This is a genomic window from Pseudomonas sp. Y24-6, from assembly GCF_020295325.1.
In the GTDB taxonomy this organism is placed as follows: domain Bacteria; phylum Pseudomonadota; class Gammaproteobacteria; order Pseudomonadales; family Pseudomonadaceae; genus Aquipseudomonas; species Aquipseudomonas gregormendelii.
This window is the reverse complement of record NZ_JACBXG010000003.1, coordinates 57672-114113: the sequence shown is the minus strand read 5'-3', so window position 1 is coordinate 114113 and position 56442 is coordinate 57672. Positions and strand designations below refer to the sequence as shown.

Annotated in this window: 51 protein-coding genes and 2 pseudogenes (2 of these 53 running past the window's edge); 28 read left to right on the top strand and 25 right to left on the bottom strand. The window is 60.2% G+C overall.

Going from position 1 to position 56442, the window contains the following annotated elements:
• Both HYI44_RS06915 and HYI44_RS06910 read left to right on the top strand, forming a co-directional pair.
• A protein-coding gene (locus tag HYI44_RS06915) for a purine-cytosine permease family protein (protein ID WP_225569045.1) crosses the window boundary here: on the top strand, positions 1-664 show its 3' portion. It extends 857 nt beyond the left edge of the window; 664 of the gene's 1521 nt are visible here — the last part of the coding sequence; its start codon lies off the left edge, out of view; the stop codon is at positions 662-664.
• 146 nt (positions 665-810) lie between these two features.
• Positions 811-2191: pseudogene (locus HYI44_RS06910) on the top strand (sodium:solute symporter).
• A 420-nt stretch (positions 2192-2611) separates the two neighbouring features.
• On the opposite strand, the gene HYI44_RS29280 reads toward HYI44_RS06910, so the two are convergent.
• Together HYI44_RS29280 and ptrR are read right to left on the bottom strand one after the other, a co-directional pair.
• Entirely contained in the window at positions 2612-2740 is a 129-nt protein-coding gene (locus HYI44_RS29280) for a PA1414 family protein (protein ID WP_263868316.1), read from the bottom strand.
• A 139-nt stretch (positions 2741-2879) separates the two neighbouring features.
• Positions 2880-3773 carry a putrescine utilization regulator PtrR gene (ptrR, locus tag HYI44_RS06905; protein WP_122837891.1) on the bottom strand — a complete coding sequence of 298 codons (894 nt, stop codon included), beginning with the start codon at positions 3771-3773 and terminating at the stop codon, positions 2880-2882.
• Between the two features lie 101 nt (positions 3774-3874).
• On the opposite strand from ptrR, the gene HYI44_RS06900 reads away from it, so the two are divergent.
• The gene (locus tag HYI44_RS06900; RefSeq protein WP_225569044.1) at positions 3875-5056 is read left to right on the top strand and encodes an MFS transporter; all 1182 of its coding nucleotides are present in this window, start codon (positions 3875-3877) and stop codon (positions 5054-5056) included.
• A gap of 4 nt (positions 5057-5060) precedes the next feature.
• Here HYI44_RS06900 and HYI44_RS06895 read toward each other — a convergent pair whose 3' ends face one another.
• Positions 5061-5453, bottom strand: a complete 393-nt coding sequence (locus HYI44_RS06895) for a DUF2177 family protein (RefSeq protein ID WP_122837889.1) — start codon at positions 5451-5453, stop codon at positions 5061-5063.
• 43 nt (positions 5454-5496) lie between these two features.
• On the bottom strand, positions 5497-6333 hold the full coding sequence (locus HYI44_RS06890) for a S1 RNA-binding domain-containing protein (protein WP_045058693.1): 837 nt from the start codon (positions 6331-6333) through the stop codon (positions 5497-5499).
• 352 nt (positions 6334-6685) lie between these two features.
• On the opposite strand from HYI44_RS06890, the gene HYI44_RS06885 reads away from it, so the two are divergent.
• The 3 genes from HYI44_RS06885 to HYI44_RS06875 all read left to right on the top strand — a co-directional run bounded on the left by HYI44_RS06885 (position 6686) and on the right by HYI44_RS06875 (position 8764).
• Positions 6686-6874, top strand: coding sequence for a hypothetical protein (locus HYI44_RS06885; protein ID WP_177328536.1), 189 nt, complete (start codon positions 6686-6688; stop codon positions 6872-6874).
• 204 nt (positions 6875-7078) lie between these two features.
• Complete coding sequence (locus tag HYI44_RS06880) at positions 7079-7795, top strand: TorF family putative porin (protein ID WP_122837888.1); 717 nt, start codon at positions 7079-7081, stop codon at positions 7793-7795.
• 99 nt (positions 7796-7894) lie between these two features.
• Entirely contained in the window at positions 7895-8764 is an 870-nt protein-coding gene (locus tag HYI44_RS06875) for a DUF6279 family lipoprotein (RefSeq protein ID WP_225569043.1), read from the top strand.
• A gap of 148 nt (positions 8765-8912) precedes the next feature.
• Here the strand turns inward: HYI44_RS06875 and HYI44_RS06870 are convergent, their stop codons facing one another.
• Positions 8913-9302: a transcriptional regulator gene (locus HYI44_RS06870; RefSeq protein WP_122837886.1), complete on the bottom strand. Its 390-nt coding sequence runs from the start codon at positions 9300-9302 to the stop codon at positions 8913-8915.
• Positions 9303-9479: 177 nt separating this feature from the next.
• Here HYI44_RS06870 and HYI44_RS06865 point away from each other — a divergent pair, with 177 nt between their 5' ends.
• Both HYI44_RS06865 and HYI44_RS06860 read left to right on the top strand, forming a co-directional pair.
• Positions 9480-10211 carry a DUF899 domain-containing protein gene (locus tag HYI44_RS06865; protein ID WP_122837885.1) on the top strand — a complete coding sequence of 244 codons (732 nt, stop codon included), beginning with the start codon at positions 9480-9482 and terminating at the stop codon, positions 10209-10211.
• 86 nt (positions 10212-10297) lie between these two features.
• Positions 10298-10573: a hypothetical protein gene (locus HYI44_RS06860; protein ID WP_122837884.1), complete on the top strand. Its 276-nt coding sequence runs from the start codon at positions 10298-10300 to the stop codon at positions 10571-10573.
• Positions 10574-10629: 56 nt separating this feature from the next.
• Here HYI44_RS06860 and HYI44_RS06855 read toward each other — a convergent pair whose 3' ends face one another.
• Positions 10630-11976, bottom strand: a complete 1347-nt coding sequence (locus tag HYI44_RS06855; protein ID WP_225569042.1) for a DEAD/DEAH box helicase — start codon at positions 11974-11976, stop codon at positions 10630-10632.
• Between the two features lie 192 nt (positions 11977-12168).
• Between HYI44_RS06855 and HYI44_RS06850 the strand changes: the two genes are divergently transcribed.
• On the top strand, positions 12169-13467 hold the full coding sequence (locus tag HYI44_RS06850) for a mechanosensitive ion channel family protein (protein WP_122837883.1): 1299 nt from the start codon (positions 12169-12171) through the stop codon (positions 13465-13467).
• A 63-nt stretch (positions 13468-13530) separates the two neighbouring features.
• Here HYI44_RS06850 and HYI44_RS06845 read toward each other — a convergent pair whose 3' ends face one another.
• The 3 genes from HYI44_RS06845 to HYI44_RS06835 all read right to left on the bottom strand — a co-directional run bounded on the left by HYI44_RS06845 (position 13531) and on the right by HYI44_RS06835 (position 15900).
• Positions 13531-14397: a carboxylate/amino acid/amine transporter gene (locus tag HYI44_RS06845; protein ID WP_122837882.1), complete on the bottom strand. Its 867-nt coding sequence runs from the start codon at positions 14395-14397 to the stop codon at positions 13531-13533.
• 350 nt (positions 14398-14747) lie between these two features.
• Positions 14748-15347 carry an FMN-dependent NADH-azoreductase gene (locus tag HYI44_RS06840; RefSeq protein ID WP_225569041.1) on the bottom strand — a complete coding sequence of 200 codons (600 nt, stop codon included), beginning with the start codon at positions 15345-15347 and terminating at the stop codon, positions 14748-14750.
• Positions 15348-15585: 238 nt separating this feature from the next.
• Positions 15586-15900, bottom strand: coding sequence for a 3-phosphoglycerate kinase (locus HYI44_RS06835; protein WP_122837881.1), 315 nt, complete (start codon positions 15898-15900; stop codon positions 15586-15588).
• A gap of 49 nt (positions 15901-15949) precedes the next feature.
• Here HYI44_RS06835 and HYI44_RS06830 point away from each other — a divergent pair, with 49 nt between their 5' ends.
• The 5 genes and pseudogenes from HYI44_RS06830 to aqpZ all read left to right on the top strand — a co-directional run bounded on the left by HYI44_RS06830 (position 15950) and on the right by aqpZ (position 21067).
• Positions 15950-16873 carry a LysR family transcriptional regulator gene (locus HYI44_RS06830; RefSeq protein ID WP_122837880.1) on the top strand — a complete coding sequence of 308 codons (924 nt, stop codon included), beginning with the start codon at positions 15950-15952 and terminating at the stop codon, positions 16871-16873.
• 14 nt (positions 16874-16887) lie between these two features.
• Positions 16888-17693: pseudogene (locus HYI44_RS06825) on the top strand (alpha/beta fold hydrolase).
• A gap of 3 nt (positions 17694-17696) precedes the next feature.
• Entirely contained in the window at positions 17697-18254 is a 558-nt protein-coding gene (locus HYI44_RS06820; protein WP_122837879.1) for a peptidylprolyl isomerase, read from the top strand.
• A gap of 81 nt (positions 18255-18335) precedes the next feature.
• Positions 18336-20168 (top strand): ABC transporter ATP-binding protein, encoded by a 1833-nt coding sequence (locus HYI44_RS06815; RefSeq protein WP_225569040.1) that lies wholly within the window; start codon positions 18336-18338, stop codon positions 20166-20168.
• A 203-nt stretch (positions 20169-20371) separates the two neighbouring features.
• Complete coding sequence (gene aqpZ, locus HYI44_RS06810; protein ID WP_225569039.1) at positions 20372-21067, top strand: aquaporin Z; 696 nt, start codon at positions 20372-20374, stop codon at positions 21065-21067.
• Between the two features lie 15 nt (positions 21068-21082).
• On the opposite strand, the gene HYI44_RS06805 is transcribed toward aqpZ, so the two are convergent.
• A complete protein-coding gene (locus tag HYI44_RS06805; RefSeq protein ID WP_122837876.1) occupies positions 21083-22207 on the bottom strand; it encodes a GNAT family N-acetyltransferase in 1125 nt (374 codons plus the stop codon).
• Positions 22208-22488: 281 nt separating this feature from the next.
• On the opposite strand from HYI44_RS06805, the gene HYI44_RS06800 reads away from it, so the two are divergent.
• Positions 22489-23805 (top strand): putative porin, encoded by a 1317-nt coding sequence (locus tag HYI44_RS06800; RefSeq protein WP_122837875.1) that lies wholly within the window; start codon positions 22489-22491, stop codon positions 23803-23805.
• Between the two features lie 241 nt (positions 23806-24046).
• Here the strand turns inward: HYI44_RS06800 and HYI44_RS06795 are convergent, their stop codons facing one another.
• From HYI44_RS06795 to aceK, 3 genes are all read right to left on the bottom strand, one after another.
• Positions 24047-25168, bottom strand: a complete 1122-nt coding sequence (locus HYI44_RS06795; RefSeq protein ID WP_225569038.1) for a beta-ketoacyl-ACP synthase III — start codon at positions 25166-25168, stop codon at positions 24047-24049.
• A 324-nt stretch (positions 25169-25492) separates the two neighbouring features.
• The gene (hrpA, locus tag HYI44_RS06790) at positions 25493-29404 is read right to left on the bottom strand and encodes an ATP-dependent RNA helicase HrpA (protein WP_225569037.1); all 3912 of its coding nucleotides are present in this window, start codon (positions 29402-29404) and stop codon (positions 25493-25495) included.
• A gap of 192 nt (positions 29405-29596) precedes the next feature.
• Positions 29597-31318, bottom strand: a complete 1722-nt coding sequence (gene aceK / locus HYI44_RS06785) for a bifunctional isocitrate dehydrogenase kinase/phosphatase (protein WP_225569036.1) — start codon at positions 31316-31318, stop codon at positions 29597-29599.
• Positions 31319-31447: 129 nt separating this feature from the next.
• On the opposite strand from aceK, the gene HYI44_RS06780 reads away from it, so the two are divergent.
• The gene (locus HYI44_RS06780; RefSeq protein WP_122837870.1) at positions 31448-32341 is read left to right on the top strand and encodes a DMT family transporter; all 894 of its coding nucleotides are present in this window, start codon (positions 31448-31450) and stop codon (positions 32339-32341) included.
• Between the two features lie 132 nt (positions 32342-32473).
• Here the strand turns inward: HYI44_RS06780 and HYI44_RS06775 are convergent, their stop codons facing one another.
• The 5 genes from HYI44_RS06775 to HYI44_RS06755 form a co-directional block, all read right to left on the bottom strand.
• Positions 32474-34054 (bottom strand): aldehyde dehydrogenase (NADP(+)), encoded by a 1581-nt coding sequence (locus HYI44_RS06775; RefSeq protein ID WP_225569035.1) that lies wholly within the window; start codon positions 34052-34054, stop codon positions 32474-32476.
• Positions 34055-34096: 42 nt separating this feature from the next.
• Positions 34097-35092 (bottom strand): AraD1 family protein, encoded by a 996-nt coding sequence (gene araD1, locus HYI44_RS06770; RefSeq protein WP_225569034.1) that lies wholly within the window; start codon positions 35090-35092, stop codon positions 34097-34099.
• A 53-nt stretch (positions 35093-35145) separates the two neighbouring features.
• Positions 35146-36321 (bottom strand): L-rhamnonate dehydratase, encoded by a 1176-nt coding sequence (locus HYI44_RS06765; protein WP_122476260.1) that lies wholly within the window; start codon positions 36319-36321, stop codon positions 35146-35148.
• A gap of 256 nt (positions 36322-36577) precedes the next feature.
• On the bottom strand, positions 36578-37582 hold the full coding sequence (locus tag HYI44_RS06760) for a 4-hydroxythreonine-4-phosphate dehydrogenase PdxA (RefSeq protein ID WP_122837867.1): 1005 nt from the start codon (positions 37580-37582) through the stop codon (positions 36578-36580).
• Positions 37579-38535: an amidohydrolase family protein gene (locus HYI44_RS06755; protein WP_225569033.1), complete on the bottom strand. Its 957-nt coding sequence runs from the start codon at positions 38533-38535 to the stop codon at positions 37579-37581. The genes HYI44_RS06760 and HYI44_RS06755 overlap by 4 nt, the downstream gene beginning before the upstream one ends.
• Before the next feature lie 414 nt (positions 38536-38949).
• Here HYI44_RS06755 and HYI44_RS06750 point away from each other — a divergent pair, with 414 nt between their 5' ends.
• From HYI44_RS06750 to HYI44_RS06735, 4 genes are all read left to right on the top strand, one after another.
• The gene (locus HYI44_RS06750) at positions 38950-39966 is read left to right on the top strand and encodes a Bug family tripartite tricarboxylate transporter substrate binding protein (protein ID WP_122837865.1); all 1017 of its coding nucleotides are present in this window, start codon (positions 38950-38952) and stop codon (positions 39964-39966) included.
• A 53-nt stretch (positions 39967-40019) separates the two neighbouring features.
• A complete protein-coding gene (locus HYI44_RS06745; protein ID WP_122837864.1) occupies positions 40020-40553 on the top strand; it encodes a tripartite tricarboxylate transporter TctB family protein in 534 nt (177 codons plus the stop codon).
• Positions 40550-42079, top strand: coding sequence for a tripartite tricarboxylate transporter permease (locus HYI44_RS06740; RefSeq protein ID WP_122837863.1), 1530 nt, complete (start codon positions 40550-40552; stop codon positions 42077-42079). Before HYI44_RS06745 ends, HYI44_RS06740 begins: the two co-directional genes overlap by 4 nt.
• A 69-nt stretch (positions 42080-42148) precedes the next feature.
• Positions 42149-43090 (top strand): LysR family transcriptional regulator, encoded by a 942-nt coding sequence (locus HYI44_RS06735; RefSeq protein ID WP_122837862.1) that lies wholly within the window; start codon positions 42149-42151, stop codon positions 43088-43090.
• 111 nt (positions 43091-43201) lie between these two features.
• Here HYI44_RS06735 and HYI44_RS06730 read toward each other — a convergent pair whose 3' ends face one another.
• Both HYI44_RS06730 and cysK read right to left on the bottom strand, forming a co-directional pair.
• Complete coding sequence (locus HYI44_RS06730) at positions 43202-44140, bottom strand: aspartyl/asparaginyl beta-hydroxylase domain-containing protein (protein WP_045058721.1); 939 nt, start codon at positions 44138-44140, stop codon at positions 43202-43204.
• A gap of 336 nt (positions 44141-44476) precedes the next feature.
• Entirely contained in the window at positions 44477-45451 is a 975-nt protein-coding gene (gene cysK / locus HYI44_RS06725) for a cysteine synthase A (RefSeq protein ID WP_122837860.1), read from the bottom strand.
• 127 nt (positions 45452-45578) lie between these two features.
• On the opposite strand from cysK, the gene HYI44_RS06720 reads away from it, so the two are divergent.
• The 3 genes from HYI44_RS06720 to HYI44_RS06710 all read left to right on the top strand — a co-directional run bounded on the left by HYI44_RS06720 (position 45579) and on the right by HYI44_RS06710 (position 48859).
• Positions 45579-46655 carry a DUF748 domain-containing protein gene (locus HYI44_RS06720; protein ID WP_122837859.1) on the top strand — a complete coding sequence of 359 codons (1077 nt, stop codon included), beginning with the start codon at positions 45579-45581 and terminating at the stop codon, positions 46653-46655.
• Between the two features lie 147 nt (positions 46656-46802).
• Positions 46803-47648, top strand: a complete 846-nt coding sequence (locus HYI44_RS06715) for an AAA family ATPase (protein WP_045058724.1) — start codon at positions 46803-46805, stop codon at positions 47646-47648.
• Between the two features lie 32 nt (positions 47649-47680).
• Positions 47681-48859: a vWA domain-containing protein gene (locus tag HYI44_RS06710; protein ID WP_122837858.1), complete on the top strand. Its 1179-nt coding sequence runs from the start codon at positions 47681-47683 to the stop codon at positions 48857-48859.
• A 126-nt stretch (positions 48860-48985) separates the two neighbouring features.
• Here the strand turns inward: HYI44_RS06710 and HYI44_RS06705 are convergent, their stop codons facing one another.
• Genes HYI44_RS06705 through HYI44_RS06695 form a run of 3 tightly spaced genes read right to left on the bottom strand, consistent with a single transcriptional unit; the run spans position 48986 to position 50846 of the window.
• The gene (locus HYI44_RS06705) at positions 48986-49528 is read right to left on the bottom strand and encodes a DUF2937 family protein (RefSeq protein ID WP_045058726.1); all 543 of its coding nucleotides are present in this window, start codon (positions 49526-49528) and stop codon (positions 48986-48988) included.
• Between the two features lie 11 nt (positions 49529-49539).
• A complete protein-coding gene (locus HYI44_RS06700; RefSeq protein WP_122837857.1) occupies positions 49540-50316 on the bottom strand; it encodes a class II glutamine amidotransferase in 777 nt (258 codons plus the stop codon).
• 32 nt (positions 50317-50348) lie between these two features.
• Positions 50349-50846 carry an MFS transporter gene (locus HYI44_RS06695; RefSeq protein ID WP_225569032.1) on the bottom strand — a complete coding sequence of 166 codons (498 nt, stop codon included), beginning with the start codon at positions 50844-50846 and terminating at the stop codon, positions 50349-50351.
• A 214-nt stretch (positions 50847-51060) separates the two neighbouring features.
• On the opposite strand from HYI44_RS06695, the gene HYI44_RS06690 reads away from it, so the two are divergent.
• Positions 51061-53115 (top strand): S9 family peptidase, encoded by a 2055-nt coding sequence (locus HYI44_RS06690; protein ID WP_225569031.1) that lies wholly within the window; start codon positions 51061-51063, stop codon positions 53113-53115.
• A gap of 149 nt (positions 53116-53264) precedes the next feature.
• Here HYI44_RS06690 and HYI44_RS06685 read toward each other — a convergent pair whose 3' ends face one another.
• The gene (locus tag HYI44_RS06685) at positions 53265-53555 is read right to left on the bottom strand and encodes a hypothetical protein (protein WP_122837854.1); all 291 of its coding nucleotides are present in this window, start codon (positions 53553-53555) and stop codon (positions 53265-53267) included.
• Positions 53556-53661: 106 nt separating this feature from the next.
• Between HYI44_RS06685 and HYI44_RS06680 the strand changes: the two genes are divergently transcribed.
• The 4 genes from HYI44_RS06680 (at position 53662) to HYI44_RS06665 (ending at position 55834) form a co-directional block, all read left to right on the top strand.
• On the top strand, positions 53662-54348 hold the full coding sequence (locus HYI44_RS06680) for a spermidine synthase (protein ID WP_045058731.1): 687 nt from the start codon (positions 53662-53664) through the stop codon (positions 54346-54348).
• A 50-nt stretch (positions 54349-54398) separates the two neighbouring features.
• On the top strand, positions 54399-54773 hold the full coding sequence (locus HYI44_RS06675; RefSeq protein ID WP_045058732.1) for a YajD family HNH nuclease: 375 nt from the start codon (positions 54399-54401) through the stop codon (positions 54771-54773).
• A gap of 120 nt (positions 54774-54893) precedes the next feature.
• Positions 54894-55364, top strand: coding sequence for an RNA methyltransferase (locus HYI44_RS06670; protein ID WP_045058733.1), 471 nt, complete (start codon positions 54894-54896; stop codon positions 55362-55364).
• A 92-nt stretch (positions 55365-55456) separates the two neighbouring features.
• Complete coding sequence (locus HYI44_RS06665; protein ID WP_225569030.1) at positions 55457-55834, top strand: DUF2892 domain-containing protein; 378 nt, start codon at positions 55457-55459, stop codon at positions 55832-55834.
• Between the two features lie 135 nt (positions 55835-55969).
• Here HYI44_RS06665 and HYI44_RS06660 read toward each other — a convergent pair whose 3' ends face one another.
• Positions 55970-56442 carry the 3' end of a hypothetical protein gene (locus tag HYI44_RS06660; protein ID WP_225569029.1) on the bottom strand. It continues 757 nt past the right edge of the window, so only the last 473 of its 1230 coding nucleotides appear in the window; the start codon falls outside the window, past its right edge; it ends in the stop codon at positions 55970-55972.

The following is a 56442-nucleotide window of genomic DNA, read 5'->3' as shown; positions in this document are numbered from 1 at the left end:
CTATGTGGGCGGTCTGCTGGCGGTCTCGCCTAGCTGGTTTTTCCTGCCGGTGTGCCTGATCGCGGTGATCGGCGGCATGTCCACGGGCACCACTTCCCTTTATGGCACCGGGCTGGACATGTCCAGTGTGTTTCCGCGAGTGCTGTCACGGGTCAAGGCCACGTTGCTGATCGGGGTGATGTCGATTGCCTTCATCTTCATCGGTCGCTTCGCCGCCAACCTGGTGCAAAGCGTATCGACCTTCGCCGTACTGATCATCACCTGCACCACGCCATGGATGGTGATCATGATTATCGGCCTGGTGGTGCGCCGTGGTTTCTACTGCCCGGATGACCTGCAGGTCTTCACCCGAGGTGAAAAAGGTGGTCGCTACTGGTTCACCCATGGCTGGAACTGGCGCGGCCTGGGGGCGTGGATCCCGAGTGCGCTGGTGGGTCTGTGCTTCGTCAACCTGCCCGGCCAATTCGTTGGACCGCTGGGCAACCTGGCCGACGGCATCGACATCAGCCTGCCGGTCACCCTGGGGCTGGCGTCGGTGGTGTACCTGGTCCTGCTGAGCCTGTTCCCGGAGCCCAAGTCGGTGTTTGGCCCGGATGATTTACGCAGCGAAGGCACAGCGCCGCTTGATGCAAGCCCTGTGGGAGCAAGGCTTGCCCGCGATTGAGGCGCCGCGATTTATAGCTGGACCGCGTCATCGTTCATCGCGGGCAAGCCTTGCTCCCACAGGGAATGAGTTGCCCGCGGGGACCGAGCAGCACCACAGAACCATTTTTGTTTCACCATAAAAAAGACAATCGGAGACACGCCATCATGGCTTTGGATTTATTCGTCGTTCTCATATACGCCGCCGCAATGCTGGTCCTTGGCTACTTCGGCATGCGCAAGGCCAAGACCAACGAAGACTACCTGGTAGCCGGTCGCAATCTCGGCCCGACCCTGTACATGGGCACCATGGCCGCGACCGTCCTGGGTGGTGCGTCCACCGTCGGCACCGTGCGCCTGGGCTATGTCCACGGTATTTCCGGGTTCTGGCTTTGCGCGGCACTGGGCTGCGGGATCGTGGCGCTGAACCTGTTCCTCGCCAAGCCGCTGCTCAAGCTGAAGATCTACACCGTTACCCAGGTGCTGGAAAAACGCTACAACCCGATGGCCCGCTCCGCGAGTGCGGCGATCATGCTGGCGTACGCGCTGATGATCGGCGTGACCTCGATCCTGGCAATCGGCACGGTCCTGCAAGTGCTGTTCGACCTGCCCTTCTGGATCTCGGTGCTGCTGGGCGGCGGTGTGGTGGTGGTCTATTCGGCGATCGGCGGCATGTGGTCCCTGACCCTGACTGACATCGTCCAGTTCGTGATCAAGACCGTCGGCCTGATGTTCATCCTGCTACCCATCTGCCTGTACCGCGTTGGCGGCTGGGATGAACTGGTGCTGAAACTGCCGGCGACCGCCTTCAGCTTCACCACCATCGGCTGGGACACCATCATCACCTACTTCATGATCTACTTCTTCGGGATCCTGATCGGCCAGGACATCTGGCAGCGTGTGTTCACCGTCAAGACCGCGAAGATTGCCCAGTACGCCGGTACTTTCGCGGGCTTTTACTGCATCCTCTACGGACTGGCCTGCGCCCTGATCGGCATGGCCGCCCACGTCTTGATCCCCGGACCTGGACAACGTCAACAACGCCTTCGCCGCCATCGTCAAACTGTCGTTGCCGGACGGCATCCGTGGCCTGGTCATCGCTGCCGCACTGGCCGCCATGATGTCCACCGCCAGCGCCGGCCTCCTCGCGGCGTCCACCACACTGACCGAAGACCTGCTGCCGAAGCTGCGTGGCGGCAAACAGTCGAGCCTGGGCATCAACCGGCTGTTTACCCTGCTGACCGGCATCGCCGTGCTGGGTATCGCCCTGGTGGTGAACGACGTGATCAGCGCACTGACCCTGGCCTACAACCTGCTGGTGGGTGGCATGCTGATCCCGCTGATGGGGGCCATTTTCTGGAAACGCGCAACCACCGCCGGCGCCATTGCCAGCATGGGCCTGGGCTTTGCCACTGCCCTGCTGTTCATGTTCAAGGATGGCCTGGATGCCAACACGCCGATCTACTACAGCCTGGCTGTCGGCCTGGTGAGCTTTGTGGTGGTGAGCCTGGTGTCTCGTCGCCCTTCGACGGTGGCGAGCGCGATCTGATAGCGCACAAATGACTTAATGTTTTCTTCGACGGGTGTGGCGTCGGTTGCCACACCCGTTTTTTTTCGCCCGCCGAAAAGATCATGGTAAGAACAGCCACAGCGCGGCTTCGGTAGCGGCCTGCTGTACTGGGAGAGTAGAACTGGGATGAACCGCGTTTACTGGCGGGAAACTGGATGCTCAGAAACGCAAAAACGGCCAATGATCTGAGCCGTTTTGATTGGGATGGGGAGACATCACGTTACTTGGCAGAGGGTTGCCGGAGCCAGGATTGCGAGTGCTCTGCTGCCAGTGGGAAACCTGAGGGAGTCCGCGGGAGCAAAGCTTGCTCGCGATGGATCGAGCGGCGCATGCAGCCTGCCAGCCTGCCCGTGTGATCATTCGCGACCATCGCGAGCAAGCGAGCGCCTGCAACCACGATTAACGGTGGCGCGGCTGGCGTCGGCGCTGTTCGTCGTCTGTACGGATAGGCACAGGTTGCAGAGGCGGTTCGATCAAACCGAGTGCGACACCCAGGTCGTGCAGCCAGTTTTGGATTTTCTCTTTCATGGTGCCCCCTTCAGGGTAGTGCCGAGCGACCGGAATTCTGAAGTCGCTTCGCACTGATAATAGTCCGAAGTACTACGCAATGCTCGGCAAAAGAAACAATGATCTGTTACTGAATTGATCTAAATCCCGCACGCATAGTTCAAGCAATCGCTTGCACCGCCGTCGAAAGCCCCGGGTAGACCGCCTGCTGCTGTTCTATCCATGCATTCAGATTGGCCCCGACCATGCCCTTGCGCCACATCAGCCAGGTGGTTGCACTGGCAAACGGTTCGGCCAGCGGGTGCACGGCCACACTTTCGCGCCCTGGCAAGCTGGCGAGCATGGATTCCGACATCAGCGCCACACCCGAGCCTGCGATCACACAGGCGAGCATGCCCGGGTAACTCTCAATCTCCATGGCCCGCCCCATGGCTGCATGATCATGGGCGAACCAGGCCTCCAGACGCATGCGGTAGGAACACCCCTGGCGGAACGTGAACACCGAACGCCCCTGCACATCCAGCGCGCTGCGCACCGGCGGATGGTCAGCTTCGCTGATCAGCACCAGTCGTTCGTCGCACAGCGGCAAGCCGTCGAGGCCGGCCAGTTCGAGCGGTCCGTCGACCAAAGCCGCATCCAGCCGACCGGTCAACAGTCCTTCCAGCAGCTCGCCGCTGGGGCCGGACTGCACCTGCAGGTTCACCGCCGGGTAACTGCGGTGATAACGCGCCAGCAGCGCCGGAAGGTGAATGGCCGCCGTGCTGTACATGGTACCGAGCACAAAGTCGCCCGCCGGCTGCCCACCTTGCACGGCCGCCTGCGCCTCGTCGTGCAGGCTGAACAGCTTGCCGGTGTAGTCCAGCAGCACTTTTCCTGCAGGCGACAGCTGCAAACGCTGACGTTCGCGCAGGAAAAGCTCTACACCGAGTTGCTCTTCCAGTTGCTTGAGCCGGGTCGACAGGTTTGACGGCACCCGATGCAAACGCTCCGCAGCGCGGGTAATGGAACCCTCCTCGGCGACTGCCTGGAAGATGCGCAGTTGACTGAATTCCACGCCATTCTCCAAAAATGAACAAGTTACTCACTATTATTCATTTTTAAAGAAAGTCAATCAGTCCTAGCCTGACGGTCATTGATCTTCAGCAGGAGTCCACCATGACCCCCTTGATTCGTTTGTCTGCCAGCTTTATCGCCTTGATGATGGCCATGGGCATCGGCCGCTTCGCCCTGACACCTCAACTCCCGCACCTGCTCAGCGAAGGCCAGATCGACCTGACGGCGGCGGGTTTGATCGCTGCAGCAAATTATCTGGGTTATTTCGTCGGCGCCGTGGACGCGATGTTTTCCCGCAGGCCTGCGCAGGTCCGCAGCCGGCTGCAAGGTGGGCTGTGGCTCTGTGTCCTGCTGACCCTGGCGTCGTTCTGGGCCCACGGTTTCTGGTCGCATCTGCTGCTGCGCTTTGGTACCGGTGTGGCCAGCGCCTGGGTGCTGGTGATGATCACCGCCTTGAGTCAGCCCCTGGCCGTCGCGGCCGGTCGTCCACGTCTGGGTGCCCTGGTATTTGCCGGACCGGGCCTGGGCATTTTCCTGACCGGGATGCTGGCGCTGGGCTCGAACCTGCTGGGGCAGACCTCGGCCACATTGTGGCTGGTATATGCCGCAGTCGGGCTGGTGATGTTGCTGGGGATCCTGCCATTCCTACCTAGGCCAGCCGCACCAGCGGCTAGCGCACCCGTCGACGCAGGCACCGCACAACGCGGCATCGGCCGTCTGGGCCTGGTCTATGGTTTGTACGGTTTGGGCTACATCATTCCCGCCACCTTCCTCTCACAGATGGCCAGCGCGCAATTTCAGGGCCAATGGCAGGCCGATTTGTTCTGGCCATGCTTCGGCCTGGCCGCTGCATCCGGTGTGGTGCTGGTGAGTTTGCGCCGACACAATCCGAACGCCACCCGGCACTGGCTGATGGCGACCTTGTGGCTGCAGGCCGCGGGCGTCTTTGCCTGCCTGCTGGGCAGCGGCACGGGCCTGGCGTTGGGTGTGCTGTTGTGCGGCGGACCGTTCCTGGCCTGCATGCAACTGGTGATGCAACGCTCGCGGGAACTGGCACCCCACGCCACTCAGCGCAACGCGGGGTTGCTGACCGCGTGCTTCGCTATAGGTCAGCTCGCAGGTCCGCTGCTGGCTGCGGCAAGCAGCCATTACAGCGGCAGTTTGCAGCCTGGGTTGATCGTTGCCGGCAGCGGCTTGCTGATCGCGGGTGCGCTGTCGGGCAGCGCCGACAATGCTGCACGGAGGATGAGCGCGGGCGACCGCACAACCATCGTCCAACGTTGAAGGGTCACAGCGCCTTGCGGGCAGCCCAGTAACCAACGGTGCAGGCGACGCAAGTGGCAAAGGCGCCCCAGGCCATGTCCATGAATACCAACTGGGCCGACCAGCCTTTCAGCGTCGCCCAGTTGCTCAGGTCATATGTGCCATACGCCACCAGGCCCAACAAGGCGCCCATGCACGCTGCGCGCTGCCAACTGGTGGCTGGCAACACCACGAACATCACGCAACCGAAGACATACAAAAGATAGAAAACCGCTGCCGGACCCAGCAGCGGTTTGTCGAGCATCAGCGAGCCAAGCAGTGCCTTGTACTTCGACGCCATCAACACGCCGAGCCAAAGGCCATCCAGGACCAGAAACGCCAGCAAGGTGCCCGCGTACGCAAATAACTCTTTTTTCATGGTCGTCCATCCCCCTGTTGATAAGCATGGGGCTGGTCGGCCATCAGCTTAGTTCAATACGATCTGCGTGAATGACGATCTGGCCGTTCTTGTACAACGCGCCGATCGCCTTCTTGAAGTTGCCTTTGCTGACGCCGAACATGCTGCTGATCAGGGTCGGATCGCTTTTGTCGCTGATCGGCAAGGTACCGTTGTTGTCGCGCAACTTGGCAAGGATCTTCGAGTTCAGGCTGGTGGCCGCTTCTTCGCCAACCGGCTGCAGGCTCAGGCTGATCTTGCCGTCGGGACGAACCTCCTTGATGAAGCCCTTCTCTTCCTTGCCGGCGCGCATGAACTTAAAGATTTCGTTCTTGTGAATCAAGCCCCAGTGCTTGTTGTTGATGATTGCCTTGAAACCCATATCGGTCGCTTCGGCTACCAGCAAGTCCACTTCCTGGCCGGCGGTGTAGCTGGCCGGGGTCTTGTCCAGGTAGCGATCCAGCCGTGCAGTAGCGGTGATACGACGCGTGTGCTTGTCGAGGTACACGTGCACCACGACATATTCGCCGGCGGTCATCTGGCGTTTTTCTTCGGAGTACGGCAGCAGCAGGTCTTTAGGCAGGCCCCAATCGAGAAATACGCCGATGCTGTTGACTTCAACAACTTTCAAACTGGCGAATTCACCGACTTGAACTTTCGGCGTTTCGGTAGTTGCGATGAGTTTGTCATCGCTGTCCAGATAAATGAAAACGTTAAGCCAATCTTCGTCTTCGCTGGGAATATCTTTGGGGATATAACGATTCGGCAGCAGGATTTCGCCATCCGCGCCACCGTCCAGATATAAACCGAAGTTAGTGTGTTTAACCACTTGCAAACTGTTGTAACGCCCGATTAAAGCCATGTCCAATACCCTCATTGCGTGGGCGGCATTCTACCCGGTTTTGCGGTCAGCGTTCTGCGCCCGGCCCGGTGGCGCCGCAAAATTAGCTCAAAAGCTTGATTTTCATGGGTTTGGCTCACCGGCAACCAGCCGCTCGTCCGACGAACCGACCCAGCTTCAGCGCCCATCGCCTGCACAAAAAACGTTTTCTCATCCACACGTCTTTAGATAAAACAGCAGCTTAGGGCGACCGAAAGATTATTAATCCGGTTTAAATCCCACCGCCGCCAGGATTAAATCGGGGAGATATTTCCCGAGCAATTGTCAAGTATTTCCTGTATTATTCATGGCCAAGTTAATTTTCTATAGGTTAATGGCCGCCATGCGTCAAAAAGCATCCAACAGCAAAGCAAAGCCAGCTCCAGCCGTTGAAACCAGCGAATCGATCAACAACCAGATCGCTGCATTCCTCAAGTCCGGCGGCGAGATCCAGCAAATTGCCAAAGGCGTCAGCGGTCAGACGTTCGGCCCGTCCAAGCAGATCACGCTGGGCAAAAAGTAATAGCGGCATCAACTGGTCCTTAGGCGCTTTGAGCTTCGAAGCGCTTGGACTGAACCCTCTCGAAATACCCGCACAAACTCCCAATTCTCAAAAATCGACGAACGGCCTTCAGCGCCGGGCATTCGCCGGTATCCTTGCACACGTCTAGATCAAGCGTTTCAGCAGCTTTCAGGTTTCTGCTTCGCGCTGTTCATGGAGTGACGCATGTTCAAGCCCCCACTCATATTGCTCGGCACCCTGCTGTCGTGTTCGCTAGCCCATGCGCAGATCTTCCAGCGCGAGTTGGGCGACTTCGACCTGAAACTTGGCACCTCGCCCTCCCGCAGCATGGCCCAGGGCCTGGTCAAACCGGCCGCCGTCGGCTCATTCCATGGCGGCCTTGACCTGAGCCACGACAGCGGGTTCTACGTCGGCCAATGGTCACCCAGCATGGGCCTGAGTCCAGGTAACAACCTGGAAGTCGATTCATACATGGGCTTCAAGCAGCCCTTCGACCAGACGCTCGGTTACGAGGTCGGGATGATTCACTACAGCTACCCGAAAGTGGACACCCTCGACAGCCAGGAGCTGTTTGGCGGCCTGACATTTCTGGGCAGCCGCTTCGGCGCCGCGTTCAGTAACGACCCCGACAAGCAAAACAGCACCGTGTTTGCCGATCTTGGCGGCAACAAGCCGTTTGGAATTGGGGTCAGCATGAAGTACACCAGCCACCAGCTGAACGCGCCGGTCTCGGTCGACGGCGGCTATATCGGCAGCTTTACCGACTGGTCAGTGCAGCTTTCCCGCCCCTTCATGGGCATCGACCTGAACCTGATCTACAGCGATTCCAACCTCAGCGGCAATGATTGCTCCGCCTATTCCGGACACAACAGCCAGTGCGACGGGCTGGTAACCCTCAAGGCCGAGCGCAGCTTCTACTGAGCGGCCGGGTGCTGTGCGCCGATGATATGAACTGCAAGGCTGATCCTGCGATCACATAAGAATCTCCTCAAATAGCCAGGCTCTTGCAAGGACTCGCCCATGTCGCGCTGGTTTAAATGTCTCGCCGTCATCCTCACCCTAAGCCTGGCCCTCGGCGCGTGCAGCCGCGTCGGCCTGGCCTATCGCAACCTCGACGTGATCATTCCCTGGACGCTCAGCGACTACCTGGACATGAATGGCGAGCAGAAAGGCTGGTTCAACGAACGCCTCAAGGAACACCTGAGCTGGCACTGCACGACACAACTGCCAGGGTATCTGGACTGGCTGGATCGCCTGCAGACCATGGTCGAAAACAATCAGGTAACCGACGAAGCGCTGCAAGCCCGGACCCGGGAAGCCAAGGAAGCCATCGCGCAGACTGCCCGGGAAATCACCCCCTCAGCCATCGTGCTGTTGCAGGGGTTGGACGACAAGCAAGTGGCGGAGATGAATGAAGCCTTTGCCAAAGATCAGCGCAAGCGTCAGGACGAATACCTCAAGCCATCCCTGGACCAACAGATCAAGGACCGCACACGGCGCATGGAGAAACGCCTGGATGATTGGCTCGGGCCGTTGAGTTCGACCCAGAAGCAACGTGTAGTGGCCTGGTCTGCGGCTCTGGGTGACCAGAACACCCAATGGATCGCCAACCGGGCCCACTGGCAGAAGCAATTCAGCGCGGCCGTGGCGCAGCGCCAGAGTCCGGAGTTTGCGCAACGCATCGAGACGTTGCTGGTGAACAGGGAGAGCTTGTGGACGCCGGCTTATCGCCAGGCCTTCGCTGCAACCGAAGCACAGGCTCGATCGCTGTTTGTGGATTTGATGGCCGAAAGCACGCCGGCTCAGCGCGAGCGGTTGCTGAAGAAGATCGAGGGAGTGAGAAAAGACTTCAACGATTTGAAATGCCTGAAAGCGGCGCAGCAAAATTGAATAAAGACCCGTTCAGATTCCACAATTGCATGTGGGAGCGAGCCTGCTCGCGATAGCGTCATCCCATCCAACATCAATGTTGAATGCTGTACCGCATCGCGAGCAGGCCCGCTCCCACAGATTTGAGCCGCACGGGCATCGCGGGCCTTCAGGCAATCTGAGCTTTCGACGCGACCGTATCGAACGTGACCTCATCCAGCGCATCTTCCTGCTCGTCCAGCACCTGACGCGGGTGGTCATTGCCCGGAATGCTGCTGTCGATCAGGCTCAACAAACTCGAGCCTCGCGCCGTCAAGATGTAGTTGGACCCCGAGCCACCCTGCTCTTCTGGCCGAGGTTCGATGTAACCGCGCTCCAGCAATAGCTTTTCGTACTCTCCTGCCACGGCTTTAAGGTGATCAAGGTTTTCGGGTTCCCCGCCCTCTGCCGCCTTCGCCGCCGCATACTTTTCTGCATAAGCACGTGGCGCGAAGCTTGTGTCATCGCTCTGCACTTCATGCAGCAAACATTCAATCAAATCCCAGTTATAAGTCGTCATCCTGATTCAACCTCCAAGCCAGAGAGTGAGATGGCCTTCATAGAGTGTGACCTGCACCGATCCCAGCCGTTCAGCCTGGATTTTCAGCGGCACTGACCGGCGGTATGTCGAATTGGGCGAAGGCCGTACGACTAGTGGGTGTGAGCTACCTCGACGCTGACTGTAGGAGAAACCACCATGAACGTTCAAAACCATCCGGTCGTGAGCCGCGAAGAATGGCTCGCCGCGCGCCGGCAACACCTGGCCCAAGAAAAAGCCTTTACCCGCGAGCGCGACAAACTCAGCGCCGAACGCCGCGCCTTGCCATGGGTGAAAATCGATAAGGACTACCACTTCCAGGGCCCAGGCGGCGAACTGAAACTGGCCGACCTGTTTGGCGGCCGCAGCCAGCTGATCATCTACCACTTCATGTTTGCCGAGGGTTGGGACGAAGGTTGCCCTGGGTGCTCCTTCCTGAGCGATCACATCGACGGTGCCAACCTGCACCTGGCCCATCATGACGTCTCTGTGGTTGCGGTCTCCCACGCGCCTTATGCCCGATTCCAGGACTTCCGGCAACGCATGGGCTGGAAGTTTGACTGGGTGTCATCTGAAGGTTGCGACTTTAACTACGACTTTGGCGTCTGCGCGCGGGCTGAGGATATTGCCGCCGGAAAAGCCACCTACAACTACGAAAAATCTGACGGTACAGAAGAAGAACTGCCTGGCCTCAGCGTCTTTTATCGCAACGAAGCCGGGGATATTTTTCACACCTACTCCACCTATGCCCGGGGCCTCGACCTGTTGGTTGGGGCATACAACTACCTGGACCTCACGCCCAAGGGCCGTAATGAGGAAGAAATCATGGAGTGGGTGCGGCACCACGACCGCTATGAGGAGCAAGCACCGGCAAGCTGCTGCCATCGTTGAACGTAGGGGGCGCTGTGTTTCTGAACTTTTTGCGTACCAAAACGCTCAACCCGTTATACCGCCCTCACCGGAAACGAGGCTGCCCCATGAAGACATTGCTGAAAATCACCCTTGCCGCCACGCTTGCCTGCGCCCTCCCCGCCTGGGCCTGCACGCCTGAAGAAGCCACCGCCAAACGCGAGCAGCTGGCCAAGGAAGTGACCCGGCTGACCGAGCAGAACCCGGCCAAGGCCAAGGAAATCAACGCCGAGTTGCAGAAGATGGACCTGGGCACTGCCAGTGCCGATTTGCCGGATAAATGCCAGCTGATTGACCAGCGGCTCAAAGAGCTGAATTCAGCAGAGAAAAAAGCTGAAAGCTAAAAGCCATAAAAAAACCCGGACACTAATCCGGGTTTTTCTTGTTGCGCTGGAACCACTTACTCAGCGGCCGGCGCTTCCGGCTTGCGGCGCTTGAGCGGCGCCATGCCGTCCTTGCTCACCAGCGACAGGGCGTCGGTCTTCGGGCGGTTGGCGATCTTGCGCTTGGTCGGGGCCTTGGCGCCGGTCTTCTTCTTGTCGCCCTTGGCGTCGACCTTTTTCTTCTTCACGCCAACAGCCTTGCCCGAAGCCTTGACCTTCTTCGGTCCGCCGTAGGTGCCTTTGACTTCCTTGATGGTACGGCGCTCGAAGCTCTGCTTGAGGTAGCGCTCGACGCTCGACATCAGGTTCCAGTCGCCGTGGCAGATCAGCGAGATCGCCAGGCCATCGTTACCGGCACGCCCAGTACGACCTATACGGTGCACGTATTCGTCGCCGCTGCGGGGCATGTCGAAGTTGATCACCAGGTCCAGGCCGTCGACATCCAGGCCGCGAGCGGCCACGTCGGTGGCAACCAGGATCTTCACGCCGCCCTGCTTCAAGCGGTCGATGGCCAGTTTGCGGTCTTTCTGGTCCTTGTCGCCGTGCAACACGAACGCTTTGTAGTCTTGCGCCACCAGGCGGCCGTAGATGCGGTCAGCCATGGCGCGGGTGTTGGTGAACACGATGGCCTTCTGGTAGGTCTCGTTGGCCAGCAGCCAGTTGACGATCTGTTCTTTGTGCTGGTTGTGGTCAGCGGTGATGATCTGCTGACGGGTGGTCGCGTTCAGGTCGCTGACGTTGTTGAGCTGCAGGTGCTCAGGGTTGTTCAGCACCGCGGCGACCATCTCGCGCAGGCCCGAACCACCGGTGGTCGCGGAGAACAGCATGGTCTGCTGGCGGTTGGTGCACTCCTTCACCAGACGCTGGACGTCCTCGGCAAAGCCCATGTCGAGCATACGGTCGGCTTCGTCGAGCACCAGCACTTCGACTTCTTTCAAGTCGAGGTTGCCGGCGTTGAGTTGCTCGATCATCCGGCCCGGCGTACCGATCAGGATGTCCGGCACCTTGCGCAACATGGCGGCCTGGACCTTGAAGTCCTCACCGCCTGTGATCAGGCCGGACTTGATGAACGTGAACTGGGAAAAGCGCTCGACTTCCTTGATGGTCTGCTGGGCCAGCTCGCGGGTCGGCAGCAGGATCAGGGTCTTGATGCTGACGCGGACTTTAGCCGGGCCGATCAGACGGTTGAGGATCGGCAAAACGAAAGCAGCGGTTTTGCCGCTACCGGTTTGCGCAGTCACCCGCAGGTCACGCCCTTGGAGCGCCAGCGGAATAGCCGCTGCTTGCACAGGCGTTGGCTCGACAAATTTTAGCTCGGCCACGGCTTTGAGCAGGCGTTCGTGCAGGGCGAATTGGGAAAACACGGGTGCTACCTCGAAGAAATACAAAAAAACAGCTGCATAGGTTACCGGTTTCGGGCGCCGAGGCCGAGTTTCTTTATACAAACGGCGCTAATCAGTGGCTTTTTGTTGCCTTGTTTGTCTCCAGTCGCAATATAAAGCGTCTTAAATGCTCTAATCGACCCGTCGCGTCTTACAGAAGAACCGTTTTAGCTTATGGATATCAAACAGCTCTGGCTCAACGTCCAAGACCTCTGGGGTGCGCTCGATCAGCACCCGCTCCTGCACTCCAGCCTGGCGCTGGTGGTGTTGCTGGTGGTTGCCCTGGTCCTCGGACGAGTGGCGCGCTACCTGATCCTGCACGCCGCCAAACTGCTCGGGCGTCAGCCCGCCATGCACTGGATGAATGACCTGCGGCACAACAAGGTCTTCCATCGCCTGGCCCAGATGACGCCGTCGCTGGTCATCCAGTTCGGCCTGCACCTGGTGCCCGAGCTGAGCAAGACCAGCCTGGTCTTCCTTGGCAACGTCGCACTGGCCTTCACCATTCTTTTCCTGCTGCTGGCCATCAGTGCCCTGCTCAGCGCCTTGCTGGACATCTATGCGCGCACCGAGCACGCCCGCACCCGGTCGATAAAAGGCTACGTGCAACTGACGAAAATGGTGCTGTACGTGTTTGGCGCCATCATCATCGTCGCCACCCTGATTGACCGTTCGCCGTTGTTGCTGCTGTCGGGTCTCGGCGCCATGTCGGCGGTGATTCTGCTGGTCTACAAGGACACCCTGCTGTCATTTGTCGCCAGCGTGCAACTGACCAGCAACGACATGCTGCGGGTGGGCGACTGGATCGAAATGCCGCAGGTGGGTGCCGATGGTGATGTGGTCGACATCACGCTGCACACGGTCAAGGTGCAGAATTTCGACAAGACCATCGTGTCGATCCCGACCTGGCGCCTGATGTCCGAGTCATTCAAGAACTGGCGCGGCATGCAGCAGTCCGGCGGAAGACGGATCAAGCGCAGCCTGTACATCGACGCCAGTGGCGTGCGCTTTCTGCGCGATGACGAGGAGTTGAAGCTGTCCCAGGTGCATCTGCTGACCGACTACATCAGTCGCAAGCAGGCTGAACTCAAGGCCTGGAACGAAGCCCAGGGCAACGTCGCGGCGATGTCGGCCAACCGGCGGCGGATGACCAACATCGGCACGTTCCGCGCCTATGCCCTGGCGTATCTGAAGAGCCACCCGGAGGTCCAGCCGAACATGACCTGCATGGTTCGCCAGATGCAAACCACTGCCCAGGGCATTCCGCTGGAGATCTACTGCTTCACCCGCACCACGGTGTGGGCTGATTATGAGCGGATCCAGGGCGATATCTTCGATTATCTGCTGGCGGTGCTGCCGGAGTTTGGCTTGAGTCTTTATCAGCAGCCCAGTGGGGGGGATTTGCGCGCGGGGTTGTTGCCGGCTGTGCTGGGCGCGAGTGCGGTTCCAGAACCGGAGAAACACGTGATGTAGGCGTTGGCGCAGCCTGCGATCTTTTGATCTTCAACATCCAAAGATCGCAGCCTTCGGCAGCTCCTACACCCGTTTCGGGTCTGGCCTGATACCCAGTCGACTGATCCACACTGCTGCCAGAATCACCATGCCGCCAAAGAGCAGCCGTCCCAGCTCTTCATGCTGGTTCCAGATCAGCAGGTTGAGCAGCAGCCCCACTGGCACGTGCAGGTTGTTCATCACCGCCAGCGTCCCGCCGTTGACCATGCACGCGCCCTTGTTCCACCAGTACAAGCCGAGCGCGGTCGAGACCAGCCCGAGGAATACCAGCACCCCCCATTGCAGCGGCGCTTCGGGCAGGAAGTCGGCTTTGCCGAACAGCAGGAACGCGGGCAGTGCCACGGCAAACCCGCCCAGGTAGAAGTAACCGAAACGCCGATAGTGCGGCAGGTCGCTGGGGTGTTTGGCGACCAGGTGTTTGTAAAGCACTTGCCCGGCGGCGTAGGTGAAGTTCGCCAACTGCAGCAGCAGGAAGCCCATGAAGAAGTCCGGGTTAATGCGGTCATAACGAATGACTGCGGCGCCAAGCACGGCTACCAGTGCAGCGACCAGGGCCCAGGGGTTGAAGCGGCGGTTCAGCGCGTCTTCGATCAAGGTCACGTGCAGTGGCGTGAGGATGGTAAACAGCAGCACTTCGGGCACGGTCAGGACCCTGAAGCTGAGGTACAGGCAGACGTAGGTGACGCCGAACTGCAGGGCGCCGATCAGTAGCATGCCGCGCATGAATGCGGGTTCAACCGAGCGCCAGCGGGTCAGGGGGATGAAGACCAGGCCGGCGAGCATTACACGTACCAGTACGGCGAAGTAGCTGTCGACGTGTCCGGCGAGGTATTCGCCGATCAGGCTGAAGGAAAACGCCTGGATCAGGGTGACGAAAAGTAGATAGCCCATGGGTCGCCTCGTTTTGAATGGCGGCGACGATAGCGGTTTTTTTCGGTTATCGCGATGTTGAGTTCGTGTGCATATCCCTTTCCGGGTGATGGATATGTATCCGAAGCAAGATCAGAAGATTGCAGCCTCGTTTCTCTCGACAGCTCCTACAGAGAAATCAACGGCCGCAGGTAGCCCTCACCACAAACCCAAAACCTCAAGGCAAAAAAAAGCCCGATCTCGCTAAAGCGTTCAATCGGGCGGCAGCACTCAGGAGCAGAAGTGCAAAGGGAGGTTCGATGCGCGTAAAAGCCTTGAAGGGGTCACGCCAGTTCACTAGAACATCCAGCGATTATCTGACGATTAACATATCAAGCAATCTGGGCCAGCTTGGCTTTCGCCTGATTCAGGCCCTTCTCCTGGAAGTCACCCCCCAGGTTCATGCCTTCGGCGTGGATGAAGGTCACATCGTTGATGCCAATGAACCCCATCACCTGGCGCAGGTACGGTTCCTGGTGATCCGCCGGGCCGCCGGCGTAGATACCGCCGCGTGCGGTCAGCACGTAGGCGCGCTTGCCGCTGAGCAGGCCCTGAGGGCCGGTCTCGGTGTATTTGAACGTCACGCCGGCACGCAGCACATGGTCCAGCCAGGCTTTAAGCGTGCTTGGAATGGCGAAGTTGTACATCGGCGCAGCCATCACCAGAACGTCGGCAGCCAGTAACTCGTCGGTCAGCTGGTTGGAACGCTCCAGCGCGGCATGTTCGCTGTCATTGCGCTGGTCAGCCGGTTTCATCCAGCCACCCAGCAACGTGCTGTCCAGGTGCGGTACCGGATTCACGGCGAGGTCACGGACGGTGATCTGGTCGGCCGGGTGCGCGGCTTGCCACTGGCTAATAAAGGTTTGGGTCAGTTGGCGGGAAACCGAATCTTGCTGACGAGCGCTGCTTTCGATGATCAGGACGCGTGACATGGTTTGTAGGCTCCATCTGAGAATGCTGTAAGGCGATGGAGTGAAGGTTAAACAGAACCATATCGATGAAAAAGCGCAAATAACTGCTACAACCAATCAATAAATTCGTTTATAACCTCAGGGCATGCGCCTGTGGGAGCGAGCCTGCCCCCGTTAACGGTGTATCTGTTTATGCAGTGTCTACAGACGGATCGCCATCGCGAGCTGGCTCGCTCCCACAGGAGTTTCCCAGACGATGCTATTTGGGGGAGCAAGTCAGGTTGATGCGCATCTTGATAATGGTACGGGTGAATTTGGCGGTGGCGAAGCTGTGCTTCCCGGCGGGCACCTCGATCTTGCGAGTGCGCGGCGCTTCCGGGCCATTGGTGAAGACCACCTTGCAGGTTGCATCGACAGTGCCGTAGTTGTTGACCTGGATGGAGGCAATGTCGCTATCGGTATCAGTGGCATCGTAGTCGATGCTCATGCCATTGAGCTGCTTGGTGACGTCGATCGGATAGGCAAACGCAGTCAGTGGCAACATCGCCAGCACCAGATAACAGAATTTTTTCATTCGGCAGTCTCCAATAAGTGCTGCCAGCTTAGGACAACAGGAGCCCAACATGAAAGCGCCCCGCGTGACCCTTGATCAATGGCGAACGTTGCAGGCCGTGGTCGATCACGGCGGTTTTGCCCAGGCCGCCGAGGCGCTGCATCGCTCGCAATCGTCTGTCAGCTACACCGTGGCGCGTATGCAGGACCAGCTCGGCGTGCCGCTGCTGCGGATTGATGGTCGCAAGGCCGTGCTGACGGAGGCCGGCGGCGTGCTGCTGCGCCGCTCCCGGCAGTTGGTTAAACAGGCCAGCCAGCTGGAAGACCTGGCCCACCACATGGAACAGGGTTGGGAAGCGGAAGTGCGCCTGGTGGTTGATGCCGCCTACCCGAGTGCCCGCCTGGTGCGCGCCCTGACCGCATTCATGCCGCAAAGTCGTGGCTGCAGGGTGCGGCTGCGCGAAGAGGTGCTGTCCGGCGTCGAGGAAGTATTGCTGGAAGGGGTTGCCGACCTGGCCATCACCGGTTTCAGCATTCCCGGCTACCTGGGGGCGGAATTGAGCGACGTCGAATTTGTCGCCGTGGCTCACCCCGATCATTCGTTGCATCGCCTGAACCGTGAATTGAGCTTTCAGGACCTGGAAAGCCAGATGCAGGTGGTGATTCGCGATTCCGGCCGCCAGCAGCCGCGGGATGTCGGCTGGCTGGGGGCTGAGCAGCGCTGGACGGTAGGCAGCCTGGCCACCGCCGCCACTTTTGTCAGCAGCGGCCTGGGTTTTGCCTGGTTGCCCCGACACATGATCGAACGCGAATTGAAGGAAGGTTCGCTCAAGCTGCTACCGTTGGATCAGGGTGGCAGTCGTAATCCGAGCTTCTACCTGTATTCGAACAAGGACAAACCCCTGGGCCCGGCGACGCAGATCCTCATCGACCTGCTGCGTACCTTCGACACCGCGCCGCTGGATGCGCCCTTCGCGGCCCCTGAACAAGCCTGACATGGAGTGACTGCATGGCCTATTTCGAACATGAAGGTTGCAACCTGCACTATGAGGAATATGGCCACGGCACCCCGTTGCTGCTGGTCCATGGCCTCGGTTCGAGCACTCTGGACTGGGAAATGCAGATCCCGGCGCTATCAGCCCGCTACCGGGTGATTGTCCCGGACATCCGCGGCCACGGCCGTTCCGAAAAACCCCGGGAGCGCTACAGCATCGCCGGGTTCAGCGCCGACCTGGTCGCGCTGATCGAGCATTTGAATCTTGGCCCCGTGCATTACGTCGGCCTGTCGATGGGCGGCATGATCGGTTTCCAGTTGGCCGTGGACCAGCCGCAGCTGCTCAAAAGCCTGTGCATCGTCAACAGCGCACCAGAGGTCAAGCTGCGCAGCCGAGACGATTACTGGCAGTGGTTCAAGCGCTGGAGCCTGATGCGCGCGTTGAGCCTGGGCACCATCGGCAAAGCCCTGGGCGCCAAACTGTTTCCCAAGCCGGAGCAGGCAAACCTGCGTGAGAAGATGGCCCTGCGCTGGGCAACAAACGACAAACATGCTTATCTCGCCAGCTTCGATGCCATCGTCGGCTGGGGCGTTCAGGAACGACTCTCCAGAGTCTCCTGTCCAACGCTGATCATCAGCGCCGACCGTGACTACACCCCGGTCGCGTTGAAAGAAAACTATGTAAAACTGCTGCCTGATGCGCGGTTGGTAGTGATTGCCGATTCGCGCCACGCCACCCCGCTTGACCAGCCCGAACATTTCAATCAAACCCTGCTCGAGTTTCTCACCGCAGTCGACACCACCACACTCAGGATCACTGACCCATGCTGAAAAAAATCGCCCTCGCCGCCGGCACCGTTCTGTTTGCCGCCAACCTGATGGCCGCCACGCCTGCCAAGGCGCCGCACGTGCTGCTGGAAACCACCAATGGCCAGATCGAGATCGAACTGGACCCGGTCAAGGCGCCGATCAGTACCAAGAACTTCCTTGAGTACGTCGACAGCGGCTTCTACAACAACACGATCTTCCACCGCGTGATCCCCGGCTTCATGGTCCAGGGCGGCGGGTTCACTCAACAGATGCAGCAGAAAGACACCAAGGCGCCCATCAAGAACGAGCACAAGAACGGCCTGGTCAACGTGCGCGGCACCCTGTCCATGGCCCGTACCTCGGCACCGGATTCTGCCACCAGCCAGTTCTTCATCAACGTCAAGGACAACGATTTCCTCGACCAGGGCGACGGCTATGCGGTGTTCGGTAAAGTCGTCAAGGGCATGGACGTGGTCGACATCATCGTCAACTCGCCGACCACCATGCGCGGCGGCATGAAAGACGTGCCTGCCGATCCTGTGTTCATCAAGTCGGCCAAGCGCATCGACTAAGCTGCAGGAAAGTACCGGGCGGCGCTCCTCAGGGCGCCGTTCGCACTGTCAAAGGAGAGCCCGTGCGCGGGCGGAGAACCGATGCTTTATCGCCGTTTTGAACAACTGATCGACATTTTTCGCGATGCTCCGACAGCGGCTCCGCCAGATCGGGTTCTCCCCTTCTACACCTATTACCTCAAGCAGGTCTGGCCGAGTTTCGCCGCCCTGTTGATTGTCGGCCTGATCGGTGCACTGATCGAAGTGGCGCTATTCAGTTACCTGAGCCGCATCATCGACCTGACCCAAGGCACACCCAACGTCAATTTTTTCCAGGAGCACGGCATCGAGCTGGCCTGGATGGCGGTGGTCGCCCTGGTCTTGCGGCCGATTTTCGTCGGCCTGCATGACCTGCTGGTGCACCAGACCCTCAGCCCTGGCATGACCAGCCTGATCCGGTGGCAGAACCACAGCTATGTGCTCAAGCAGAGCCTGAATTTCTTCCAGAACGACTTCGCCGGCCGCATCGCCCAACGCATCATGCAGACCGGCAACTCCCTGCGCGATTCAGCCGTGCAAGCGGTGGACGCGCTGTGGCATGTGCTGATCTATGCGATCAGTTCCCTGGTGCTGTTTGCCGAAGCCGACTGGCGCCTGATGATTCCCTTGCTGACGTGGATCGCGGCCTACATTGGCGCGCTCTGCTACTTCGTGCCGCGGGTCAAAGAACGTTCGGTGGTGTCCTCTGATGCCCGTTCCAAACTCATGGGGCGCATCGTTGACGGCTATACCAACATCACCACGCTGAAGCTGTTCGCCCACACCAACTTCGAACAGCAATACGCCAAGGAGGCCATCGAGGAACAAACGGTAAAGGCCCAGCTCGCCGGGCGCGTGGTCACCAGCATGGACGTGGTCATCACCAGCATGAACGGCCTGCTGATCGTCGGCACCACCGGCCTGGCGCTGTGGTTGTGGACCCAGTCGCTGATCTCGGTGGGCGCCATTGCCCTCGCGACCGGCCTGGTGATCCGCATCGTCAACATGTCCGGCTGGATCATGTGGGTGGTCAACGGCATCTTTGAAAATATCGGCATGGTCCAGGACGGTCTGCAGACCATCGCGCAACCGGTCAGCGTCACCGACCGCGACCAGGCCAAGCCGCTGACCGTGCCGCATGGCGAGGTGCGGTTCGAGCACGTCGATTTTCACTACGGAAAGAAAAGCGGGATCATCGGCGACCTCAACCTGACCATCAAGCCGGGGGAAAAGATCGGCCTGATCGGGCCATCCGGCGCCGGCAAGTCGACCCTGGTCAACCTGCTGTTGCGCCTGTATGACGTGCAAGGCGGGCGCATCCTCATCGACGGCCAGAACATCGCCGAAGTCGGCCAGGAAAGCCTGCGCGAGTGCATCGGCATGATCACCCAGGACACTTCGCTGCTGCACCGTTCGATTCGCGACAACCTGCTCTACGGCAAACCTGACGCCACCGATGCTGAACTCTGGGAAGCGGTGCGCAAGGCCCGCGCCGATGAATTCATCCCGCTGCTGTCGGACTCTGAAGGTCGTACCGGCTTTGATGCCCATGTGGGCGAGCGCGGGGTGAAACTCTCCGGCGGCCAGCGCCAGCGAATCGCCATTGCCCGGGTGCTGCTCAAGGACGCACCGATACTGATCATGGACGAAGCCACCTCGGCCCTGGACTCGGAAGTCGAAGCCGCGATCCAGGAAAGCCTGGAAACCCTGATGCAGGGCAAGACCGTGATCGCCATCGCCCACCGGCTTTCGACCATTGCGCGGATGGACCGCCTGGTGGTCCTGGAAAACGGCAGGATCGCCGAAACCGGCAGCCATTGCGAACTGCTCGCCCATGGCGGATTGTATGCGCGGTTGTGGCAGCACCAGACGGGTGGGTTCGTCGGGATCGACTGAGTTGAATGTTCCCACAGGGGTTCCTTTACCCTGTCAAACCGCCACAGGCCTCAGACCACGGGCCCTGGCGGTTTTTTTTCGGCGCTGGCATTCCACAAAAACCCTGCTGTACTCAGCCAAGGTTCTGGAGACGAACCTGTCGTAAATCTGCAGGATGCATCACGCGATGCAGTCTCGATAGCAAGCCTATCAAGGACGCTCTCATGTCTCTGTTCAAACGTTCAGTTACTGAGTTGTTCGGTACGTTCTGGCTGGTGTTGGGGGGTTGCGGCAGTGCGGTCCTGGCCGCGTCTTCTCCGCTTGGAATCGGGGTACTGGGTGTGGCCCTGGCGTTTGGCCTCACGGTACTGACCATGGCCTTTGCCATTGGCCATATCTCCGGTTGTCATCTGAACCCGGCCTTATCGTTCGGTTTGTGCGTCGGCGGTCGATTCCCTGCCCGGGAATTGCCGGCCTACATCATCGCCCAGGTGATCGGCGCCATTATTGCTGCAGGGTTGATCTACTACATTGCCAGCGGCAAGGAAGGGTTCGATCTGTCGACGGGGCTGGCCTCCAACGGCTACGGCGAACACTCTCCCGGCAAGTACTCGATGGCAGCAGGCTTCGTCTGCGAACTGGTGATGACGGCGATGTTCGTGCTGATCATCCTCGGTGCCACCGACAAGCGCGCGCCGGCAGGACTGGCACCGATCGCCATCGGCCTGGCCCTGACGCTGATCCACCTGATCTCGATCCCGGTGACCAATACCTCAGTCAACCCGGCCCGCAGTACCGGCCCGGCACTGCTGGTGGGCGGCTGGGCGATCGCACAGCTGTGGATGTTCTGGGTCGCGCCGTTGCTCGGCGCGGTGGTCGGCGGGGTGACATACCGCTGGCTGGGCAAGGAAGACAGCTGAGACCGGGGGCGAGGATCATTCCTGTCGATAAGGCAGGGCGGTCCTCGCTTCCTCGGCGTAAGCCAGCACGCCCAGACGCTCCTGTTGCAGGAAGTCTTTGACCGCAGCCTTCAGCCCGGGATGGCGCAAGTAGTGCCATGAATGAGTGATCACCGGTTCAAAGCCGCGGATCAGCTTGTGCTCGCCCTGGGCGCCAGCGTCGAAGCGCTGAAAACCATTGGCGATGGCGTAATCCATGCCCTGGTAAAAACAGGTCTCAAAATGCAGGCGGTCAAATTCCGCCAGGCAGCCCCAGTAGCGCCCGTAAAAACTGCCGCCGCCCACCAGGCTGAAAGCCATTGCCACCGGGCGTGCACCTTGTTTTGCCAGGACCACCCGAATTGACTCGGGCATGCGCTCGGCCAGCAGGCTGAAAAACGCCCGCGTCAGGTAAGGCGCCTGGCGCCGTACCGCGTACGTGTTGGCGTAGCAGGCATAGACAAAATCCCACTGTGCCTCGCTCAGCTGCCGACCTTCCAGCCACTCGAACTCGATGCCCTGCCCCGCGACCTGCTCGCGTTCCTTGCGCATCTGTTTGCGTTTGCGTGAACTCAGGGCGTCGAGGAAATCCTGGAAGTCCCGATAACCGCGATTCTGCCAGTGGTACTGACAGCCGATTCGCTGCAGCCAGCCCGGTTGCTGGGCCAGAGCGGCGTCGGTAAAGGGATCGGTAAAGTTGATGTGGGCGCTGGAAAGGCCTTCGATTTCCAGGTAACCCGGCAGGCTCTGCAGCAATTCAAAGCCGTCCTCCACGCTGGCCGCCAGCAGTCGCGGCCCGCTGACCGGGCTGAACGGCACCGCTGTCAACAGCTTGGGGTAATAGTCGATGCCCGCCCGTGCGCAGGCATCCGCCCAGGCGTGATCGAACACGTATTCGCCGTAGGAGTGCCACTTGCGGTAACTGGGGAGCGCGGCGATCAGCCGGTCACCCTCGACGTGCAACAGATGCTCGGCTTGCCAACCCGAATGCGGGCCGATGCTGGCGCTGTCTTCCAGGGCACTGAGAAAGGCATGGCGCAAAAACGGCTGGGCCTCCGGCACCAGGGCATCCCAGGTGCGCGGGGCAATGTCGGACAGATTTTCCAGTCGCTGCAGCGGCATAAATTCCTCTTCACCTGAATGCGTGAAAGCTTCGCGAGTATCGCTTATCGCGACGCAACCTACACGACCTATCCGACCGCAGTGCTCTGGACGGCGTCTTCCAGTTGAATTCGTATCGTCATCGCAACGCCATCACTTTGCCACTGCTCTGTCATAAACGATCGCGATACTGGCGCCTGTTTTTAGAGCGTCGGGTTCTACCCGGCCACTGTTTTCCGTCCATCAAAGGTCGGTTGTGTCCTGGATGGCTCAGTCATCCACTCTCATCTTCGGAGATTGATATGCGTCTTGCTTCCACGAAAACTGCGGCGGCCCTGTGTGGCGGTCTGTTACTGGCCATGAGCGTTCCGGCCAGTGCCGCAGTCGACGCCAAACTGCTCGACATGCTCAAGGCAAACGGCTCGATTACCAACGCGCAATACAGCGAACTGCAAGCCGAGCTGGCCAGGGATCAGAAAGACCAGCAGATTGCCCGTCAGGCTCAGCAAGAGACCAACGAGCAGATCGCGGCCACCGCGAAGAAAACAGACGCACTGAGTACTTTCGACCAGAAACTGGCCTGGGCGGCGAAGACCCAGTTCAAGGGTGATGTGCGGTTCCGCCAGGAAACCATCAAGAATGATGGCGTTTCCAACAACCGCGACTCCGATCGCCAGCGTGTTCGTGCCCGCCTGGGTGCCTACACCGAGATCAACCCGCAAGTCGACACCGGTATCCGTATAGCTACCGGTAACAACGACGACGCGCGCTCCACCAACCAGAGCCTGGACAACTACTTCGACAAGAAATCGATCTGGCTGGATCAGGGTTACGTCGACTACCACCCCGATGCGATCAAGAACCTGCACATCGTTGGCGGCAAGATGCCGCAGCAATGGGTAAGCATGGGCGACATCATCTGGGATAGCGATATCAGCCCCGAAGGCCTGGCCGTCACTTACAAATACCCGTTGGGCGCGAGCACCGAACTGTTCGGCAGCGCCGGTCACTACACCCTCAAGGACAACGTCGACGGTGAAGGCGTGCAATTCAAGCACGACCTGCGCCTTTACGCAGGCCAGTTGGGCGCGCGTTTTGCCCTCACCGACAACCTGAAGCTGACCCTGGGCGGCAGCATCTACGGCTACGACAACGACGACGACATCACCGCCGGCGGCACCAGCATCCCATCGGTACTGGCCACCAACGGCAACACCCCGAACGAGCAGTTCAAACTGTACGAAGGCTTTGGTCAGCTGGACATCGGTGGCCTGGCGATGCCGCTGTCGCTGTACGGTCAGGTGGTCAATAACCAGGATGCCAGCAACGACCAGGACATGGGCTGGCTGGCGGGTGTGAAGACCAAGGTCTACGGCTTCGGCCTGGACTACAACTATCGCGACGTACAGCGTAACGCCGTGGTTGGCGCCTTCACCGACTCTGACTTCGCTAACGGTTTCACCGGTTCGCGCGGCAGCAAGTTGAAAGTGAGCTACGAGCTGGACAAGAACTTCTCCCTCGGCGCGACTTACCTGATGGCGAAATCCGACTATACCAACGCCACTTTGCGCGACTCGAAAATCAACACCCTGCAACTGGATGCTGAAGCCAAGTTCTGATAACCCCGCTGTCCGGCTCGGGCAGGGATGCCTGAGTCGCCTTTCCAAACCCGCTTGCGCTATCGGTCCCCATCATCTGTCCGATAGTGCATAGCGGGTTTTTTTGCGCTCGCGCATTCCCCTGCCCCACTGCAGGAGCGGGCTTGCTCGCGATGGTAGTGAGGACGCCGCGGGGTGCCAGGCTCCCCGCGGTATCGTTGACGACCATCGCGAGCAAGCTCGCGCCTACAGGTGTGGGCGTTTAGCGCTTGCGCAGTATCACGCTGCCAATCGAGTAACCCGCACCGAACGAGCTGAGCACTGCCAGCGAGCCCGCCGCCAGGTCATCCTGGTTCTTGTGAAACGCAATCACCGAACCCGCCGAGCTGGTGTTGGCATAGGTGTCCAGAATCACCGGTGCTTCCTCTTCCGTCGCCTCACGGCCCAGCAGCTTCTTCACGATCAGGTGGTTCATGCTGAGGTTGGCCTGGTGCAGCCAGAAGCGCTTCACGTCAGCCACGTTCAACTGGTTTTCTTCCAGGTGAGTGGCGATCAGCTCGGCCACCATCGGGCAGACATCGCGGAATACCTTGCGGCCTTCCTGCACGAACAGTTTGTCCCTGGCACCAATGCCCTCTTCCGCCGCGCGGTTGAGGAAGCCGAAGTTATTGCGGATGTTGTTGGAGAACTTGGTCAGCAGCTTGGTGCTGACGACGTCAAACTGGAATTGGGAAGTCGCGAGGTCGGCACGTTCGATGATCACCGCTGTGGCCGCGTCACCAAAGATGAAGTGGCTGTCACGATCACGGAAATTGAGGTGGCCGGTGCAGACTTCCGGGTTAACCATCAGGATGGCCCGGGCCTGGCCCAGTTGTACGCTGTTGGCTGCCGCCTGAATGCCGAAGGTCGCCGAAGAACAGGCCACGTTCATGTCGAAGCCGAACCCCTGGATACCCAGCGCTTCCTGGACTTCGATGGCAATGGCCGGGTAGGCACGTTGCAGGTTGGAACAGGCGACGATCACGCCGTCGATGTCTGCCGCGGTCTTGCCGGCGCGTTGCAGGGCCTGCTCGGCAGCACCCATGGCCATCTGGCACAGCACCGACCACTCGTCATTCGAACGCTCCGGCAGGCGCGGCGCCATGCGCTGCGGATCGAGGATGCCATCCTTGTCCATGACAAACCGGCTCTTGATGCCGGAGGCTTTTTCGATAAATGCGGCACTGGACTCGGTCAAGGCTTCGACTTCGCCGCGGGCGATGGCTTCGGCGTTGTCGGCGTTGAACTGCGCGACGTAAGCATTGAAAGACTGCACCAGCTCTTCGTTGGAAATGCTGTTGGCCGGGGTGTACAGGCCGGTGCCACTGATGACGACATTATGCATGGTCGTTTCTCTAATCTGTTCAGGCAGAAAGCATTGGCACCGACGTACCAACACACAAAGGGTTCATTCCCGTCCGTGGAACGCAAACCTGGCATCGCTTTATTCCGGTCCGCCTGTAGCCGCGAAGGCTCAAAACCGCAGGGCCGGCGTTTATAGGCGCGAAGTTTGCCATAAACACCGGGTTTTCGCCCTATATTGCACGACCCAACGATTTTACGCGGCCCCAACGTAGGAGCTGCCGCAGGCTGCGATCTTTTGATTTTTGTCGCGACACTGGAAGATCAAAAGATCGCCTTCGGCGGCCCCATGCAGGAGCTGCCGGGGCTACGGCTCGACCTGGGACCACTGCTTGCTCAGGCGCTTGTCCGAGATCGGCACCTTGGTGCCCAACTGCTGGGCAAACAGCGAAACCCGGTATTCCTCGAGCCACCAGCGATACAACTCCAGCTGCGGATCGCGCTTGCCTTCCTGGGCGTGCTTGTTCGCCCGGGTCTGGTACTGAGCCCACAGGCCGGACAGTTCACCACTCCAGACCCGATCCTTCTGCACCTGGGCGCCCAGTTTCTCGAAGCGCTGCTCGATGGCTTTCAGATAACGCGGCAACTCCTTGAGCCACTGCATCGGTGTTTCACGCACAAAGCCCGGATACACCAGGTTGCCGAGCTGTTGCTTGATGTCGTTCAGGGCCACGGCTTGCGCCAGGTCGATCTTGCCCTTGAAGCGCTTCTGCAGACCATGCCAGAGCTTGAGAATGTCCAGGGTCAACCGGGCCAGGCGCTCGGCGTGTTCGGTCCAGGCTCCGCGTTTGCGCTCGGCCAATGCCGCGAGTGCGGCGCCATCGCGGGGCAGCGGGTCCTCGCCCTCGAGAATGCAACTGTCGAGGCTGGCCAACAGGATGTCTTCCACCAGACTGTCGATGCGCCCCATGTCGCGGTACATCAACCCCAGCTCGGTCAGCCCCGGCAACTTGCCACGGAGGAATTTGGCCGGCTCCGCCAGTTGCTGCATCAGCAGGCGCTGCAGCGCGCGACGATGCTGGAACTCGGCTTCGGCCGGGGTCGAGAAACGCCCTTCCTTGACCGTGCCGGCCTCCTCCACCAACGCCGGGTACACCGTCATCGACAGGCCGGCGATCTTCTGTTGGGTTTTCTCCGCCACTGCGGCAAACACCTTCGCCTCTACCGGCTGCTGGCTTTTGGCGGTTTGCGGCACGGCCAGCGCGGCCTGGCTGGCCTCGGCAAAACGCGCAGTCAGCTCGGCCAGATCACGACCCTCGCCGAGGAACTTGCCCTGGCCATCGACGATTTCCAGGTTCATGCGCAGATGACTGTCGACCTGCTGCGCCGCTTCGGCCCAGGCTTCGTCACTGACCCGCGCGCCAGTCATGCGCAGCAATTCGCGACCCAGTGCCTGGGGCAACGAGCCCTCGGCGAAGGTCATGCGCTGCAGGGCGGCCTTGACGAAGTCCGGCACCGGGACAAAGTTCTTGCGCAGGGCCTTGGGCAGGTTGCGCACCAGGGCGATGCACTTGGCCTCGATCACGCCAGGCACCAGCCATTCCAGGCGCTCCGGTGGCAGCATCGGCAACAAGGGTGCTGGCACCCGCAGGGTCACGCCGTCCCGGGGATGGTTCGGTTCGAAATGGTAACTGAGGGCCAGTTCCAGATCGCCAATGTGCAGGGTGTCCGGGTAATGGAGTGCGGTGACTTCGCTGGCCTCCCTGGCCAGCACGTCTTCCTCGCGCATGATCAGCAACTGCGGATCTTTCTGGCTGTTGACGCGATACCAGCTGTCGAAAGTCGCGGTCTGGTGAATCTCCGCCGGCAACCGCGCATCGTAGAACGCAAACAGGGTTTCTTCGTCGGCCAGAATGTCGCGACGACGGGCCTTGGCTTCCAGCTCGTCGAGCTGTTCCAGCAACTGCGCATTGGCCGACAGGCATTTGGCTTTGGACTGGATCTCGCCGCGCACCAGGCCTTCGCGGATGAACAGCTCGCGCGACACCACCGGATCGATCGGACCATAGTGCACCGGTCGGCGACCGACTACGATCAGCCCGAACAGGGTGATTTGCTCGAAAGCCACCACCTGTCCGCGCTTTTTCTCCCAATGCGGTTCAAAGTGGTTTTTCTTGATCAGGTGCCCGGCCAGCGGCTCGATCCAGTCGGAGTCGATCTTGGCGACCATGCGCGCATAGAGCTTGGTGGTTTCCACCAGTTCGGCGGTCATCAGCCATTGCGGACGTTTCTTGCCCAGGCCCGACGATGGATGAATCCAGAACCGTCGCTGCCGCGCGCCAAGGTAATCGCCTTCGTCGGTCTTCTGGCCGATCTGGCTGAGCAACCCGGACAGCACGGCCTTGTGCAGTTTCGGGTAATCGGCCGGCTCTTTATTGAGGCTCAACTGCATGTCGCGGCAGATCAGGCTCAGCTGGCGATGGGAGTCGCGCCATTCGCGCAGGCGCAGATAATTCAGAAAGTTCTTGCGGCACCAGTTACGCAAGGGGCTCGCGGTCAGCGCCTGGCGCTGCTCCTCGAAACCACGCCACAGATTGACCAGCCCGGCGAAATCCGAGTCCACGTCTTTCCACTGCGCGTGGGCCTGATCGGCAGCCTGCTGGCGTTCGGGTGGACGCTCGCGCGGGTCCTGGATCGACATGGCACTGGCGACGATCAGTACTTCCTGCAGGCTGCCCAGCTTGGCCGCTTCCAGCAGCATGCGGCCCATGCGCGGGTCTACGGGCAGCCGCGCCAGCTGGCGACCGAGCGGTGTCAGCTGGCTGTTGCGATCGACCGCCGAGAGCTCTTGCAGCAGGTTAAAACCGTCGCTGATGGCCTTGCCATCGGGCGGTTCGATAAACGGAAAATCGGTGATCTCGCCCAAGCGCAGGTGCAGCATCTGCAGGATCACGGCCGCGAGGTTGGTACGCAGGATTTCCGGGTCGGTGAATTCCGGGCGCCCGATGAAATCCTCTTCGCTGTACAGGCGGATGCAAATGCCCGGTTCGACGCGACCGCAACGGCCTTTACGCTGGTTGGCGCTGGCCTGGGAAATGGCTTCGATGGGCAGGCGCTGGACCTTGGCCCGATAGCTGTAGCGGCTGATGCGCGCGGTGCCGCTGTCGATCACGTAGCGGATGCCGGGCACTGTCAGCGAGGTTTCCGCGACGTTGGTAGCCAGCACCACCCTGCGCCCCGGGTGCGACTGGAAAATGCGCTGCTGTTCGGCCGGTGACAGCCGTGCATACAGTGGCAGGATTTCAGTGTGCTTGAGTTGGGCCTTGCGCAGCATGTCGGCGGCGTCGCGGATTTCCCGCTCGCCGGGCAGGAACACCAACACATCCCCGGGACTTTTACGCTCGCTACGCTCGAACGCGGCGACTTCGTCGAGGGCGGCGAGGATCGCCTGATCCACGGTCAAGTCATCTTCGACGCGATTACCCTCTTCGTCCTGCTCCAGGGTCAGCGGGCGGTACCAGGTTTCCACCGGGAAGGTGCGACCCGAGACTTCAACGATCGGCGCATCATCGAAATGCTTGGAGAAACGCTCCAGATCGATGGTGGCCGACGTGATGATGACCTTGAGGTCCGGACGGCGGGGCAGCAGGGTTTTGAGGTAACCCAGCAGGAAGTCGATGTTGAGGCTGCGTTCGTGGGCTTCGTCGACAATGATCGTGTCGTAGCGTTCGAGGTAGCGGTCGTTCTGGGTTTCCGCCAGCAGGATGCCGTCGGTCATCAGCTTGATGAGCGTATTGGAATCGCTTTGATCTTCGAACCGCACCTGATAACCGACCAGCGCGCCCAGCGGCGTGCCCAGCTCTTCAGCCACCCGGCTCGCCACGCTGCGCGCAGCGATCCGACGGGGTTGCGTATGGCCGATCAGCCCATGCTGGCCACGGCCGATTTCCAGGCAGATCTTCGGCAACTGGGTGGTTTTGCCCGAGCCGGTCTCGCCCGCGATGATCAGGACCTGATGCTTGAGCAGCGCCGCCTTGATTTCATCGCGCTTGGCGGCGATCGGCAGGCTGTCGTCGTAACGCACTACCGGCAGACTGGCACGCCGCGCCAGCACCTGGTCGCAGGATGCCTGCATGCGCGTCACCCACTGGGCGAGCTTGGCCTCGTCTGGCTTCTTGCGCAGTTCAAGCAGCTGCCGACGCAGCCGGTGGCGGTCGGCGAGCATGGCGTGATCGAGGTTTTTCAGCAGTTTGTCGATGGAGGGCGATTCGTCAGTCATCAGGTACGCAAAGGTCGTCTAGTGGCGCAGGGGGCCGATTGTCGCAGATTTACTATGGATTGCGGATGTTCAAAGCGGGGCATGCGTAGGCGCTGCCGAAGGCTGCGATCTTTTGATCCTGATTTTGTCGGTGCTTTTGAGCAACAAAATCCAAAGATCGCAGCCTTCGGCAGCGCCTACAGGGTTGTGGCGTTATTCGTTATCGAGGCCCCTGCGCCGATACGGGAACACATCAATGATTTTGCCGGCGCGAATGGCTTGCTGCAGGCTTTTCCAGTAATCGGCGTTGTACAACTCCCCGTGCAACTGGTCAAACAGCTTTCTCTGCCCCGAGTCGGCAAACAGGAAAGGCGGAAACTCTTCAGGGAATACATCCAGCGGCCCGATCGAATACCACGGCTCGGAGGCCATTTCATCTTCAGGCGTACGCGGTTGCGGGATGTGGCGGAAGTTGGCTTCGGTCAGGAAGCAGATCTCGTCATAGTCGTAGAACACCACGCGACCGTGGCGGGTGACGCCGAAGTTCTTCAGCAGCATGTCGCCAGGGAAGATGTTCGCCGCCGCCAGTTGCTTGATCGCCAGGCCGTAGTCCTCCAGCGCTTCGCGGACTTGGTCGTCATTGGCGTTTTCCAGGTACAGATTGAGCGGGGTCATCCGGCGTTCGGTCCAGCAGTGGCGGATCAACACCGTGTCGCCCTCCACCGACACCGTGGAGGCCGCCACTTCAAGCAATTCCTCCAGGCACGCCGGGTCGAACTTGCTCAACGGAAAACGAAAATCGGCGAACTCCTGGGTGTCGGCCATGCGCCCTACCCGGTCGACGCTCTTCACCAGACGATACTTCTCGATCACCGTGGCACGGTCGACGTTCTTCGACGGCGAGAAGCGGTCCTTGATGATCTTGAACACCGTGTTGAAGCCCGGCAGGGTGAACACGCTCATCACCATGCCGCGCACGCCGGGGGCCATGATGAACTGGTCGTCGGTGTTGGCCAGGTGGTTGATCAGCGCCCGGTAAAATTCGGATTTGCCATGCTTGTAGAAGCCGATCGAGGTGTACAGCTCGGCGATGTGCTTGCCTGGCAAAATACGCTTGAGGAAGCCGATAAACTCCGCCGGCACCGGCACGTCCACCATGAAATACGAGCGGGTGAACGAGAAAATGATCGACACATCGGCTTCGTCGGTGATCAGCGCATCGATCTGGATCCCGCGACCTTCGCGGTGCAGTAGCGGTATCACCAGCGGCCATTGCTCGTCCCGGGTGTAGATGCGCCCCACCAGGTATGCGCCCTTGTTGCGGTACAGCACCGAGGAAAACAGTTCGACGCTCAGTTCAGGGTCCTTGCAGACCCAGTCCGGCAGGTTCTCGCGCAGTTGCGCCTCGAGGCGGCTCAGGTCTCCTGGAAGATCGGCGTAAGCTTCGCTGAAGCTGTAGTCGGCAAAAATGCTCGCGAGCATGCCGGACAGCTTGCCTTGGGGCTTGTAGGTGCGCGTTTGCGCAGCACGGGCCCGGCGCAGGCTCGGCCGGGTGGTGTGGATGAACATGCACCCGTCGCTGATCAGGTCATGGCTGAACAGCCCGCAGAAGATCGAGTTGTACCAGGTCTCGGACAGTTCATCGTCGAAGCGCAGGTCGATCAGGCTGATGTAGGCGCTCTTGACCAGCGGCCAGCAGCTGACGTCCATCAACGCATCGATCTGGAAAGAGGCGCGCAGGCGCTCCACCGTCTCACCGACTTTGTCTTCGTAGAGATTGATCCGCGCGGCCGACGCCGATTGCGTTTCCTGCCACAGCGCCTGTTCGAATCGCGCGCGTGCGCCGTCGGTGATCTGGCGGAAATGCTCGCGGTAATCGTCAAAGCCATCGAGGATCATTCGGGCGATGTCGGCGGCTGGCCATTGCTGCGGCATAGGTAAAACCTCGGCGGCTGTTCTTGTCATTGGAGCCTGAGCTTAGTGGCCCTTTGTTACGCAACGCAACCATTGCCTTGTGCCCCGACTGGCGCGACACTTGCGCGCCAATCAAGGAAGGAACGTGCCGTGAACCCCGTCGATATTTTTCGCATGCTGTCGTTGGCGGCCATTTGGGGTGCGAGCTTTCTGTTCATGCGCATCATCGCCCCGGTCATCGGCACCGTGCCCACCGGGTTCTTGCGGGTGTCGATCGCCGCCGCCGGGCTGTTGGTGATTCTGGGACTGATGCGCATCAGCTGGGATTTCAAGGGCAAACTCAAGACGGTGATGCTGCTCGGGGTGATCAACTCCGGCATTCCGGCGACCCTCTATTCGGTTGCAGCCCAGGTGCTGCCGGCGGGCTACTCGGCGATTTTCAATGCCACCACGCCGTTGATGGGCGTGCTGATCGGCGGGCTGTTCTTCAGTGAAAAACTCACTCCGGCGAAATTGGGCGGAGTGTTTCTCGGTCTGTTCGGCGTCGGCATCCTGACCCGTGCCGGGCCGGTGGCGTTCGACCTGCAATTGCTGATGGGCGCCCTCGCCTGCCTGCTCGCCACCACCTGCTATGGTTTCGCCGGGTTTCTCGCGCGGCGCTGGCTGGATCAGGCCGGCGGCCTCGACAGCCGTCTGTCGGCGCTGGGTAGCATGCTCGGGGCGACCTTGTTTCTGTTGCCGCTGTTCGGCTACAGCGTGATCACCCAGCCACCGGTGAGCTGGGGCGGCTGGAATGTCTGGTTATCACTGCTGGGATTGGGCCTGGGGTGCACGGCTTTCGCGTACATCATTTACTTCCGCCTGCTGACTTCAGTCGGGCCGGTGAAGTCGATGACGGTGACCTTCATGATCCCGCCGTTCGGGGTGTTGTGGGGGGCGTTGTTGCTCGATGAGCCGTTGTCGATGGCGCATATCTATGGCGGAATGTTGATTGCCGTGGCGTTGTGGCTGGTGTTGAAACCGGCCAGGGGGGCTGGCCGGTAGATTTGTTCAAGGCTGATTGTCGCCATCGCGGGCAAGCCCGCACACATTGGTGAACCTGTGAACACATACCTGTGGATCACTGAAGCCACCTGTGGGAGCGGGCTTGCCCGCGATGGCGGCCTTACAGCCCCCCTACAAGGCAGCCTGACTCACCTCACCATCCACCAACCGCCGAATCCCCAACGGATTGGCATTCTGCAATGCCTCAGGCAGCAAGGCATCCGGGTAATTCTGAAAGCACACCGGCCGCAGGAATCGGTCTATGGCCAGTGTGCCTACCGAAGTCCCGCGGGCATCCGAAGTGGCCGGGTACGGCCCGCCATGCACCATCGACTCGCACACCTCGACCCCGGTCGGATAGCCATTGAGCAAAATCCGCCCGACCTTTTCCTGCAACCGTTCGGCCAGCCAGCGATACTCCATCAACTCCGCAGCCTCACCGATCAGCGTCGCGGTCAGTTGCCCGCGCAAGCCATCGAGCGCTGCCGCCAACTGCGCCTGATCTTCAACCTCGATGACGATAGTGGTCGGCCCGAACACCTCCTCCTGCAGCAATTCGTCGCCCTTGAGCAACAGGCTGACATCCGCCTGGAACACCTGCGGCTGCGCCTGATTGCCCTCTTGCGGTTTACCCGCCAGATGCTTGAGGCCGGGATGTTCGTGCAATTCACCCAGCCCGCGGCTGTAGCTGGCCAGTGCACCGGCGTTGAGCATGGTCTGCGCCGGTTGCTGGTTCATGCTCGCGCAAAAGGTTTGCAGGAACTGGCTGAACTGCGGCGAACGCAGGCCGATGACCAGGCCCGGGTTAGTGCAGAACTGCCCACACCCCAGCGTCACCGAGCCGGCGAGCTGCGCGGCGATCTGCTCGCCACGGGCCTTGAGAGCCTCGGGCAGCAGGAACACCGGGTTGATGCTCGACATCTCGGCAAATACCGGGATCGGCTGAGGACGGCTGGCAGCCATCTGGCTGAGGGCATTGCCGCCCTTGAGGGAACCCGTAAAACCTACGGCCTGGATGGCCGGGTGTTTGACCAGCCACTCGCCCACGCCACCGCCATAGATCATGTTGAACACGCCCGCAGGCATCTGCGTGCGTTCGGCAGCGCGCATGATCGCATCCGCCACCCATTCGGCCGTTGCCATGTGCCCGCTGTGCGCTTTGAACACCACCGGGCAGCCCGCGGCCAGGGCTGATGCGGTATCGCCACCGGCAGTGGAAAAAGCCAGGGGAAAGTTGCTCGCGCCAAACACCGCCACCGGCCCCAGCGCAATTCGGTACTGGCGCAGATCCGGACGTGGCAAGGGTTGGCGATCCGGCAATGCCTGATCGATACGCGCGCCGTAGAAGTCGCCGCGACGCAGCACCTTGGCGAACAAACGCATCTGCCCGCTGGTACGCCCGCGCTCACCCTGGATACGCCCCGCCGGCAGCGCAGTTTCACGGCAGACAATGGCGACAAAATCATCGCCCAGCGCGTCGATTTCATCGGCAATCGCGTCCAGGAACTGCGCGCGCTTCCCGGCGCTCAGGTTTCGGTAGACCGGGTAAGCCGCCGCGGCAGCTTCGGCGGCAGCGTCCACCTCGGCTTCGGTTGCCTGGAAAAAGCTTCCCGGCAATGGCTCGCCGGTGCTTGCGTCAAGGCTGTGCAGTTGCAAAGAACCCTTGGCACTGCGATGCCCCCCGATGTAGTTGTGTCCGGTATGCGTGGTCATGAAAGAGTCCTTGGCCGGCCGACAGCGCCGGGAGTTGAAGGCTTAAAGTGCACGAACCTGGCCTATTTCCAGCGGCTGGGCACTTTCGCCGATACCGTTTTCCAGAGGGGCGCCGAACGCATCGAGGCTGACCTGGAATCGATCACCCGGCTGGGTTTTAATCCCGTCGGCGAACGACAGCGTGGCGGTACCGAAGTAATGCACGTGAACATCACCAGGGCGCAGGAATTGCGCGTACTTGAAGTGGTGGAATTCGAGATTGGCCAGACTGTGGCACATGTTGTCTTCGCCGCTGAGAAACTCTCTTTCCCAGATCGTTTCGCCATTGCGCGTGATGCGGCTGGTGCCTGCCAGGTGGCGGGGTAATTCACCCACGCGCAACTCCGGACCATAGGCGCAGAAGCGCAGTTTCGAGTGGGCGAGGTACAGGTAATTGCGGCGCTCCATCACATGGTCGGAGAACTCGTTGCCCAAGGCGTACCCGACCCGGTACGGCAGGCCGTCGTCGCCGATGACGTAGAGGCCCGTCAGTTCCGGCTCTTCACCGGCATCCTCGGCGAAGGCCGGGACCGGAAAATCGGCACCGGGGCGCACGACAATGCTGCCATCGCCCTTATAGAACCACTCCGGTTGCGCCCCGACCTGCCCGGCCGCCGGCTTGCCGCCTTCCAGGCCCCATTTGAAAATGCGCATGGTGTCGGTCATGCCGGCCTCCACCACGCCCTCCTGCTGATGCATCTTGTCCCGCGCCGAAGCGCTGCCCAGGTGGGTCAGGCCGGTGCCACTGATCAGGCAATGGGCCGGGTCTTCGTGGTCGAGCGGTGCCAGGACTTTGCCCTGCGCCAGCAGTTGCGCGTAGTCCGGGCCAGGCTCGGTGCCACGCAGCGCGGCCTCTTCCTGCAGGCTTCGTCCGGCGCGAATCGCCGCCAGTGCCAGTTCACGTGTGTTGCGAGTGTCGCGCAGTACCTGGACCAAGGGCCCGTCGACGAGGCCGACGTGGCGTTCACCGGCAGTGTTTTCAAATTGAATCAGGCGCATGTCGGCCCTCCACAGAGTCGGGGGATGGCGCCGCCGTGAGCGGCGCTGCAAGGTCACTCGATGATGTTGAAGTCGCTCAGGTATTCATCGGAGATTTCCAGGCCCAGGCCCGGCGTGTTGTCGTCGAGCTGGATGTAACCGTTGACCGGTTGCGGCTCGCCCTTGAACACGTAGTAGAAGAGTTCGTTGCCGACCTCGACGTCGAACACGGGGAAGAATTCGGCCATCGGCGAGGCGGTGGTGGACATGGTCAGGTGGTAGTTGTGCATCTGCCCGGCGTGGGGAATCACCGGCACCGACCAGGCTTCCGCCATGGCGTTGATCTTGCGTGCCGCGGTGATGCCGCCGACGCGGTTGGTGTCGTACTGGATCACGTCGATGGCGCGGCGTTCCAGCAGGTCTTTAAAACCGTAGGAAGTGAATTCATGCTCGCCGCCGGAGATCGGCATGATGCCCATCTTCTTCAGCTCGATGTAGCCTTCGATGTCGTCGGCAATCACCGGTTCTTCAAGCCAGCGCGGTTCGAACTCTGCCAGTTTTGGCAACATCCGACGGGCGTACTCCAGGGTCCAGCCCATGTAGCATTCGAGCATGATGTCGACATCAGGGCCGGCCAGTTCACGCAGCGCGCGCACCTGCTCGATGTTCTTGCGCATGCCCGCCGGGCCGTCCTTAGGGCCATAGCCGAAGCGCATTTTCAGCGCGGTGAAACCCTGGTTCAGATAACCCTGGGCTTCTTCGAGGAACAGGTCGAGGTTGTCGTTGGCGTAGAGCTTGGAGGCGTAGGTCCAGATCTTCTCCTTGGTGCGCCCGCCGAGCAGTTTGAACACCGGCTTGTTCACGGCCTTGCCCATGATGTCCCAGATGGCGATGTCGATCGCCGAGATCGCTGCCATGCCGATGCCTTTGCGACCCCAGGCGTGGCTCTGGCGGTACATCTTCTGCCAGATGTATTCGTTGTCGAACGGGTCTTCGCCAATGGCAATAGGCGCCAGGTAGGTGTCGATGATTTCCTTGGCCACTCGCGGCGCCAGGGCGCAGTTACCGATGCCGACCAGACCGGTGTCGGTCTCGACTTCCACCACCAGCCAGCCATGGAAACGAAACGAGCCCATGGCATCGCCGCGTTCGAACAGGATGTCACTGGCGTTGGTGCAGAAGTGTGCCTGAGGTGGAACGACTTTACCTTTCCACTCAAAAACTCGGGTTCGGATTGCTTTGATTTTCATGGGTACTGTTCCTTGCGCTGCCGGCTTCTTGTTATTAAGTCGCTGAGTTAGATGGGGCGACTTTAGCCAGCGCGTAGGGGCGCGGATAATCACTTATGCGTATCCGGCGATAACCTGGGGTGATCGCAATTCGCAATTTATGCTGAAAGAAGGTTATAGGGAAAAAGCAAAAAGATCGCAGCCTTCGGCAGCCCCTACAGGTGAATACGATCCCCGTAGGAGCTGCCGAAGGCTGCGATCTTTTGATCTCTACCCCTTAGTAGTTGTTGGCTCCCATCCGGCAGGCGATTTCGAACGCCTGGCGTATCGCGCCGACATTGGCCTTGCCCTGCCCGGCAATATCAAACGCCGTGCCATGGGCCGGCGTGGTGATCGGGATCGGCAAGCCACCCTGCACCGTCACCCCACGGGAGAACCCCATCAGCTTGATCGCGATCTGCCCCTGGTCGTGATACATCGTCACCACCGCGTCAAAGGCACTGGCATCTCCCTGGACCTTGAGGAAAATAGTGTCTCCCGGATACGGACCTTCCGCCGCGATACCCAACGCCTGGGCCGAGCGCACCGCCGGACCGATGATGTCCAGTTCCTCGCGGCCGAACGAACCGTTGTCACCGTTGTGCGGATTGAGTCCGCACACGCCAATGCGCGGTTTTTCCAGGCCATTGCGCTTGAGCGCGGTATCGATCAGCTGGATCGCTTCCACCACACGTTCCTGGGTCAGCATGCCGGGCACTTGCGCCAGCGCCACGTGGGAGGTCACCCGGGAAGTCCAGAGGTTGTCGAGCACGTTGAATTCGCAGAACGGCCCGTGGAAATCCAGCAGCTCGGCGAACCAGTGCAACTCGTCGCTGTGGGCCATACCGGCCATGTGCAGGGAGGTCTTGTTCAACGGGCCGAACAGCACCGCATCGGTGGTGCCGGCTTCGGTCAGGCGCAGTGCTTTTTCCAGCGTGTCGAGGCTGTAGCGACCACCGGTGACACTGGCTTCACTGCGGGCAAACTCACCGAGGGTGTCCCCCCGATAGTCGTAGAACAGCGGAGTGTCATCGACGAACGCCAACTGCTCCAGGGACTCGACGCGCCGGTAGGGAAATTCCACCCCGGCAATGCGCATGCCGCGTTGCATTTCCGCTTCGTCGGCAATCAGGATCACGTTGGCCTGACTGCGCACCGCAGGCTCGGCGAGCAGTCGTGCAATCAGTTCCGGGCCAATGCCCGCCGGGTCGCCGAGGACCATGGCGATGGATGTCTTGTTCATGCTTCACTCCTCAAAGGTTCAGGCCGTGTCCGGTCGATAGTGCCAGGCTCGCAGCGATATACGCGCTGCGCATTGCTGTAGAACAAACGCTCCTGGTCCGCCCGCGGCAGATCAGCAACGATGGATTTGAAACCGTTGTAAATGACATCGAACGAGCCGCACAGGCTGTCCACTGGAAAGTTGCTGGCGAACATCGCCCGACCCGGGCCGAACATCGCGATGACTTCGCGCACGATCCAGGCATTGTCCTTGGTGCGCCACGCTTGGCCGGCCTGGCCGAGGCCAGAGATTTTCACCTGCACGTTCGGCCACTCGGCCAGTCGCGCCATCGCCAGGCGCCACCCGGCCAGGCCTTCGGCGCTGCGGTCACTGGGCAACCCGGCATGATTGAGAATCAGCGTGGTGCCGGGAAAATCCCGCGCCAGGCGTTCTGCCTCGTGCAGATTCCACCACGGCGTCTGCAGGTCAAAATGCAGCCCGAGCCCTTGCAGCGCCGCGTAACTACGGCGCCAGTGTTCATCGCTCATCAGGCTGCGCCTATGCCCGACCTGTGCCCGGGTGGTCGGGCCACCGGGTTTGTGACGCACGCTGCGCACGCACTTGTAGCTCGCTTGCTCGGCGAGCACCGCAACCGCGTCCGGGTGATCGAGCCAGGCTTGCGCGACGATTGCATTGGGCGCGCCATAACGTCGGGCCAGTTGCTCGATGAAACGGGTTTCGCCGATCGGGTCCTGCGGGTCCCATTCCGATTCGATGTACACCGTTTGCACAACGTGATGGGCGCCAGCATCGGCGAAATAATCGTCAGGTAAATAGCGACGCTTGATCGCACTGTAATTTCCGTAGCGAAAAGCCAGGTCGGCATCTGCAGCCAGCCACGGATGGGGGTTGATCGACGGGTCCCAGAAATGCTGATGGGCATCGATGATCGGGCCGCTCCACAGTTCAGTCATCATGCACCTCGCAGCAAAAAGCACTGAAACGGGCCATGGCGCATACCTCGTTTTATTTTTGTTCTGGACGCTACACACCGCCGAAAAACGGCGATGACAAGCACTATCGAAGGCTGGGTGATAACCGTCCAATCAAAACTTGAAATAAGCCGATAGCCTTAGGTTATGTCACAACCACCTTTCACATGACTGCGAGCATATTGCACTGTGAGCGACTTTCCCCTCAAATGGCTCTGGCACAGAGCTCTTGGCGGTTGATGCGATTTTTGATGCGCCGAGCTATAACCTCAGGCTATCGGTGTATGTATTGTTTTGACTAGACGCGGGGCTTGCACCTTCCCACACTCACTCCAGGCTTGCGGCTTAAGCGCTCAGACAAGCCACTCATAACAACTACAAAAACGAGGCCCTTCCATGCGAAATGCATTCGTCCGTCGCACGTCCCGTCTGTTCCTCGGCTGCTCGCTGGTCGCCGCTGGCGTCCTCCCGGCGCTCGCCAACGCAGCCTGGCAACCCGACAAGAACGTCGAAATCGTCGTCGCTGGTGGTCCCGGTGGCGGCACCGACCAGCTCGGCCGGCTGATCCAGTCGATCATCTCCACGCACAAGCTGCTCGAGGTCAATACCATCGTCCTCAACAAGGGCGGCGGCAATGGTGCCGAAGCGTTCCTCGACCTGAAAATGAACAAGGGCGACCCGGAAAAACTGGTGATTGGCACCAACAACATTTACCTGTTGCCGCTGGTTTCCAAACTCGGTTACCAATGGCAGGAATTGACCCCGGTCGCCGCCGTTGCCGAGGATGACTTCATCCTATGGAGCTATAAAGATGCGCCCTGGAAAGACGCCAAAGGCTTCTACGAAGCGGCCAAGGCCGACCCGGCGAAAATGCGCATGGGTGGCAGCCAGTCCAAGGATGTCGACCAGACCCTGACCCTGCTGCTCAACCAGACCAACAACAGCAAACTGGTGTACATCCCGTTCAAGAGCGGCAGCGAGGCCGCGACTCAACTGGCCGGCAAACACATCGCCGGCAACGTCAACAATCCCAGCGAAAGCATCAGCCAATGGCGCGGCGACCAGATCGAACCACTCTGTGTGTTCAGTAAAGAGCGCATGACCTACACCGAGAAAGTCGCTGGCGACAAATCCTGGGCCGACGTACCAACGTGTCACGAACAAGGCCTGGGCATCGATCAGTACCGCTTCCCGCGCACCGTGTTCATGCCCGGTGAAGTCACTGCCGAGCAGCGCGCGTTCTATGTCGAACTGTTGCGCAAAGTTACCGAGACACCAGAGTTCAAGGCCTACGTGAAACAGAACGCGCTGGTGCCTACGTTCCTCGAAGGCGAGCCATTGACCGCCTACATTGAAAAGGACACCGCCCGGGTCACGCCGGTGTTCAAGGAAGCCGGCTGGCTGAAAAACTGAGTCGCCCGCGGCCGTTCGACTGCGTACGGCCGTCACCTGCTGGAGGTGTTTTCATGTCCCATTCTTCGGATTCACCGGCGCTGGTCGGTACCCGCTGGGTCGAGCTTGGCCTGACCGTCTTCACCACCCTGATCGGTGTGGTGGTGATGTTCGGCAGCATCGAACAGGGTATCGGCTGGGGCGATTCCGGCCCTGAGCCGGGTTACTTTCCCTTCTATATCGGCCTGCTGCTGAGCGCCGCCAGCCTGGGTAATGCAGTGCTGACGCTGGTGCGCTGGAATGCGCTGGGCGTGGCGTTCGTCAGCCGCAGTGCGTTTCGCCAGGTGCTGTCGGTGTTCATTCCGATTGCGCTGTTCGTCGCGGCGATGCCGCTGGTGGGGATCTACGTGTCCTCGGCCTGCTTCATTGCGTGGTTCATGTGGAGCGACAAAGCGCGCGCCACGCCGTACAGCAAGTGGAAAATCGCCAGCATCTCCCTCGGTGCGGTGCTGGCCAGTTACCTGATTTTCGCGCTGTGGTTCAAGGTCCCGCTGGATGCCGGCCCGTTGGGCGACTGGATTGCCCTGGCCGGGAGATACTTCAAATGAGCGAATTCGACTCCCTGTTGCAAGGCATGAACCTGATCCTCACCCCGGGCCACATTGGCCTGATGGTGGTTGGCGTGCTGCTGGGCATCCTGGTCGGCGTGTTGCCAGGTCTGGGCGCCCCCAATGGCGTGGCGTTACTGTTGCCGCTGACGTTTACCATGTCGCCGGTGTCGGCGATCATCCTGCTCTCTTGCATGTATTGGGGCGCGCTGTTTGGCGGCTCGATCACCTCGATTCTATTCAACATACCCGGCGAGCCCTCATCGGTGGCAACCACCTTTGACGGCTACCCGATGGCGCGCGAAGGCCGTGCGGCGGAAGCACTGACCGCAGCCTTCAGCTCCGCCTTGATTGGCGCACTGGCCGGCGTATTGCTGCTGACCTTCCTGTCGACGCGCATTGCCGAATTCGCCATGTCGTTCAGTTCACCGGAATTCTTCGCGGTGTACCTGCTGGCGTTCTGTACGTTCATCGGCATGAGCAAGAACCCGCCACTGAAAACCGTGGTGGCGATGATGATCGGATTTGCCATGGCGGCAGTCGGCATGGACACGGTGTCCGGCAACCTGCGCCTGACGTTCGACATGCCCACCCTGATGACCGGAATCAGCTTCGAAGTGGCAGTGATTGGCCTGTTCGGTATTGGTGAAATCCTCTGCACTGTCGAGGAAGGCCTGGTGTTCCGTGGCGAACATGCTCGAATCACGCCAATGGTGATCCTGCGCACCTGGGCGAAGCTGCCGCGTTACTGGTGGACGATTGTGCGCAGCACCATGGTAGGTTGCTGGATGGGTATCACCCCCGGCGGCCCGACGGCGGCATCGTTCATGAGCTACAGCCTGGCCCGGCGCTTTTCGAAAAACCGCGAGAACTTCGGCAAAGGCGAACTCGAAGGCGTGATAGCCCCGGAAACCGCTGACCATGCCGCCGGCACCAGCGCCCTGTTGCCAATGCTGACCTTGGGCATCCCCGGTTCAGCGACGGCCGCCGTGATGCTCGGAGGCCTGATGATCTGGGGCCTGCACCCTGGGCCAACCCTGTTCGTCGAGCAACATGACTTTGTCTGGGGCCTGATCGCGAGCATGTACCTGGGCAACGTGGTGAGCCTGATCGTGGTGTTGGCCACTGTGCCACTGTTCGCCTCGATCCTGCGCATTCCGTTTTCGATCATTGCGCCGATCATCATCATGGTTTGCGCCATCGGCGCCTACTCCGTGCACAACTCGTTCTTCGATGTGGTGCTGATGCTGGGCTTCGGCGCCCTGGGCTATCTGTTCAAGAAACTCGGCTACCCGATTGCGCCACTGGTGCTCGCGGCGGTGCTGGGTGACAAGGCAGAAGATGCATTCCGTCAATCGATGCTGTTTTCTGACGGTCACATCGGTATTTTCTGGTCCAACCCGTTGGTGGGCGGGCTGACCACGGCAGCGCTGCTGATGCTGTTCTGGCCGTTGATCTCCAAGGTGTTGCAAACCCTGCTGGGCCTGCGCAAGCCAGCGGTTGCCAAACCAAAATCGGTGCTGTGACACAGCAATGCTGGCAACGCCTGACAATTGTTGTCAGGCTTGCCGCAGTCTTTCTTGCGAGTGCGGCCCATGACCCGAATTCCTGATGCCAATTTGATCCACAGCCGACTGCGTCTGCGCCAACTGCGGCTGATGCTGGCGCTGCAGGAATTCGGTTCTTTGCGCCGCGCCGCCGACCATATCGGCATGACCCAACCTGCTGCCACCAAGATGCTGCACGAGGCCGAAGACCTGCTCGGCGTCGAACTGTTCGAGCGCTTGCCCCGGGGCATGCGTTCAACACCCTTCGGCGAGACCGTGACCTATTACGCGCGCATGGTCTTTGCCGAACTGAGTGGCATGCGTGAAGAACTGGTCGCTCTCGAGTCAGGCAACCTGGGCCGGGTTGCGGTGGGGGCCATCCCGGCCCTCGCCTCGGGGCTGCTGACCCGTACCATCGCAACGCTGAAACAAAGCCACCCACGGTTGTCCATGAGCATCCAGGTCGACACCAGCGATGTGCTGGTCCAGGCCTTGCTGCAAGATCAACTGGACATCGTGCTGGGACGAATTCCAGCCGGGGCGCGAGCCGAGGAACTGCTGTTCGACAGCCTGGGCGAAGAAGCCTTGTGCGTCATCGCCGGCGCGCAGAACCCGCTGGCCAAGGAGAAGCAATTGAGCTGGGCGGAATTGCAGAACATGACCTGGGTGCTGCAACAACACCCAAGCCCGATGCGCGCGATCATCAATCAGGTGTTCCACAACGCGCGGGTCGATATCCCCAGCAGCATCGTCGAGACCACGTCGATCATGACCTTGCTGTCCCTGATCCAGCAGACCGACATGCTGGGCGTGACGCCCGTTTCGGTGGTGGAAGATTATCCGGGGCGCGATCTGCTGGCCGTGTTACCGATCAAGTTCGAGGCACGCCTGCCACCGTTCGGCTTGATTACCCGCAGGCACCGGATTCAGTCGTCGGCGATGCAGGCGTTCATGAATTCGGTGCGGGCGGAGCATGTTTTGACTAAATAACGAGCTGGCAGCCTATGGAATCCGTGGACCCTGATCACTCCATCGCCAGCAGGCGTTGCTGCCACAGGTCATGATTGCAAAATGAAAGTGCCTGGTGCTTCACGGACGGCTTCAGCCGAACAGCCAATACCCCAGCAACCCCAACACCACCACTGCCAACACCGGCCGCAGCACCCTGTAGGCCTTGGGATTACGCCGCTTCCACTGCTTGATCACACCACTGAATCTATCGCTGGAATTCTTGCTCCAGGCATAGGCCTGGTTGATCCCGCCCACCCGCTCGTCATCCAGGTTCTGCGGCGCGGTAGCACGGCCCAGCAAGCCGCTGATCCAACGGTTGATCCGGGTCATGAGGCGATTGCTCAGCGGTCGCTCGATGTCACAGAACAGGATTACCCGAGTCTGGTCAGTCTCGTTCTTTACCCAGTGCACGTAAGTCTCATCGAACATCACGTCTTCGCCATCGCGCCACGCGTACTCCTGGCCGTCGACGAAAATCCGGCATGCATCGGAATTGGGCGTCGACAAGCCCAGGTGATAACGCAACGAACCTGCAAATGGATCACGGTGCGGATTCAGGTGGCTGCCACCCGGCAGCAAGGCGAACATGGCCCCTTTGACGTTGGGAATGCTGCTGACCAGTGCCACGGTTCTAGGGCACAGCGTCTCGGCTGAAGGCAGGGGTTTGTCGTACCACTTGAGGTAGAAACGCTTCCAGCCTTTCTTGAAGAATGAGCCGAAACCCGCATCGTTGTTCTTCTCGGCGGCGCGAATGTAGCCCTCGTCGAACAGGTGCATCGCCTCTTCGCGAATCACTTGCCAGTTGTCCTTGAGCACATCCAGTTCCGGAAACTTGCTGCGGTCCAGGTAAGGTTTGGACGGTACTGCGGAGAACAGGTACATCAAGGCGTTGTACGGGGCGAACAATGCCGAATGATTGACGAACTGACGCAGGACCGGCAGTCGTGCCTTGCCGCGCAAATGCACATAGAGGGTACTGCCCAGGAACAGCAGCAACAGAGATGCCTTCGCGGCAAAGGAAAAGGTCATCAACAACTCCTTGATAATAGGCAACTCTGCACAACGCCATTTACCCGACGTGGCAGCCGGCCATGATAATCACTACCGGCCCGGGGAAAAACCCGCAAATTTCGACATTCAGTGTTAAGGATTCAGTAACAAATTAATTAGTAGCACAGAGTTGCTGAACGGGGGCTGACTTGGGTCAAGCCCCGCAGCCCTCTGCAACCTGCAACCTGCAACCTGTGGGAGCGACCTGCTCGCGATAGCGGTGAACCCTTCAACATCAATGCCGATTGATCTACCGCCATCGCAAGCAGGCTCACTCCCACAGAGGCACATCCAAAAAAATAGCGATGATGCTTGTTACGCCTGGTTTTCCTGTTCGGTGAACAAATCACTGAACAACATGCTCGAGAGATAACGCTCACCGGAATCAGGCAGGATTACCACGATGGTCTTGCCCTGCATCTCCAGGGTCTCGGCCAGTCTCACCGCGACGGCCATCGCCGCTCCGCAGGAGATACCACACAAGATGCCTTCCTCCTGCATCAGGCGCAAAGCCATGGCCTTGGATTCTTCATCGGTCACCAGTTCGACCCGGTCGACCATCGACAGGTCTAGATTTTTAGGTACAAAACCGGCGCCGATTCCCTGGATCTTGTGCGGGCTCGGTTTGATCTCCTGACCGGCCAGCGCCTGGGTAATCACTGGCGACACCATCGGCTCCACGGCCACCGAGATAATCGGTTTGCCCTGGGTATTCTTGATATACCGCGAAACCCCGGTGATAGTTCCACCGGTTCCCACTCCCGCTACCAGCACGTCGACCGCACCGTCGGTGTCATTCCAGATTTCCGGCCCGGTTGTCTTCTCATGAATCGCCGGGTTGGCCGGGTTTTCAAACTGCGCAGGCATGAAGTGAGTGGAGGGATTGCCGGCGACGATTTCGGCGGCCTTTTCGATCGCGCCTTTCATGCCTTTGGCCGGTTCGGTCAAGACCAGTTCAGCGCCAAGGGCTTTGAGCACCTTGCGTCGCTCGATGCTCATGGAGGCCGGCATCGTAAGCAGCAGTTTGTAGCCCCGGGCCGCGGCAACGAAGGCCAGGCCGATCCCGGTGTTGCCCGAGGTGGGTTCGACGATGGTCATGCCAGGCTTGAGTTTTCCGGAGCTTTCGGCGTCCCAGATCATGTTGGCGCCAATCCGGCACTTGACCGAGTAACCGGGGTTGCGCCCTTCGATCTTGGCAAGGATGGTTACGCCGCGCGGGGCGATGCGGTTGATCTGTACCAGGGGCGTATTGCCGATGGAATGGGCGTTGTCAGCGAAGATACGGCTCATGGCTGGGTCCTTATACAGCATTGAAATAGCGCTCCAAGGTAAGCCTGTTGTTCGTGGTCGTCCAGTCAGGTCGAACGTCCTGCTGCAACAGCAGTCAATGGCTTTACACCGCTGGAGATTTGTCCTCATGAAACGTCGTTATAGTTGGCCGCTATGGATCATTGCCGGGGTCGTGGTGCTACTGGTTGCGCTGCACATCGCCCTGCCCTACATGGTACGTGACTACCTGAACGAGAAACTGGCCGACATGGGCGACTACCGCGGCCAGATCACCGACGTCGACCTGGCGCTGTGGCGCGGCGCCTACAAGATCAACGGGCTGAAAATCGTCAAGGTCGACGGCAAGGTTCCGGTGCCGTTCGTCAACGCGCCGCTGATCGACCTGTCTGTCAGTTGGCACTCGCTGTGGTACGACCACGCGGTTGTGGCCGAAGTGCAGTTCTTTAATCCCGAAGTGAATTTCGTCGACGGCGGCGCCAACAAACAGAACTCGCAGACGGGTCAGGGCACTGACTGGCGTGCCCAATTGAGCAAACTGGCGCCCATCACCTTTAACGAAATAAAGATCAACGACGGCAAGATCAGCTTTCGCAACTTCAATTCCAAACCACCGGTGAACATGAACGCCACCCAGGTCAATGCGAGCATCTATAACCTGACCAACGTGGTAGATACCGAAGGCCGGCGTGACGCACGCTTCGAGGGCAAGGCCCTGCTGCTCGGCCATGCGCCGCTGGAAACCACGGCGACCTTCGACCCGCTGAGCAACTTCGAAGACTTCGACTTCCGCCTGCGGGCGCGGGACATCGAACTCAAGCGCATGAACGATTTCGCCTCTGCCTATGGCAAGTTCGACTTCAATGCCGGCCATGGCGACGTGGTCATCGAAGCGGAAGCCAACAAGGGTCGACTCAAGGGTTACATCAAGCCACTGCTCAAGGATGTCGACGTGTTCAACTGGCAACAGGACGTTGAAAACAAAGACAAGGGCCTGTTCCGCTCAGTCTGGGAAGCCATCGTCGGCGGTTCGGAGACGGTGCTGAAAAACCAGGTCAAAAACCAGTTCGCCACCCGGGTCGAGCTGAGCGGCAACGTGCATCGGCAAGATATCAACGCCTTCCAGGCGTTTTTGCAGATTTTGCGCAACGGATTCGTCCAGGCGTTCAATGCCCGCTATGAGCGACCGAAGCCGGATGCGGGTTGAGTCACCGGGTGACTCTCCATTCAGAGACTGAATAAGCCGTCTGCGTTCACAGTCGACCGGCCTGCGCGTTATAGTCGGGCATCACATTTAATTCGCCCGTCCCGCCCTGCTTAGCTCAGGCCGGCGTCACCGTTCGAGGATTAGCAGATGAAGTTCGAAGGCACCCAGGCTTATGTCGCCACCGATGACCTGAAGCTGGCGGTCAATGCCGCCATCACTCTGGAGCGGCCGCTGCTGGTCAAGGGCGAACCGGGCACTGGCAAGACCATGCTTGCCGAGCAACTGGCCGAATCCTTCGGTGCCAAGCTGATCACTTGGCACATCAAGTCCACCACCAAGGCCCACCAGGGTCTGTACGAGTACGACGCGGTCAGTCGCCTGCGTGATTCGCAGCTGGGCACCGACAAGGTTCACGACGTGCGCAACTACCTGAAAAAGGGCAAGCTGTGGGAGGCTTTCGAGTCCGATGAGCGGGTGATCCTGTTGATCGACGAGATCGACAAGGCCGATATCGAGTTCCCCAACGACCTGCTCCAGGAACTCGACAAGATGGAGTTCTACGTCTACGAAATCGACGAGACCATCAAGGCCAAGAAGCGCCCGATCATCATCATTACCTCCAACAATGAAAAAGAGTTGCCGGACGCCTTCCTGCGCCGCTGCTTCTTCCATTACATCGCGTTCCCGGATCGCACCACGCTGCAGAAGATCGTCGACGTGCATTACCCGGACATCAAGAAGGACCTGGTCAGCGAAGCGCTGGACGTGTTTTTCGATGTGCGCAAGGTGCCGGGCCTGAAGAAGAAGCCCTCGACCTCGGAACTGGTCGACTGGCTGAAGCTGCTGATGGCCGACAATATTGGCGAGGCCGTGCTGCGCGAACGCGATCCAACCAAGGCCATTCCACCCCTGGCCGGCGCTTTGGTGAAGAACGAACAGGACGTACAGCTGCTCGAGCGCCTGGCGTTCATGAGCCGTCGCGGCTCCCGCTGATCCCTCTTTTAACAAGATAGAGGGCGATAGCCATGCTGCTCAACCTGTTCAATGAAATGCGCGCAGCCAAGGTGCCGGTCTCGGTGCGTGAGCTGCTGGACCTGATCAACGCGCTGAAACAGCGGGTGACCTTCGCCGACATGGACGAGTTCTACTACCTGTCCCGGGCGATTCTGGTGAAGGACGAAAAGCATTTCGACAAGTTTGACCGCGCTTTCGGTGCGTACTTCAACGGCCTGGAAAAGCTTGACGACCACCTGCAGGCGCTGATTCCCGAGGACTGGCTGCGCAAGGAGTTCGAACGCTCGCTGACGGATGAAGAGCGCGCAGCAATCCAGTCCCTCGGTGGCCTGGACAAGCTGATCGAGGAATTCAAGAAGCGCCTTGAAGAACAGAAAGAACGTCATGCCGGTGGCAACAAGTGGATCGGCACTGGCGGCACCAGCCCGTTCGGTTCCGGCGGTTTCAATCCGGAAGGGATTCGCGTCGGGGATGCGGGCAAGCGCCAGGGCAAGGCGGTCAAGGTCTGGGACCAGCGCGAATACAAAAACCTCGATGATTCGGTGGAGCTGGGCACGCGTAACATCAAGGTCGCACTGCGCCGCCTGCGCAAATTCGCCCGCCAGGGTGCGGCCGAAGAGCTGGACATCGACGGCACCATCGACCACACCGCACGCGATGCCGGGCTGCTGAATATCCAGATGCGTCCAGAGCGGCGCAACACGGTCAAACTGTTGCTGCTGTTCGACATCGGCGGTTCGATGGACGCCCACGTGAAAATCTGCGAGGAACTGTTCTCGGCCTGCAAGACCGAGTTCAAACACCTGGAGTACTTCTACTTCCACAACTTCATTTATGAGTCGGTGTGGAAAAACAACATGCGTCGCACGTCCGAGCGCACGTCAACCCAGGACCTGCTGCACAAGTACGGCGCCGACTATAAAGTGATTTTTATCGGGGATGCGGCGATGGCCCCCTACGAAATCACCCAGGCAGGGGGCAGCGTCGAACACTGGAACGAAGAAGCCGGTTACGTGTGGATGCAGCGTTTCATGGAGAAGTACAAGAAGGTCATCTGGATCAACCCTTATCCGAAGGACACTTGGGGCTATACGTCTTCGACCAATATTGTGCGGGACCTGATCGACGACCAGATGTACCCGCTGACGTTGCGCGGGCTGGAGGAAGGGATGCGGTATTTGTCCAAGTAGCTTGTGTTGCCTGGACGGGCCTTATCGAAAGCAGGCTCACTCCCACAATGGACTTCTGCTGCATCGCAGATCCAGGGTGGGAGCGAGCCTGCTCGCGATGCTTTCTGTCGGGCCTATCTCTTGATCTCAGAGCCCACGCACATCGCGGTCTTCAATCGGCCGGCTCTGGCGCAGACGCTTGCCGCCCAGCACCACCCAATCAATCAGCCGGAACAGGCACTCGATGCCAAACGACAGCAACAACGCGCCGCTCATGCCCCAGATCATCGCTTCCGGCGTCAGCAGAATCTGGTAGCTGTAGCCGTTCCAGGTTTCCTTGCGGATGTCCGGATCAGCGGCCAGGGCGACCTGCAGTACGCGGATGTACCACGGGCCTTGCATGGCCTGGAATTGCTTGTCGAGGGCCAGCTGGCGAGTGAGCATGGCGCTCAGACTGTCGGCATCGCTGCGGAAAATCGGGTCTTCGCTGGCGCGGTAGTGGTTCACCAGCGCTTGCATGTCGCCCTTGAAGAACTGATTGGCCGTGCCCTGGAAACCGCTGAGGCCAGTCTGCGCCTCAATCAGATGCGCCTCGACCCGCTTGGCGTAATCATTGATGAACCCTGGCACCTGCACCCCGATCAACAGGCCCGCCGCGAACAACACCAGCCGTAGATAACTGAGCAACATCGGGAAGATCCTTATGCGGTCTTGCCCTGGCTGACGCATTCACCGCGTCGCCATAGGCTCCATTGGCCCGGTTCGTAGCGGGTCCAGGTTTCGTTTTCGGTCAGCGGTTCGGTGGCGATCACCGTGACCACGTCATTGGGCGTGGTTTCCGCCTGGAAATCGACGATCACATCGACATCCTTCAACCGCGCCGGGCCGAACGGGGCTCGGCGAGTGATCTGGGCCAGTTTGGTCGAGCAATAGCAGAACAGCCAGTCGCCGTCGCTGAGCAGGCAATTGAATACGCCCTTGCTGCGGTACTCGGCGCAGGCCGCGACCAGGTCGGGCAGCAACGCTTCGACTTCAACCGGCTCCGGAAACGCGGCGCGCACCCGGTTGAGCAGGTCGCAGAACGCCGCTTCGCTGTCGGTATCGCCCACTGGGCGGTAGAAGCTGGTGATAGGCTGGAAATCGGCAAGCTGGCCGTTGTGCGCGAAGCACCAGTTGCGTCCCCACAATTCGCGGACGAACGGATGAGTATTGGACAGGCAGACCTTGCCGACGTTGGCCTGGCGGATGTGCCCGATCACTACCTCGCTCTTGATCGGATAGCGCTGCACCAGATTGGCGACCTCGGACTCGCAGCTCGCGGCCGGGTCCTGGAACAACCGCAATCCACGACCTTCATAGAACGCGATGCCCCAACCGTCACGGTGCGGGCCGGTACGCCCGCCGCGCTGCATCAGCCCGGTAAAGCTGAACACGATATCGGTCGGGACATTGGCGCTCATGCCCAATAACTCACACATGCTCGGACTCTCGATGAAAGGCGGGGGCACGTCTACAGACGGGGTTCGACCCGCAAACGCTGGGGGTTGCCGGGTACCGGGGGCCGACCATAGCGATCATCGCCGGCACCACCGAACAGGTGCTCGTCTTCAGGCTCGTCGACCCGGGCGGCAGCCTTGGCAGCATCGGCCTGGGCCTTGCGGGCCCTGGCTGAGCGTTCCATGGCGAAACGGATCGCCACGTAAACCAGATAGACGCCGAAGGCGAGCATCCCGTACATAAACAGGTCGCTGATTGCTCGCCAGGCGTTGTTACCCACCTTGAACATCAGGTCCAGAGCGGTGATGGCGACGGCCGGGGCCACTTTGGCCTTCACCGGATCGACCACGGTCGGGCTGAACAGCAACACAGCCACCAGCAGCCGCAGCGGCTCGCGCAGCCAACGCCACATCCAGCGGGTCATGCGCATCCATACCAGCAGGCAGCCCAAAGCGGCAAAGGCGTAGAGGCCCCAGGCGATCAGATAGTCGTTCTCGGTCATGGTGTCCATGGCAAGGCAGGCAAAGAGGCGCTTATAGTAACGACTTTTCGCACGTCCGGCTTGTCTCCTGTAGGAGCAGAGCTTGCTCGCGATGACGTCAGCCCAATCGAAATCGATTGTGAATGCTGGTGCGCAATCGCGAGCAAGCTTTGCTCCCACAGTGCTGCAACCCAACAGACAGTGCCTGCACAGCCCTATTCCGTACATCGTCCGAGAGCCCTTCATGCCCCCATCCGCCAACATTCAAGACGCACCCATTGCCCACAAGGCTGAAGGTCCAGACCCGTATGCCTGGCTGCAGGAACGCGACACCGGCCCGGTGCTGGACTATCTGAAGGCTGAAAACCACTATCAGGAAGCACAGACCGCCGATCAGGCCGGGCTGCGTGAAAGCCTGTTCGAAGAGATCAAGGGCCGGATCCTCGAGACCGACCTGTCCCTGCCCTCCCCCTGGGGCCCGTACCTGTATTACACCCGCACCACTGCCGGTGACGAGTACGCGCGTCATTACCGTTGCCCGCGCCCGGCCGATGACAGCCTGCAGCTCGACGAAAGCCAGGAACAACTGCTGCTCGACCCCAACGCCCTGGCCAAGGGTGGCTTCTTTTCCCTGGGCGCGTTCAGCATCAGCCCCGACCACCAGCGCCTGGCCTACAGCATTGACTCCACGGGCGATGAGATCTACACGCTGTTCGTGAAGGAATTGTCCAATGGTCGCGTGAGCGAACTGGAGTTCGAGGACTGTGACGGCAGCATGACCTGGGCCAACGACAGCCTGACCCTGTTCTTCGGCGAGCTTGACGACACCCATCGCCCGCACAAGCTATACCGCTACCGGCTCGACGGCACGGCGGCCGAAGAAGTGTTTCATGAACCGGACGGGCGCTTCTTCCTGCATTGCTACCGCTCCAGTTCCGAGCTGCAACTGCTCCTGGCGCTGGGCAGCAAGACCACGAGCGAGGTCTGGGTGCTGGATGCCGCGCAGCCACAACAAGGCTTCACTTGCGTGGCGCCGCGCCGGGAAGGCCATGAGTACGATGTCGACCATGGCGCGCTTGATGGCCAGTGGAGCTGGTTTATCCGCACCAACCGCGACGGCATCAACTTTGCCTTGTACCACGCTGACGACACGGGTGTGGCCCCGACCGAGGAACAATGGCAGAACCTGATTCCCCACAGCCACCTGACCATGATCGATGGCATGAGCCTTAATGCCGCAGCCATGACTCTCAGCTTGCGGGTCGGCGGGCTGCCGGTGATTGAAGTGCACCCACAGGATCTGCCCAGCTACCGCGTGCAATTGCCCGACGCGGCCTACAGCCTTCACGTGCAGAATAGCCTGGAGTTCGCCAGCGAGCGGATCCGCCTGCGCTACGAAGCATTGAACCGGCCCGCGCAGATCCGCCAGCTGGACCTTGCCACGGGCGAACAGCAGGTGCTAAAGCAAACCCCGGTGCTCGGCCCTTTCGACGCCGATGCCTACGTCAGCCAGCGCCTGTGGGCAACGGCACCCGACGGCACACAGGTGCCGATCAGCCTGGTAGTCAAGCGAGATGCCCTGGGCCAACCGACTCCACTGTACTTGTACGGCTACGGCGCCTATGGCGAAAGCCTGGACCCATGGTTCTCCCACGCGCGCCTGAGCCTGCTGGATCGCGGAGTCGCGTTCGCCATTGCCCACGTGCGCGGCGGCGGCGAACTCGGTGAAGCCTGGTACCGTGCAGGCAAGCAGGAGCACAAGCACAATACCTTCAGCGACTTCATCGCCTGCGCCGAGCACTTGATTGCCAATGGCTACACCACCGCGCCGCAGTTGGCGATCAGCGGCGGCAGCGCCGGCGGCCTGTTGATCGGCGCGGTGCTCAACCAGCGGCCCGAGCTATTTGGTGCGGCCATCGCCGAAGTGCCTTTCGTCGACGTGCTTAATACCATGCTCGACCCTGATTTGCCGTTGACCATCACCGAGTACGACGAGTGGGGCAACCCTGAAGAACCCGAGGTGTACGAACGCATCAAGGCTTATGCACCTTACGAAAACGTTACTGCCCAGGCTTATCCAGCCACCCTGGTGATTGCCGGCTACAACGACAGCCGCGTGCAGTATTGGGAGGCTGCGAAGTGGGTGGCCAAGTTGCGCGCCACCAAGACCGACGCCAATCCGCTGCTGCTCAAGACTGAGCTGGGTGCCGGGCATGGCGGGATGAGCGGGCGTTACCAGGGCTTGCGCGATGTGGCGCTCGAATACGCATTCGTGTTCAAGGTGCTGGGTATCGCCTGACACCCCCGGGCTTTTTCCTGTAGCCACTGGCGAAGTGCGAACAAGCTTGCTCGCGATGACGGTTTCGCATCCAGCATTGATGCTGACTGTCCCCCCGCTATCGCGAGCAAGCTTGGCTCCCACAGTTGGCCAGCGGCTACAACCGTTGGTTATCCGCCGGGGGATTTGATTTTGGTGCTGTTTTGCTCAAGGCCCGGCAATGTCTGGTCCTTGGGCGGATTGGGCATTTCGATCGGCGGCAACAACGGCGCGCTGCCGCTGCCAGGGCCCGCCTTGGGCACGCTGGTCGGGGTGATCTGTGGGTAGGGAGTCGGTGTCGCGGTGCCCGGTGAACCGGGCATTGGCGCAGGGCTCGTGGGAATGGTTTGCAGCTCCTGGGCCTGCACTGCAGTTATCGAGAGCGCGGCCAAGGCAATGACCGTTAGAATGGTGCGCTTCATCAATGGCTCCGTTAGCCTTGTTGTCTGGTCTCAGGCTACTCCCAACTGCGCGCGTTTGCCCTCCCCCATGCCAATTCTTCTCAAGCCAATTTTTCAAGAGAGCCACATGAAACGTTTCGTACTGCTCGACACCACCCCCATCCCTGAAAATGGCGGTGCCCTGTGCCTGTTCGAGTACGGCGAGGACTTCGTCATCAAGATCCAGGGGGGTGACGGAGGCCAGTTGATGAACACCCGCATGCACGGCTCCGAGGATGCGCTGGCTGAAATCCCTTGCCGCAAAGTCGCCGGACGGCCGAATTCGCGGGTCTTGATCGGCGGCCTGGGCATGGGCTTTACCCTCGCCTCGGCGCTCAAGCACCTGGGCAAGACGGCTGAAGTGGTGGTCGCCGAACTGGTGCCAGGCGTGGTCGAATGGAACCGTGGGCCGTTGGGCGAAAAATCCGGTAACCCGCTGCTCGACCCGCGCACGGTGATTCGCCTGGAAGATGTCGCCAAAGTGCTGCAGGCCGAACCTCAGGGCTTCGATGCGATCATGCTGGACGTCGACAACGGCCCCGAAGGCCTGACCCAGAAGGCCAACAGCTGGCTGTACTCCGCTGGCGGCTTGAGCGCATGCGCCAAGGCGCTGCGGCCCAAAGGCGTGCTGGCCGTATGGTCGGCGAGTGCCGACCGGCAGTTTTCCGACAAACTGAAGAAGGCCGGGTTCAAGGCCGAGGAAGTCCAGGTCTTTGCCCACGGCAACAAAGGCACACGCCACACCATCTGGATTGCCGAGAAGCTCAAGGGCTGAGCTAAACTCTGTTCATAACCGTCATCAGTCTTTTTTACAAAGGTGAACCCATGAGTTCGTCAACAACCCCGACCAACACCTCGAAGCTGGACCGCATCCTCGCCGATAACCAGCGCGACAAGGAAATGGGGTACCGCGACAAGGCCCTGAAGATGTACCCGCACGTGTGTGGCCGCTGCACCCGAGAATTTTCCGGTAAGCGCCTTAGCGAATTGACCGTGCATCACCGTGACCATAACCACGACAACAACCCCCAGGATGGCTCGAACTGGGAGCTGCTGTGCCTGTATTGCCATGACAATGAGCACTCGCGGTACACCGACCAGCAGTATTTCAGCGAAGGTTCGTTGAGCTCGCCGAAGATTGCCAAGGCGACTCACAACCCGTTCGCGGCGCTGGCAGGGTTGATGAAGAAGGAAGACTGAAGGCAGTCATAGACTGGGCTGGCCCCTTCGCGAGCAAGCCCGTCCACCACAGTGCTCCAAACCAGCACCCCTGCCCCAATCCCCGTATAATCGCCGTTTTTTCCCGAAGGCACCCCGCTCGTGGCAGACAAACGGTACAGCTGCATTGGTTTGTATAACCCCAAGTCACCGGAAAACGTCGGATCGGTCATGCGCGCCGCCGGCTGCTATGGCGTGGCCTCGGTTTTCTACACCGGCAAGCGCTATGAACGCGCCGCTGATTTCGTCACCGACACCAAGCGGGTCCACTACGATATCCCGCTGATTGGCATCGATGACCTGAAAAAAATCCTGCCCCTGGGTTGCGTCCCGGTTGCGGTTGAACTGGTCGAAGGTGCCCGCGCCCTGCCTGAGTACACCCATCCCGATCGCGCCCTGTACATCTTCGGCCCGGAAGACGGCTCGCTGGACAAGGAGATACGTGACTGGTGTGAAGACGTGGTCTACATCCCGACAACCGGCTGCATGAACCTCGCAGCAACCGTAAACGTGGTGCTCTACGACCGCATGGCTAAAGGCCTGAACACCCGCTCCGGGGCGAAATTCCGCTAAATTGCTGCACATCCAATGGAACAAGCCGCCCGCGATGGCAGTCAGCTTAATTATCTATTCTTGAAGCAGTCCATCCAGCCAGGAGACAGATCATGAGCGAACTCAAACGCGTACAGCGCATTGAATCCACCCCGTTCCAAACCTACCCCGAGCAGAACGTTCACGGTTGGGAACGCATCGGCTCACTGGCCGGTGGCGTGGTGATGATGGGCAAAGGCCTGCGTCGCGGCGGGATTTTTGGTTTGATCCAGGTGGCGATCGGCGGCGTGGCCCTGGCCCGTGGTATCACCGGCCACAGTTCGGCCAAGAGCCTGCTGGAAAAGAGTCGCCAGGACATGAACAACGTGCGGGCCAAGATCGAGCGCGCCGGGCAAGAATTGACCCAGTTGAAGAAGAATGCCGAGGCAGCGACCAGTACGGCTACTGTGACTGGCAATGATTCGCTGGTTTCTCCGAAGACTGGGGTTTAAGGACAAAAGATCGTCCGAACGCGGCCCGACCCTCCGGCAGCTCCTACAGTAACCAGTCGTATACAAGATGTGAGAACGACTCGATACCTATAGGAGCTGCCGGAGGGTCGGGCCGCGTTTGGACGATCTTTTGACTTAGTGGAGTAACCCAATATCCAGAACGCTGGAAGGCTCGCCAATCACACTCTCGGCCAACTGCACAAATTCCCTGGTATCTACACTTTCCAATCGCATCGCCCCGCGCAGCACATCGTCCAGCGAGCGCTTGTTGCGGGTCTTGATGCGTATCTCCTGGTCCAGCTCCCCCAGCAGCAACACCGCCCTGCCAATCTGCGCCGAATCGACCTGCTCGCCGCGCAGGGTCTTCACCTTCTCGCCCTCTCGCGCCAGTTTTTTGTGCAAGCTGGCATACCGCTCATCGCTCATGCCGCCCGCCCGGCGCACCAGTTCGATGGCGTAGTACTCGGCGAACCCCTCACTGATCCAGTCGCTGCGCTGCTTATCATTGATGCGTGCAAACAGCTGGGCCAACTCGCGCACCAGTGCACTGCTGCCGCTTTCGCTGACCAGCGGTAACCGGGAGTTGAGGTATATGGATTCACGTGCCG

Bases quoted from the DNA above. Each gene is read 5' to 3' on its own strand.
- HYI44_RS29280 (WP_263868316.1), bottom strand. From the start codon at position 2,740: ATGAAAGAGAAAATCCAAAACTGGCTGCACGACCTGGGTGTCGCACTC.
- HYI44_RS06900 (WP_225569044.1), top strand. From the start codon at position 3,875: ATGACCCCCTTGATTCGTTTGTCTGCCAGCTTTATCGCCTTGATGATG.
- HYI44_RS06895 (WP_122837889.1), bottom strand. From the start codon at position 5,453: ATGAAAAAAGAGTTATTTGCGTACGCGGGCACCTTGCTGGCGTTTCTG.
- HYI44_RS06890 (WP_045058693.1), bottom strand. From the start codon at position 6,333: ATGGCTTTAATCGGGCGTTACAACAGTTTGCAAGTGGTTAAACACACT.
- HYI44_RS06885 (WP_177328536.1), top strand. From the start codon at position 6,686: ATGGCCGCCATGCGTCAAAAAGCATCCAACAGCAAAGCAAAGCCAGCT.
- HYI44_RS06880 (WP_122837888.1), top strand. From the start codon at position 7,079: ATGTTCAAGCCCCCACTCATATTGCTCGGCACCCTGCTGTCGTGTTCG.
- HYI44_RS06875 (WP_225569043.1), top strand. From the start codon at position 7,895: ATGTCGCGCTGGTTTAAATGTCTCGCCGTCATCCTCACCCTAAGCCTG.
- HYI44_RS06870 (WP_122837886.1), bottom strand. From the start codon at position 9,302: ATGACGACTTATAACTGGGATTTGATTGAATGTTTGCTGCATGAAGTG.
- HYI44_RS06865 (WP_122837885.1), top strand. From the start codon at position 9,480: ATGAACGTTCAAAACCATCCGGTCGTGAGCCGCGAAGAATGGCTCGCC.
- HYI44_RS06860 (WP_122837884.1), top strand. From the start codon at position 10,298: ATGAAGACATTGCTGAAAATCACCCTTGCCGCCACGCTTGCCTGCGCC.
- HYI44_RS06850 (WP_122837883.1), top strand. From the start codon at position 12,169: ATGGATATCAAACAGCTCTGGCTCAACGTCCAAGACCTCTGGGGTGCG.
- HYI44_RS06845 (WP_122837882.1), bottom strand. From the start codon at position 14,397: ATGGGCTATCTACTTTTCGTCACCCTGATCCAGGCGTTTTCCTTCAGC.
- HYI44_RS06840 (WP_225569041.1), bottom strand. From the start codon at position 15,347: ATGTCACGCGTCCTGATCATCGAAAGCAGCGCTCGTCAGCAAGATTCG.
- HYI44_RS06835 (WP_122837881.1), bottom strand. From the start codon at position 15,900: ATGAAAAAATTCTGTTATCTGGTGCTGGCGATGTTGCCACTGACTGCG.
- HYI44_RS06830 (WP_122837880.1), top strand. From the start codon at position 15,950: ATGAAAGCGCCCCGCGTGACCCTTGATCAATGGCGAACGTTGCAGGCC.
- HYI44_RS06820 (WP_122837879.1), top strand. From the start codon at position 17,697: ATGCTGAAAAAAATCGCCCTCGCCGCCGGCACCGTTCTGTTTGCCGCC.
- HYI44_RS06815 (WP_225569040.1), top strand. From the start codon at position 18,336: ATGCTTTATCGCCGTTTTGAACAACTGATCGACATTTTTCGCGATGCT.
- aqpZ (WP_225569039.1), top strand. From the start codon at position 20,372: ATGTCTCTGTTCAAACGTTCAGTTACTGAGTTGTTCGGTACGTTCTGG.
- HYI44_RS06805 (WP_122837876.1), bottom strand. From the start codon at position 22,207: ATGCCGCTGCAGCGACTGGAAAATCTGTCCGACATTGCCCCGCGCACC.
- HYI44_RS06800 (WP_122837875.1), top strand. From the start codon at position 22,489: ATGCGTCTTGCTTCCACGAAAACTGCGGCGGCCCTGTGTGGCGGTCTG.
- HYI44_RS06795 (WP_225569038.1), bottom strand. From the start codon at position 25,168: ATGCATAATGTCGTCATCAGTGGCACCGGCCTGTACACCCCGGCCAAC.
- hrpA (WP_225569037.1), bottom strand. From the start codon at position 29,404: ATGACTGACGAATCGCCCTCCATCGACAAACTGCTGAAAAACCTCGAT.
- aceK (WP_225569036.1), bottom strand. From the start codon at position 31,318: ATGCCGCAGCAATGGCCAGCCGCCGACATCGCCCGAATGATCCTCGAT.
- HYI44_RS06775 (WP_225569035.1), bottom strand. From the start codon at position 34,054: ATGACCACGCATACCGGACACAACTACATCGGGGGGCATCGCAGTGCC.
- araD1 (WP_225569034.1), bottom strand. From the start codon at position 35,092: ATGCGCCTGATTCAATTTGAAAACACTGCCGGTGAACGCCACGTCGGC.
- HYI44_RS06765 (WP_122476260.1), bottom strand. From the start codon at position 36,321: ATGAAAATCAAAGCAATCCGAACCCGAGTTTTTGAGTGGAAAGGTAAA.
- HYI44_RS06760 (WP_122837867.1), bottom strand. From the start codon at position 37,582: ATGAACAAGACATCCATCGCCATGGTCCTCGGCGACCCGGCGGGCATT.
- HYI44_RS06755 (WP_225569033.1), bottom strand. From the start codon at position 38,535: ATGACTGAACTGTGGAGCGGCCCGATCATCGATGCCCATCAGCATTTC.
- HYI44_RS06750 (WP_122837865.1), top strand. From the start codon at position 38,950: ATGCGAAATGCATTCGTCCGTCGCACGTCCCGTCTGTTCCTCGGCTGC.
- HYI44_RS06745 (WP_122837864.1), top strand. From the start codon at position 40,020: ATGTCCCATTCTTCGGATTCACCGGCGCTGGTCGGTACCCGCTGGGTC.
- HYI44_RS06740 (WP_122837863.1), top strand. From the start codon at position 40,550: ATGAGCGAATTCGACTCCCTGTTGCAAGGCATGAACCTGATCCTCACC.
- HYI44_RS06735 (WP_122837862.1), top strand. From the start codon at position 42,149: ATGACCCGAATTCCTGATGCCAATTTGATCCACAGCCGACTGCGTCTG.
- HYI44_RS06730 (WP_045058721.1), bottom strand. From the start codon at position 44,140: ATGACCTTTTCCTTTGCCGCGAAGGCATCTCTGTTGCTGCTGTTCCTG.
- cysK (WP_122837860.1), bottom strand. From the start codon at position 45,451: ATGAGCCGTATCTTCGCTGACAACGCCCATTCCATCGGCAATACGCCC.
- HYI44_RS06720 (WP_122837859.1), top strand. From the start codon at position 45,579: ATGAAACGTCGTTATAGTTGGCCGCTATGGATCATTGCCGGGGTCGTG.
- HYI44_RS06715 (WP_045058724.1), top strand. From the start codon at position 46,803: ATGAAGTTCGAAGGCACCCAGGCTTATGTCGCCACCGATGACCTGAAG.
- HYI44_RS06710 (WP_122837858.1), top strand. From the start codon at position 47,681: ATGCTGCTCAACCTGTTCAATGAAATGCGCGCAGCCAAGGTGCCGGTC.
- HYI44_RS06705 (WP_045058726.1), bottom strand. From the start codon at position 49,528: ATGTTGCTCAGTTATCTACGGCTGGTGTTGTTCGCGGCGGGCCTGTTG.
- HYI44_RS06700 (WP_122837857.1), bottom strand. From the start codon at position 50,316: ATGTGTGAGTTATTGGGCATGAGCGCCAATGTCCCGACCGATATCGTG.
- HYI44_RS06695 (WP_225569032.1), bottom strand. From the start codon at position 50,846: ATGGACACCATGACCGAGAACGACTATCTGATCGCCTGGGGCCTCTAC.
- HYI44_RS06690 (WP_225569031.1), top strand. From the start codon at position 51,061: ATGCCCCCATCCGCCAACATTCAAGACGCACCCATTGCCCACAAGGCT.
- HYI44_RS06685 (WP_122837854.1), bottom strand. From the start codon at position 53,555: ATGAAGCGCACCATTCTAACGGTCATTGCCTTGGCCGCGCTCTCGATA.
- HYI44_RS06680 (WP_045058731.1), top strand. From the start codon at position 53,662: ATGAAACGTTTCGTACTGCTCGACACCACCCCCATCCCTGAAAATGGC.
- HYI44_RS06675 (WP_045058732.1), top strand. From the start codon at position 54,399: ATGAGTTCGTCAACAACCCCGACCAACACCTCGAAGCTGGACCGCATC.
- HYI44_RS06665 (WP_225569030.1), top strand. From the start codon at position 55,457: ATGAGCGAACTCAAACGCGTACAGCGCATTGAATCCACCCCGTTCCAA.